A 54,889-nucleotide genomic window follows, 5' to 3' on the forward strand; every position below is an offset into this window, starting at 1 on the left:
CCCCGCAGGAGAGCCCGGGGCGGCCCGGAGGCCAAGGACGGTGAGGTGTTCCGGCAGAGGATCCGCGTGGACCGTGGACCACGCCCGCGCCCTGCGCGTCGCGCCGCCGGGCTCCTGCCCGACGCGTCTGACGGGCGATCCGGCGGAGGCGGTGCCCGGCGGCCGCGTCCCCGGCGATCCAGTGGACGCCCCGTCGGCGATCTAGTGGGTGGACCCGGTGTGCTCCCGCGCAGTCGCCGCCTCGCTCGCCGTCGTCCCGGCCCCCGGCTCGGCGCTCTGCTTCGCGAAGCCGCGCCGGCCCGGCAGGACCGCGAGGACGATCAGTGTTCCGGCGGCCATGATGATCCCGCCGATGAGGCTGGTCTGGGCGACTCCGTGGGCGAAGGCCTGGTGGACGGCGTCCACGGCGGCCTGGGCCTGCTGGGGCCCGGCGGAGGGATCCTGCGCGACCCGCTCCGCGACGGCCAGGCCGGCGCCGACCGAGTCCTTGGCGGTCTCCATCGCCTCCGCCGGGAGCCGGTTGCCCACCAGGTCGGTCAGCTCGTTCCGGTAGGCCGTGCCCAGCAGCGAGCCCAGCACCGCGATGCCCAGCGCCCCGCCCAGCTCGAGCGCGGTGTCGTTGACACCGCCGCCGACGCCCAGCTCGGACTCGGGGAAGGAGCCCATGATCGTGTCGGTCGCCGGGGAGATGGCCAGGCCCAACGCGAGGCCCAGCATCATCAGCGGCGCCAGGAAGTCCCCGTACGTCGACCCCTTATCGATCTGGGTGAGCAGGAACATGCCCGCCGTGCCGATGGCCATGCCGGTCACGACCATCACCTTCACCCCCAGCTTCGGGGTGAACAACCCGGTCAGCGCGGACCCGAGGAACACCGCACCGCCCAGCGGCAGCAGCCGTAGGCCCGTGTCCAGGGCGCCGTAGCCGAGGACGAACTGCAGGAACTGCGTCGAGTAGTAGAGCACGGCGAACATACCGAAGAAGAAGAACATCACCGCGAGCATCGAGCCGCTGAAGGGCCGCAGCGCGAACTTTCGGACGTCCAGCATCGGGTGCGGGTGCCGCAGCTCCCAGGCGACGAAGGCGACCAGACCGGCACCGGCGACCACGGCGGCGGTGACGGGGCCGGCGCCCCAGCCGAAGTGCGGGCCCTCGATGGCGGCGTAGATCAGGGAGCCGACGGTGACGATCGACAGCAGGCCACCGACGTAGTCGATCCGGCCCATGCCCTCCGCCTTGGACGGCGGTACCAGGGCGAGCGCGCCGAACACAGCGAGGATGGCGATCGGCACGTTGATCAGGAAGGTCGAGCCCCAGGCGTGGTCCTCGAGCAGCCAGCCGGAGACCAGCGGGCCGACGGCTACCGCCAGCCCGGAGGTCGCGGCCCAGGCGGTGATGGCCTTGGTCCGCTCGCTCCGGGGGAAGGTCGCGACCACCAGGGACAGCGTGGCCGGCATCACGACCGCGGCACCGACACCCATGATCGCGCGGGCCGCGATGACCAGCGAGGTCTCGTCGACCATGCTCCCCATCACCGAACCGCCGGCGAATATCAGCAGACCCAGCACCAGCGCGCCGCGCCGGCTGTACTTGTCGCCGATCGAGCCCAGCACCAGCATCAGCGCCGCGTACGGAACGGTGTAGCCGTCGACGACCCACTGCAGATCACTGCTGCTCAGGCCCAGCTCGGTGGTCATGTCGGGGGCGGCGACGATCAGCGACGTGTTCGCCATCACCGTGATCAGCAGGCTTAGGCACAGCACGAGCAGCGCCCACCAGCGCCGCGCGTAAGGCCCGGTCATTTTCTCCACGGGGGTGTTCGCCAGGAAGGGCATCAGTAGCTCCTGAGGGGGACGGGGCGGACGAGCGGAAGCACTTGATTGCCCGTGAGGCGAGCGGGCGACGGGCTGAGATCTCCGGACTTCAAGATCATCCTGTGGCCCCTTGTGGGCTTGCCTCGGCGATCCCCTGGAGGGCCGCGTCGGTGTCCGCGGTGGCCAGCATCCTGTTGATGTCGGCGCCGGCCAGTGCGCCGGCCGCTGCGGAGGCCCCGACCTGGGCGACCAGATCGGTGGCGTTGCCGGCCACCCACACACCCGGCACCTCGGTGGCGCCGGCCATACCGGAGGCGAAACCACGGCCCCTGTTCGGCAGGTCCCGCACCGGCAGGCCCAGACCTTCCAGGCCCTGGGTGCGGGCCTGCATCGGCGCGGCGACCGCGAGGACGCGGCGGGCCACGACCTGGCCGTCGGCCAGGCGCACCCCGGCGAGGTCACCGTCCTCGTCGTTGACGACCTCGGTGACCGGGGTGTCGATGACGCGGATGCCGCGGGCGGCGAAGCGGGCGCGGCTGTCCTCGTCCAGGTCGGTGCCGTGGGTGAAGTAGGTCAGGTCCTCGGTGAGCTGGCGGAACAAAAACGCGTGGCCGATGGAGGCCGGGCCGGTGGCGAGGATGCCGATGGGCTCATCGCGCACCTCCCAGCCGTGGCAGTACGGGCAGTGCACCACACTGTGCCCCCAGTGCTCGGCGAGCCCGGGCACCTGTGGCAGCACATCCGTGAGGCCGGTGGCCACCAGGATGCGGCGGGCGGTGATGCTGCGGCCGTCGGCCAGGGTGACGGTGAACCGCAGGTCCCCGTCCGCCGACGGGGCGGCGGACTCGGCCGAGACCACCTCGCCGAACACGACGCGTCCGCCGTACTGGCGCACCTGCTCCCGGCCCCGTCGAAGGATCTCGGACGGCGGGGTGCCGTCCAAGAAGATGAAGCCGTGCACGGCCTCCGCGGGCGCGTTGCGCGGGGAGCCGCCGTCGATCACGACGACCGAGCGGCGGGAGCGGGCGAGGATCAGTGCACCGTTCAGCCCCGCGGCGCCCCCGCCGATCACCACCGCGTCGACGGTCCCCTCGGCCAGTGCGTCGCTCGCGTACGGAGGAGTCGTCGCAGCCATGGCCTCCTGCCTTTCCTTGTCAGTCATGGTTCGGTCAACCCTTCGAGTTCTGGGTGGTTGGAGGGGGGTCAGCTGTTCATAAAGCCGAGGATGTGGTCGGCGACCGTCTTGAGCTGTTCGAGGTGCAGGAAGCGCCCCGCGCCGAGGACAGCCCGACGTCCGTGATGTACAGATCCAGTCCGGCGATGAAACTCGCCGTCGCCAGGATCGCGAGGATCAGACCGGGCCTTGCCGGCCTGGAAGGCGTCGCAACGTTGGGCGGCGCGGAGGAGCGCAAAGGCATGGGTTGCTTTCCATCGCGCCAGGCGTACACACACCCTGTCCGGTGAGCTCAGGATGGTTGTGTACTGAACAGTCAGAAACCTAGGTGGTTCTGTACTGGGTTGTCAATAACGGCGGGTCGGCTTTACCTTCGGGGTATGGCGAGACCACGAAGCTTCGACCGCGACCACGTCCTGCATGCCGCCGAGCGGCAGTTCCGCGCCTCGGGCTACAACGGCACGAGCGTCGACGACATCAGCGCCGCCACCGGCCTGGGCCGCGGCAGCCTCTATGCCGCGTTCGACGGCAAGCACGGCGTGCTGATGCAGGCGATGGCCAGCTACTTCGCCCGGCTGGGCCAAGGTCCGCGGAACATGCTCGCCGGACCGGACGAGGGCGCCCTGGAACGACTGCACGCGTACTTGCTCCGCGCCGTCCACGGGGTGCCACTCGCCGCCGACGTACCCCCCGCCTCTGACCGGGCGGCGGCGGCCTGCTTCGCCGCCAAGATGGCCCTGGAGGTCGGCGCCTCCGACTCCGAGGTGAAACGCCTGGCCAACGACTGCTTCTCCGTGGTCGCGACGGCGGTGGCCGAGTGTGTGCGAGCGGCGCAGCGCAACGGCGACATCGACCCCGACGCGGATCCCGACGACCTTGCGTACCTTCTGCTGACCATCATCCGCGGGACCGATGTCGTAGGCGCGTACGGCCACAGTCCCGCCCGCCTGACCTCGATTGCGGAGAGCGCGTTCGCCTTGCTGCCTCGCCCGCGCCACCGCTGAGAAGGGCACGGCCGGCCTCATTGCACGGCATCTGATGCGGTCGGCCCACTTCGACGCCGCGGAGGCACGGCCCGTAGGTTTACGCGCCGCCGTGACCTCGTGTGTTGGCGCGTGCTGTGGTCTTCCCCGGCGGCGTGGGCAACACCCGTAAAGACCCCGAGGCGTTCGCCAGTCTGATCCGTGACGTCGAGACGAAGATCTTCGACGTGCTGCCGGACGAGACCTGGGTCTATCCGGGGCACGGCAACGACACCACGCTGGGCGCGGAGCGGCCGCACCTTCCGGAGTGGCACGCGCGCGGGTGGTGAGTTCGCACGACAGGGGGCGCGCGTTACCGAATGCGCGCCCCGTGTGAACCGCGCGCACGCGCCGGTCCCCCGCACGCGCTCCCCGCACTCGTGGTTGCACGGTCAACTGGTGTCGGTTCCGCGCGGGATGACGGCTCCGGCGCGGATCGGGCCGCCGGTCTCCGATCCCCGCCCTCGGCCGGCGGCCCAGGCGGGTCGGGCGGGTCTGTTCACGAGAACGCAACACCCGTTCCCAGCATGCGGACATGTGTGGGTGTGACCTCGACAAACAGGGGTTTTCGCTGCCACTCTCCCGCCATGCACCTCGCCCCTCGTGTACTGCGCCGCGCCGTCGCCGGCGCCACCGTGGCCCTCCTCGCGACCGCTGTCGGCTGTGCCCCGCAGCCGGAGGACAAGGCGGCGTCGACGCCCTCCGGTTCGAGCGCGGGCACCTGCGCCAAGGGCGAACTGGCCACCGAGACCTCCGGCAAGCTGACGATCGCGACCGACGAGCCCGCGTACGAGCCGTGGTTCAAGGACGACAAGCCGGCCAACGGCAAGGGCTTCGAGTCGGCGGTGGCGTACGCCGTCGCGGAGCAGCTCGGCTACGACAAGAGCGCCGTGGTCTGGCAGAGCGTGCCGTTCAACAAGGCCTACGCGCCGGGCGAGAAGACCTTCGACTTCGACATCAACCAGGTGTCGATCAGCGACGAGCGCAAGAAGGCCGTGGACTTCTCGTCCGGCTACTACGACGTGCGCCAGGCCGTCATCGCTCTGAAGGGCACGAAGGCCACCAGGGCGACGAGCGTCGCGGATCTCAAGGGCCTCAAGCTGGGCGCCCAGGTCGGCACGACCAGCCTCGACTACATCGACGACGTGGTGAAGCCGACCCGGGACGCGGCCGTCTACGCCAAGAACGACCAGGCCAAGTCCGCGCTGAAGAACGGTCAGGTCGACGCCATCGTCACCGACCTGCCGACCGCCTTCTACATCACGGCCGCCGAGGTCACGGACGCCGAGATCGTCGGCCAGTTCGAGAACCAGGGCGGCACACCGGAGCAGTTCGGGCTGGTGCTCGACAAGGGCAGCGCGCTCACCTCCTGCGTGACCGGCGCCGTCGACGCGCTCCGCGGGAACGGCACCCTGGCGAAGATCGAGCAGCAGTGGCTCTCCGACGCCGTCGACGCGCCGGTGCTCAAGTGACGGTCACCGAGGACGAGTCCGGCCGGGAAGGCGCGGACGACCCGGACGGCGAGGACCCCAGGTCCGGGGGCGACAGGTCCGGGGGCGACAAGGGCGCCCCCGACGACGGCTACGTCCCTTCACAGCGGCGGCTGGAGCGCGAGCGCTACCGGCGCACGCGTGCCCGCCGCGCCACCGCGATCGCCGCGCTGTCGACCCTGGTCACGGGTGCCGTCCTCTACCTGGTCGTCGTCGGCGCGCCCGGCTGGCCGCGCGCCAGGGAGACCTTCTTCGACGGGCAGTACGCGCGCGAGGCGTTCCCCAGGGTCCTCGAAGGACTCTGGCTGAACGTCAGACTGCTTCTGGTCTGCGGCGCCGCCGTGCTCGTCCTGGGCATGCTCATCGCCGTGGCCCGCACCCTGCGCGGACCGGTGTTCTTCCCATTGCGGGCGCTGGCGGCGGCGTACACGGACTTCTTCCGCGGTCTGCCGCTGATCATCAACCTGATGATCGTGGTGCTGGGCGTCCCGGCACTGCGGCTCCAGGGCGTGACCGTCGACCCCGTGCTGCTGGGCGGCACGGCACTGACACTGACGTACTCGGCGTACGTCGCCGAGGTCTTCCGCGCGGGCATCGAGTCCGTGCACCCCTCCCAACGCGCCGCGGCCCGCTCGCTGGGCCTGAACAACCGGCAGGCGCTGCGTCACGTCGTGCTCCCCCAGGCCGTGCGACGCCAGGTGCCGCCGCTGCTGAACGACCTGGTGTCGCTCCAGAAGGACACCGGTCTCGTCTCGATCGGCGGCGCGATCGACGCCGTCCGCGCGGCGGACATCATCGTGGGCCGCAGCCTGAACTACACGCCGTACATCGTCGCGGGACTGGTCTTCGTGGCCCTGACCATCCCGATGACCCGCTTCACGGACTGGGTGACGGCCCGGATGGACCGTCAGCGGGCCCAGGGAGGAACGACATGAGCGACGCTCCGGCACCGCGGACTCCGGCGTCACAGACTCCGGCACCACAGACTCCGGCGCCGCGGACTCCCGCACCGCAGGCTCCAGTGCTGCGGATGGAGTCCGTCCGCAAGACCTTCGGCGGGTCCGTCGTCCTGCGGGACGTCGACCTGGAGGTCGCCCCGCACACGGTGACCGCGCTGATCGGCGCCTCCGGCTCCGGCAAGTCCACCCTGCTGCGCTGCGCCAACCTGCTGGAGGACATCGACGACGGCGCGATCTGGCTGGACGACGAGGAGATCACCGACCCGCGCGTCGACCAGGACGCGGTGCGGCGCCGGATCGGCGTGGTCTTCCAGGCGTACAACCTGTTCCCGCACATGACGGTGCTGGAGAACATCACGCTCGCCCCGCGCCGCGTGCACGGCGTCGCCCGCGCACAGGCCGAGAAGCACGCCAGGGAGCTTCTGGAGCGGCTCGGGCTGGCCGGCAAGGCCGGCGAGTATCCCGACCGGCTCAGCGGTGGTCAGCAGCAGCGGGTCGCGATCGTGCGCGCGCTGGCCGTGCGTCCCCGGCTGTTGCTGCTCGACGAGATCACGGCCGCCCTCGACCCCGAGCTGGTGGGCGAGGTCCTGAACGTCGTCCGCGACCTGAAGGCCGACGGCATGACCATGGTGCTCGCCACCCACGAGATGGGCTTCGCGCGCGAGGTCGCCGACCAGGTCTGTTTCCTGGACGGAGGCGTCGTGCTGGAACGGGGCACCGCCGAGCAGCTCTTCGGCGACCCGCAGCAGGAACGCACCCAGCGCTTCCTGCGGCGGATCGTGGAGGCGGGCCGCCTCTGAGGAACGCGGTAAGGGGCTACTGCCTGGAGGGCGATGCTTACGCGTCCGCCTTGCCCGCCCCCGCCAGCGCGGCCACCCGCTCCACGCCGAACACGTATCCCTGCACCCCGCAGCCCGCGATGACACCGTCGGCGCGCAGCGAGACGTAGCTGTGGTGCCGGAACGACTCGCGCTGGTGGATGTTGGAGATGTGGACCTCCAGCACCGGCAGACCGTCACAGGTGTTGAGGGCGTCCAGGATCGCGACCGAGGTGTGCGAGTAGGCGCCCGGGTTGATCACGATGCCGCAGTGGTCCAGCCTCGCCTCGTGGATCCAGTCGACCAGCTGCCCCTCGTGGTTGGACTGCCGGAAGTCCACGGTGCCGCCGTGCGCGGCCGCCGCCTTGACGCACAGCGCCTCGACGTCGGCGAGCGTGTCGGAACCGTAGATCTCCGGCTGCCGCTGGCCCAGGAGGTTCAGGTTGGGGCCGTTCAGGATCATGATCGGGGCGTTGGCCAGGCTGCGGGGCACGGTTCCTCCGGTCCGTTCGTGGGCGGCCCGTCCAAGGCCGCCGCTCACACCGGTTTATCACGGTGAAACCGCAGGGCAGCAGGCCGTACCCTCCCGGCATGACCGCGCCCTCGTATCCCCCGAAGCCGTCGCCCGGCGACCGCATAGCCGTCATCTCGCCCTCCGCGGGGCTGCCCGGGCTCTTCCCGCGCCCCTACGAGCTGGGCGTGGAGCGGCTGCGCGAGGAGTTCGGTCTGGAGCCCGTCGAGTACCCGACGACGCGCAGGATGGGGGCGACACCGCAGGAGCGCGCCGACGACATCCACGCCGCGTTCGCCGACCCGGGCGTGCGGGCGGTCATCGCGTCGATCGGCGGCGAGGACCAGATCACCGTACTGCCGCTGCTGGACCGGGAGTTGCTGCGCGCCGACCCGAAGCCGTTCTTCGGGTGGAGCGACAACACCAACCTGCTGGCGTTCCTGTACAACTCCGGTGTCGTCGCCTACCACGGCGCGAGCGTGATGTGCGAGCTGGGCCGCCCGGGGGCCATGCACCCGCTGACCGCCGACTCGCTGCGCGCCGCGCTGTTCACCTCGGGCCCCTACGAGCTGCGGCCCGCCGAGCGGTGGAACGACTTCGGCGGCGACTGGGGCGACCCGGCGACCTTCGCGTCGGAGCCCGACAGCCGGCCCGGCGCCGGCTGGAGCTGGGTCAACGCCGACCGTGTGGTGGAGGGCCGCAGTTGGGGCGGCAACCTGGAGATCCTCTCCTGGCTGCTGATGGCCGACCGCGAGATCGCCCGCGACCTGGCGGTGTACGACGGCGGGGTGCTGATCCTGGAGACGTCGGAGGAAATGCCGAGCGCCACGGAGGTCTTCCGGATCCTGCGCAACATGGGCGAGCGCGGTCTGCTGCGGCGCTTCCCCGCGCTGCTGATGGCCCGGGCCAAGAGCCGGTCCTTCGAGCGCCCCAACAGCCCGGAGGAAGGCGCCCGTTACGCGGCCGAGCAGCGTGCGGCGGTGGAACGCGCGCTGCGCGCGTACGCCCCCGACACGCTGGCCGTCTTCGACGTGGACTTCGGCCATACCGACCCGCAACTCGTCATCCCCTACGGCGGCACGATCCGCGTCGACGGCCCCGCGCGGCGCATCACCGTGACCTACTGAGCCCCCTCGCGGCGGTCCGCGCCCCCGCACGCCCCCGTAACCCGCGATCACTGTGGGTAGTTGACGCGGCATGCACGACGTACACACCGTGAAGGCGCCCTCCATGCCGCGGCTCGCGGCTGCCTCGCTCGCCGGGACGGCCATCGAGTTCTACGACTTCTTCGTCTACGGGACCGCGGCGGCGCTGGTCCTGGGGCCGCTGTTCTTCCCGACGTTCTCGCCGCTGGCGGGGACACTGGCCGCGTTCGCGACGTTCGGCGTGGGGTTCGTGGCGCGGCCGCTGGGCTCGGTGTTGTTCGGGCACATCGGGGACCGGCGCGGGCGCCGGCCGGTCCTGGTCGTCTCCCTGCTGCTGACCGGTGCCTCGACGGTCGCGGTGGGCTGCGTGCCGACGTACGACACGATCGGGGTGGCCGCTCCCCTGTTGCTGCTCGTCCTGCGCTTCCTCCAGGGGCTCGGGCTCGGCGGGGAGTGGGGCGGCGCGGTGCTGCTCACCGCGGAACACGCGCCCGCCGAGCGACGCGGGCTGTGGTCGAGCTTCCCGCAGGTGGGGCCCGCGGTGGGCTTCGTGCTCGCCAACGGGGTGGTGCTGGTCCTGTCGGTGACGCTGACGGAGGCGCAGTTCGCGCAGTGGGGGTGGCGGGTGCCCTTCTGGGCGGCCGGGGTGCTGGCCGTGCTCGGGCTGTGGCTGCGGTCGTCGTTGCCCGAGAGCCCCCGGTTCCTGGAGATCGACGACCACGCGCGTGTGCCGTTCGTGGAGGTGGTGCGCGACCACTGGCGGCTCGTCCTGCTGACGGCCGGCGCGCTCGCCGCCGGGTACGCGATCTTCTACGCCGTGACGACCTGGTCCCTGGCGTACGCGACGGAACGGCTCGGGGTCAGCCGCACGGTCATGCTGGTCTGCATCATGGCCGCCGTGGTGGTGAAGGGTTCGCTGACTCCCGTGGTGGCGATGCTCGGCGACCGCTTCGGCCGCCGGCCGCTGTGCCTCGTGGGCTGTGCGGCGGCCGCGCTGTGGATGTTCCCGCTGGTCGCGCTGCTCTCGACCGGCGAGCCGCTGCCGATGTTCCTCGGCTTCCTGGGGGCGCTGCTCGCCTTCGTCACGATGTTCGCGGTGATCTCGGCGTATCTGCCGGAGCTCTACGCGCCGCGTGTGCGCTGCACGGGTGCGGCGGTCGGCTACAACCTGGGCGGGGTCCTCGGGGGCGCGCTCACGCCGATCGTGGCGACCGCCCTCGCCGAGCGCTCGGGGCGGGTCCCGTGGGGTGTGGGCGCCTATCTGACGGGGATCGCGCTGCTCAGTCTGGGCTGCTTCGCGCTGCTGCCGGAGACCCGGCCGGTGCGGGTGGCCGCCGTGCGGCCGGCTACGGATTGATCGCCAGCTCCAGGTAGGCCGCGAACAGCACGAGGTGGACGCCGCCCTGCAACGGCGTGGCCCGTCCCGGGACCACCGTCAGCGAGCTGACCACGACGGTCAGCGCGAGCAGCACCATATGGGTGGGGCCGAGCCCGAGGACGAGCGGCCCGGAGAGCCAGAGGGAGGCCAGAGCCACCGCGGGGACGGTGAGACCGATGCTGGCCATCGCGGAGCCGAGCGCGAGGTTGAGGCTGGTCTGCACCCGGTCGCGGCGGGCGGAGCGCAGCGCGGCGATCGTCTCGGGCAGCAGGACGAGCAGCGCGATGATCACACCGACCACCGCTTGGGGCAGTCCGGCGGCCTCCACTCCGGACTCGATCGTGGGCGAGACGCCCTTGGCGAGGCCCACCACACCGATCAGGGCCAGGCCGAGCAGCCCGAGGCTGATCCGGGAGGACCGGGCCGTGGGGGCTCCGGCGTGGTCGTCGGCGGTGATCACGTCTCCCTGCCGGGTGACCGGCAGGAAGTAGTCGCGGTGCCGGATGGTCTGCGTCGCCACGAACAGGCCGTACAGGACCAGTGAGGACAGGGCGGCGAAGGTGAGCTGGACGGCGGAGAACTCCGGGCCCGGTTTGCTGGTGGTGAAGGTCGGCAGTACCAGGCTGAGCGTGGCCAGGGTGGCGACGGTCGCGAGCGCCGCGCCGGTGCCCTCCGGGTTGAAGATCGCCGTGCCGTGGCGCAGCGAGGCGACCAGGAGGCAGAGGCCGACGATGCCGTTGCAGGTGATCATCACGGCCGCGAAGACCGTGTCCCTGGCCAGGGTCGAGCTCTTGTCCCCGCCGTCCGCCATCAGGGTGACGATCAGGGCGACCTCGATGATCGTGACGGCGACCGCGAGAACGAGGGATCCGAAGGGCTCGCCGACCCGGTGGGCGACGACCTCCGCGTGGTGCACTGCGGCCAGGACCGCTCCCGCGAGGACCAGCGTCACCACGACGACGACCGCGCCGGGCAGGTCGCGTCCCCAGGTCAGGGCCAGCAGGACGACCGCCAGCACCGGCACGAGCGCTGTCCACCGGGTCGTGACCGACCTGAGCCGAGCGATCATGCAGCGATCGTCGCAGAGCCGTACAGGCTCCGCATTCCGGCTCGTCCGGCCCGTCCCGCCCGTGCGGCCCGTCCCGCCGTCAGGGCAGGACGGGCCGCACGGGCGGGTGCTCGGCTGCCGTCACCTGAACTCGGTCGTGTCCTGGACGTCGCAGTCGGTGAAGTTCGGGGGGCGGGTACAGAGGGCGGCCATCCGCTCCGCGAACTTGCCCGTCTCCGGGTCGTCGCTGTTGCGCATGGCCTCCTCGTGGGAGTCGAACTCGATCACCACGAGGTAGCGGTTCGGCTGGTCGCGGTCCTTGAGGACGAGGCGGCGCGTCGGGCCGTCGGCTCGGCCCGTCATGCGCTGCTCCCCCTCTTCGGCCAGCGCCCGCATCTCGTCGATGCGGTCGGTCTCGAACTCGAGGATCTGGACGAACCTCTGCGATGTGCCCACGGTGCCTCCACCCGGAACCGGCGTCCCCGGGTGGAAACGCCCAGCTCCAACGAAGCACCGGGAGCGGTGCTCGGCAATTCGCCGCGCACCGCTCCCGGGGATGGTTGTTCCTACGTCCTGCGTGGTCAGGCCTCGATGCTGTCCTTCGGAGCGCCTTCGCTCTCCGCACGCGCCGCCTCGGCCGCCGCCTGCTTCTTCGAAGCCAGCAGACTGGTGATCGTGGTGACGATCAGAACGGAGCAGATGACACCGAGCGAGACCGGGATGCTGATCTCGGGGACGTGGACCCCGGACTCGTGCAGCGCGTGCAGCACCAGCTTCACGCCGATGAATCCGAGGATGACCGACAGGCCGTAGCTGAGGTGGACCAGCTTCCTCAGCAGGCCACCGATGAGGAAGTACAGCTGCCTGAGGCCCATCAGCGCGAACGCGTTGGCGGTGAAGACGATGTACGGGTCCTGCGTCAGACCGAAGATCGCGGGGATCGAGTCGAGGGCGAAGAGCACGTCGGTGGTGCCGATCGCGAGCATCACGACCAGCATCGGGGTCATGACCCGCTTGCCGTTCTGCTCGATCCACAGCTTCGTGCCGTGATAGCGGTCGGCGACGCCGAACCGCTTCTCCACGGCCTTGAGCAGCTTGTTCTCCTCGAACTCCTCGTCGTCCTCGTCCGCCCGGGCCTCCTGGATGAGCTTCCAGGCGGTCCAGATCAGGAAGGCGCCGAAGAGGTAGAACACCCACGCGAAGCTGGCGAGGATCGCGGCGCCCGCGGCGATGAAGATCGCCCGCAGGACCAGGGCTATGAGGACACCGACGAGCAGGACGCGCTGCTGGTACTGCGACGGGACCGCGAACTTCGCCATGATCAGGACGAAGACGAAGAGGTTGTCGACACTGAGCGACTTCTCGGTGATGAAGCCCGCGAAGAACTCGCCGGCCGGCTCACCGCCGCTGAAGACGAGCAGCCCGACTCCGAAGAGCCCGGCCAGGGCGATCCAGACGATGGTCCAGATCCCCGCTTCCTTGATCGACACGTCGTGCGGCTTACGACCGATGAAGAAGTCGACCGCGATGAGGGCGGCAAGGCCCACGATGGTGAGGACCCATAGGGCCAGGGAAACATTCACTGCGCCTCCGACAGTACGTAACGGCAGGTGATCAGCGTCGTCGCGCTGCCGGAGGTCTCTTCCACCCGAGATGGGCCGACGCCCCGGGATCAGGCCTGATCCGTATTGACGGGTACGCCGCAGTCAGGGAGTACTCCCCTCCGTGAGGAAAACAGTACCCCAACCACCAAGAAAAGGTAAAGCGATTAGTAAAAGAAAGGCCAAGTCCACTGGTCGGGGGACTTTACTAGTACTTGGCGCGAGCCGCCGCGACCTGCGCGAGGACCTGCTGGAGCACCTGGCTGCCGGGCGGCACGAGGCTCGGCTCGTACGTCCAGGCGTGCCCCACCCAGGGGTCCGCGAGGTGATCCTCGGCCACCGGTGTCAGCCGCAGCAGCGCACGCCACAGCGGATCCAGCAACGGACCGTAACTGTCGGCGTCCTCCCGGTCGGCGACCATCATCAGATGGACACCGACGCCCGGCCCCTCGTCCGCGAGGTAGCGCAGCTGGGTCACGGCACGGTCGTCGAAGCCGTGCGGGAAGTCGTTGACGACGAGCAGCTGCTGGGCCGTGTCGAAGCCGGGCGGCAGCGAGTCGGCCATGCCGCCACGCACCGCCATCTGCACCAGGTCGACCCGCTCGGTGAGCCGGCCCAGGACCGCCGCGACACCGGCCGCGCCGACCGCGGGCGGGGCCGCGAGCACGCCGCTCTGCACCAGCGGCGCGAGTTCCCGGGCGCCCGAACCGGCCGGATCGACGACATGCACGGTGAACTCGTCCGCCGGATGCACCGCCAGCAGCCGGGCCGTGTGCGCCACGGCCGACTCCATGGCGAGGCGGCGCAGTTCGTGGGAGTCGGCGAACGACGCGTCGGCCAGCCCCGACCGCCCGCTGTCGATCCACAGGCCGCGCTCGAGCGGGAGCCTGACCAGCATCGGGATGCGCAGCGGGTCGCTCTCGGGAAGGTGCAGGTCGCCCAGGCGCACGGCCATGGGCATCTCCATGGGGACGCGGTAGGCGTGCCAGACGGGGTTGTCCCAGCGTGCGTACGCCGCGGGCAGCGCCGGTTCGACCACGTCGGCCTCGGCGCCGAGCTGGACGAGATCCCGGTCCAGTGCCTCCCGGGCCTGGTCGACGAGCTGGATGTGCTTGGCCTGGGCCGCCTCGCGGGCGGCGTCGCCCTGGCCGCCCATCCTGCTGCGCGGATCGGACAGGACCTGGTCCAGCTCCTTCTCCATCCGCGTATCGGCGAAGTCGACGGCGCTGCGGTACGCGGCGGTGCTGCGGGCCAGGTCCTCGAACATGCCCCAGACCTGGTTGTAGAGCCGCTCCTCCATGGACCAGCCGGTCGCGTCACCCGCGACGGGCCGGGCGGGCTCCCCGGGCCGGGCCGGGGGCGCGGTGGGCGGAGGCGGGGGCGGAGCGGCGTTCTGCCGACGCGGATGGCTGTAGTCGATGGGACCACCGGCGGTGGGTGAATTCGGCGTCGGCTGGGTCGCGTCGGGATCCGCCGGCGTGGTGCCCGCCGGGTAGCCCGCGGCCGAGGGGCCCTGCGGGTTCTGGGTCGCCCCGTACGGGCCGGCACCGCCCTGGGTGCCCTGCGTGCCGTACGGCGAGCCGTTCTGGTCCGGGCCGAGGGCGGACGCGGCCGCCTGCCGGGAGCGGTCGCCGTCTGCGGTACGCGGCGGCGCCTGCACCGAGCGGGCCAGGCCCTGGACCACGGCGTCGTTGATGCCGGCCGCGAGGCGGTGCGCCTGCGTCAGACCCTGGTCGGTGAGGAGTTCGGCGAGGCCGCCCGCGTAGCCCTGGCCGACGGCGCGCACCTTCCAGGCGCCCTGCCGCCGGTACAGCTCCAGCGCGACGACCGCCGACTCCGCGTCCAGACCGGTGATGGTGTAAGTGGCGACCTCCGCGCCGTCGAGGCCGGTGACCGCGACGAAGGGGGCCGCGACCGAACCGAAGCTGACCGGCCCGCCGACGCCCGCGGGCAGCGCGAGCAGCACACTGACCCGGTGGACGGCCGCCGACACGGCGTCCAGGTCCACCGCCAGACGGTGGTCGGCGGCCGCCTGCCGGGAGACCTCCAGGCCGGGCAGTGTGGGTACGCCTGGATGGGCCACCCACTCGACGCCGGGGACCTTGCCGCTCTCGTCACCGAGTGTGGCAACCGCCATGACCGGCCTGCCGGCCGAGACCCGGATCTCGAGGCGGACCTGGGAGAGCGGGTGGTTCTGCCCCCGCACCAGCTCGGCCGTCATCGCCTGTCGTCCCCCTGCGTCGCGTGTGGTGTTGTCTCGGTGCCGCTCTCCGCCCTAGAGCGCGGGCAGGATCGCGGGCATCAGGTCCTGGAAGGTGCGGCCGTTGGCCGGAGCGCCGAGGGCCGTCATGTTCCAGCCCCCGCCCACCCGGTGCACCTTCGCCATGATCTGGGCGGTGTAGGCCCCGCCGCCCGCCAGCGTGTAGCGCGCGAGCTCCTGGCCGTTGGTCTCGTCGACCAGACGGCAGAAGGCGTTCTGCACTTCCTGGAACGTCTGGCCGGTGAAGGAGTTCACCGTGAAGATGATCTGGTCGATGTGGACCGGCACACGCGCGAGGTCGACGAGGATCGCCTCGTCGTCGCCGCCCTGACCGACACCGCCGACGAGGTTGTCACCGGTGTGACGGACCGAGCCGTCGTCACTCACCAGGTGGCGGAAGAAGACCACGTCGACCGGCTGCTTGTCGGCGAACAGGACGGCGGAGGCGTCGAGGTCGATCTCCCGCGTCCGGGAGCCGAACAGGCCGCGCCGCGGGGCCGCCTGCCAGCCGAGACCCATGCGCACCGCGGTCAGGCTGCCCCCGTCGTTCTTCTGAAGACTGATGGCCTGACCCTTGGTCATGTTGACGGTCACGCGCTGATTCCCCTCTCGAGCTGTCCCCTGTTGCCGCGAGCCCGCGGTTGACGGAAACCCTACGCAAAGGCACTGACAGTGCCGTACCCAGGCCCGCACTTTGTGTCGGTCTTGCAACACAGGGCGTGCGGGGCGGGGGCACAGCAACCGCAGGGGTCCGTCAGGCCAGACCCGCCTCCCTCATCTGGCGCAGTTCCTTCTTCATTTCGGAGACCTCGTCGCGGATCCGGGCGGCGACCTCGAACTGGAGGTCGGCGGCGGCGGCCCGCATGCGCTCCGTCATCTCCTCGATCTGCTCGGCGAGTTGGGCCGCGGGTCGGTCCGTCGGCACCGTCTCCTCGGACCTGCCCTTGGCCGACTTGGACTTGCCGCCCTTGGCCGCCTTGCCGCCGAGGGAGGGCACCGGGGCCTTGGTTCCCCGCCCGTCCTTCTTCGCGCGGTAGCCCGAGCCGAGCAGCTGCTCCGTGTCGACCTCCTCGCGGGAGATCTGGGCGACGATGTCGTTGATCTTCTTGCGGAGCGGCTGCGGGTCGATGCCGTTCGCCGTGTTGTAGGCGACCTGCTTCTCCCGGCGGCGGTTGGTCTCCTCGATGGCCCGTTCCATGCCCGGGGTGATCTTGTCGGCGTACATGTGGACCTGACCGGAGACGTTGCGCGCCGCGCGGCCGATGGTCTGGATCAGCGAGGTGCCGGAGCGCAGGAAGCCCTCCTTGTCGGCGTCGAGGATGGCCACCAGGGACACCTCGGGCAGGTCGAGGCCCTCCCGCAGGAGGTTGATGCCGACCAGGACGTCGAACTCGCCTGCGCGCAGCTCACGCAGCAGCTCGATCCGGCGCAGCGTGTCGACGTCACTGTGCAGGTAGCGCACCTGGATGCCGAGTTCCAGGAAGTAGTCGGTGAGGTCCTCGGCCATCTTCTTGGTGAGCGTGGTGACCAGGACGCGCTCGTCCTTCTCCACGCGCGTCCGGATCTCGTGCACCAGGTCGTCGATCTGGCCCTCGGTCGGCTTGACGACGACCTCCGGGTCGATCAGGCCGGTGGGGCGGATGATCTGCTCGACGGCGCCGTCCCCGCGGGAGAGCTCGTACTTGCCGGGGGTCGCCGACAGGTAGACGGTCTGCCCGATGCGCTCCTGGAACTCCTCCCACTTCAGCGGGCGGTTGTCCAGGGCGGACGGCAGCCGGAAGCCGTGGTCGACGAGGGTGCGCTTACGGGAGGCGTCCCCCTCGTACATGGCGCCGATCTGCGGGACGGTGACATGGGACTCGTCGATGACGAGCAGGAAGTCGTCCGGGAAGTAGTCGAGCAGGGTGTTCGGCGGGGAGCCGGGCTCGCGGCCGTCGAAGTGCATCGAGTAGTTCTCGACGCCGGAGCAGGAGCCGATCTGGCGGAGCATCTCCAGGTCGTACGTGGTGCGCATGCGCAGCCGCTGGGCCTCCAGGAGCTTGCCCTGCTTCTCCAGATCGGCCAGGCGCTCGCCCAGCTCCTTCTCGATGTCGTTGGCCGCCCGCTCCAGGCGTTCGGGGCCCGCCACGTAGTGCGTGGCCGGGAAGATGTACAGCTGCTGGTCGTCGCTGATGATCTCGCCGGTGAGCGGGTGCAGCGTGGACAGGGCCTCGATCTCGTCGCCGAACATCTCGATGCGGACGGCGAGCTCCTCGTAGACCGGGAAGATCTCGATGGTGTCGCCGCGCACCCGGAAGGTGCCACGGCTGAACGCCAGGTCGTTGCGCGTGTACTGGATGTCGACGAAGCGGCGCAGCAGCTGGTCCCGGTCGACCTCGTCGCCGACGCGGAGCGGGACCATGCGGTCCACGTACTCCTGCGGGGTACCGAGGCCGTAGATGCAGGAGACCGAGGCGACCACGACGACGTCACGGCGGGTGAGCAGCGAGTTGGTCGCGGAGTGGCGCAGCCGCTCGACCTCCTCGTTGATCGAGGAGTCCTTCTCGATGTAGGTGTCCGACTGCGGGACGTACGCCTCGGGCTGGTAGTAGTCGTAGTACGAGACGAAGTACTCGACCGCGTTGTTCGGCAGCAGTTCGCGGAACTCGTTCGCAAGCTGGGCGGCCAGGGTCTTGTTCGGCGCCATCACCAGGGTGGGGCGCTGGAGCTTCTCGATCATCCACGCGGTGGTCGCGGACTTTCCGGTGCCGGTCGCGCCGAGCAGGACGACGTCCTTCTCACCTGCTTCGACGCGCTTGGCCAGCTCGGCGATGGCCGCCGGCTGGTCGCCGCTGGGCTGGTAGGGGCTGACGACCTCGAAAGGCGCCACCGTGCGTTCGATGTGGGAAACGGGCCGCATGTCATCCACCGTACGACCCCCCACTGACAACGGGGTCCGATCAGCGGTTTCGCGAGGGCGGGACCCGGGGTCCGCGCGGGTACGGGAGTCAGCGGTTCTGCGGGGTCCGGGACTCGCGGTGCGGCACCTTGCGGCGGCCGCCGGGCTGGGAGCGGCGCGACGGGTGCGGGGCCGGCGGGTGCGCCGGGACGCCGGGTTTGTGCTCGGCGGGGGTCCAGTCGGGCTTGCCCATGACCATCAGCGGGTCGAACATCACGACGACACCCGCGAGGCAGAGGAAGGCGAGGGGGCCGATCAGCATCGGCGCGAGGAGGGCGGCGGGAGAGTCACCCGCGGTCGGGGCTCCCGTGTGCAGATGGACGCTCAGGGCGGCCATCCCGGTGTAGTGCATGCCGGTCACGGCCAGCCCCATGACCAGGCTGGCGCCCACGCTCCACAGGAAGCCCCTGACCTGTCCCGCGGCCCACAGGGCGGCGGTGGCGGCCGCCATGGCGATGGCGACGGAGGTGGCGACCGTGAGCGTGTTGTACTCGAAGGTCCCGTTGAAGCGCATTCCGGCCATGCCCAGGTAGTGCATCGACGCGATGCCCAGGCCCGTGATCGTGCCCCCGGTGAACAGCGCCGTTCCGGTTGCGCCCCGGTAGCCGACTATGAAGATCCCCACGCCCACCATGACGATGGCGACGCCCAGGCTCGCGTAGGTCATCGGTTTGTCGTAGTGGATCGGGGCGCCGTCGACCGTGAAGCCGATCATCGCGATGAAGTGCATGGTCCAGATGCCGGAACCGATCGCCGCCGAGCCGAGGGCGAGCCATCCCGGGCGCCAGGACTGGGCGACGAGCAGGGCTCTGGTGGTGCAGCGCAGACCGAGAGCACCGCCGAGGCAGGCCATGAGGTAGGCCACCAGCGGTGTGACGAGTCCGTAACTGAAACCGTCGACCGTGCCTTGCATGCGCGGTAGCCCTTCGCCCTGTTGCTCGATGTTCTGAAACTCGCCTCTCCCCAGGACCGCCGCTGAGCGCGGTCAAGGCTGAGAGAGAGTATGACCCCCACCGGAATGGTCGAACGATTTTCCGGCAAAGAAACACGCCCTTGTCGCACATGTGCGGCACCAGTGAGCGGCCTCCGGGGTCTCCTTTCATTCTGTGGTCATCCTGTACTCCCCCGGCTGCGCCCCCCGGCGTCGACCCTCTGCTGTCACTGTTGAGCTGTATGTGATGGCCCGACGCGAGGAGTACGCATGCACGCGCGCGTAGTTGCCGCCACGACCACCGCGGTCCTGGGCACCGTCGCCCTCCTGCTCCCCGTTCACGACGCCCGGGCGGGCGGTGCCTTCCGGCCGTCGGTGATCGCCCACCGGGGAGCCTCCGCCCACGCCCCCGAGAACACCCTGGACGCCGTCGACGAGGCCGCCTCGCTGGGCATCCTGTGGGTGGAGAACGACGTCCAGCGCACCAGGGACGGCGAGCTCGTGGTGATCCACGACGACAGTCTCCGCCGCACGACCGACGCCGAGGAGGTCTTTCCCGGCCGGGCCCCGTGGAAGGTGCGGGACTTCACGGCGGCGGAGATAGCCCGGCTCGACGCGGGGAGCTGGTTCGGCGCCGCGTACACGGGCGCGCGGGTGCCGACGCTCAAGGAGTACGTCGAGCGGGTCGAGCATCACCATCAGAAGCTGCTCCTGGAGATCAAGAACCCCGTGCTGTATCCGGGGATCGAGCAGCAGACCCTGAAGCTGCTGAGCAACGAGGGCTGGCTGGACCGGCGGCACCTCGCGAACCGGCTGATCGTGCAGAGCTTCAGCGCCGACAGCCTGCGGACCCTGCACGACCTGAAGCCGGGGGTACGCACCGGTCTGCTCGGGATGCCGGCCGTCTCGGACCTGCCCCGGTACGCGGGCTTCGCCGACCTGATCAACCCGTCGTACACCACCCTCTCCCCCGCGTACGTCTCCGCCGTGCACGCGCTCACCGGGCCGCACGGCAAGCCGATGAAGGTCTTCGCCTGGACCGTCGACGACCCCGAGACCGCCGAGACCGTCGCCGCGTACGACGTCGACGGCGTGATCACCAACAAGCCCGACGTGGTGCGGCGGGCCCTGTACGGGTACTGACGCCGGCGGCCCCGGAAGCGGTGAGCCCCCGGGCCGTGCCGACGGCCCGGGGCATTGTCAGTGGCAGGCCGTACGGTGGCCGCATGGACAGCCATGCGCAGGACGAGCAGCGGGTCGTGTGGACCGTCGTCGATACCGACATCGGTCCGCTGTTGCTGGCCGCGACCGGTCAGGGCCTGCTCAACGTCGTGTTCCACGCCACCGACGCGATACGCGACCAGGCGCTCGGCCGGCTCGCGGCCCGACTGGGCACGGAACCCGTCGAGGCGCCCGACTCCCCGCTGCTGGCCGAGCCGATACGCCAGGTGAAGGCCTACTTCGCCGGTGAGCGACGGGCCTTCGAGCTGCCGTTGGACTGGTCGCTGATCTCGGGCTTCAACCGGCAGGTGCTCCGCGAACTCGCCTCCGGCGTCCCGTACGGGGCGGTCGTGGGCTACGGCGATCTCGCCCGGCGGGTGGGACAGCCGCTGGCGGCGCAGGCGGTGGGAGTGGCGATGGGCGCCAATCCGCTGCCGGTCGTCGTGCCCTGCCACCGGGTGGTGGAGCGCGACGGGGGCATCGGCGGGTTCGGGGGCGGTCTGGAGACCAAGCGGAAGCTGCTCGCGCTGGAAGGGGTACTACCCGAGCCGCTGTTCTGAGGGGACACTGGGCCGGTGACCACATCCCCCCGCTCGTCGCCATGGCCGTGCGACGGTCCGGCGCGGGCCGTGACCGCCGTCGAGCGCGCAGCGGCCGCACCCGTCGACGCCGCTCTCCTGCCCGTGCTGCGGCGCCGCACGACCGGGGTGCTGGTCGCGAGCCAGATCCTCGGCGGGCTCGGCGTCGCCACCGGCATCGCACTGTCCGCCGTACTGGCCCGGCAGGTCAGCGGCAGCGAGGCGCTGTCCGGGCTCGCGCCCACCGCCACCGTCGCCGGTACGGCCGTGCTGTCCATGCCGATGGCCGCGCTGATGACCGCGCGCGGGCGCCGGCCGGGGCTGGTACTTGCCTATCTGGTGGGCGCCCTGGGCGCCTGTGTCGTCGTGGTGGCGGCGCGGGCCGGGAACTACCCGCTGCTGCTGTGCGGCATGGCCGCCTTCGGCGCCGCGTCCTCCGCGAACCTCCAGGCACGGTTCGCCGCCGCCGACCTGGCCGAGCCGCAACGGCGTGCCCGGGCCATCTCGAACGTGGTGTGGGCGACCACCATCGGCGCGGTCCTGGGCCCGAACATCGCCGCGCCCGCCGGCCGGAGCGTCGCCGGACTCGGCATACCCGCGGCGGCGGGCCCCTTCCTGTGGGCCGCCGGGATCTTCGTCATGGCCGGGGTCCTGGTGGCCGTCCGGCTGCGCCCCGACCCGCTGCTGACGGCCCGCGCGCTCGCACCGCAGGAGGAGCGGTCCGCGGAGGCCCGTTCCCTGCGCGCCGGTCTGGCGGCCGTCGCCGCCTCGCCGCGCGCGCGGCTCGCGCTCGTGACGGTGGCCGTGTCGCACACGGCGATGGTCTCGGTCATGTCGATGACCCCGTTGGACCTCACCCACCACGGCGCGAGCATCGATCTGATCGGGTTGGTCATCAGCGGGCACATCGCGGGCATGTACGCGTTCGCGCCGCTGATGGGACGCCTGGCGGACCGGGTGGGACGGCTTTCCGTGGCGGGCCTCGCGGCCGGGCTGCTGGCCGTCGCGATGTTCCTGGCGGGGACGGCGGGCGGCAGCCACGGGCAGACCGCCGCCGGGCTCTTCGTGCTCGGGCTGGGCTGGTCGGCCGGCCTCGTGTCGGGTTCCGCGCTGCTGACGGACTCGGTGCCGCAGTCCGCGCGCGCCGCCGCCCAGGGGATATCCGATCTCACCATGAACACCTCGGCGGGGTTCGGCGGAGCGATCGCGGGGCTGATCGTCGCGCAGGCGAGCTACGCGTGGCTCAACGCCGCCGCGGCGAGTCTGCTCGTCCCGCTGGCCGCCCTGGCGCTGTTCACCCGGACCGGCAACAGAAACGGGAACGGGAACAAGAACGGGAACGGGAAAGAAGACGAAGACAGGTCCGGGACGGCAGCGGAGGACAGCCCGCCGGGCGTACGACAGGCGTAGGTACGGCGGTCGGAGGTACGCCGGTCGTAGCCACGCCAGTGCGGGCCATATCAGTGGCGGCCAGGTCAGTCGTAGTGGCGTGCCTCGATGACGTTGCCGTCCGGGTCGCGGAAGTAGAAGCTGCGCCTGGCGTCGCCACGGGCGCCGAAGGAACCCTGCGAGACGTCCGACACGGGGACGGCGCGCTCCTCCAGGCGGGCCAGCAACGTGTCGAAGTCGCCCCGCGGCAGGGCGAGGCAGACGTGGTTCACGGGGTGCCCCGCGCTCTCGGCGGCGCCGGGGAGCATCTTCATCCGCTCGGCCATCGACAACGGCATGAGGTCGAGGAGGGCCTCCTCGTTGACCCGTACGGAAGGAAACGGTTCCTCTCCGGCGGCGAACTCGGCGAGCCGTACGGGCTCCAGGCCGACGGCCTTCTCGTAGAAGTGGGCGGCGGCGATCGGGTCGCGTACCCACAGGACGACGTGGTCGAGACGTGTGGTGTTGTCCGTCATACGTCCCAGGCTGGTGTCCTGCTCCACAGGCCGCAAGGGTTTGACCAAGCGCGGCGCCCGCCAGAGATGAGAGGAGACCGACGGACAGGAGGCGGGCGCGTGATGCTGGTGGTGTCGGAAGAGGTGCGGGACGCGGTCGACGCGCGTCGACCCGTGGTGGCCCTGGAGTCCACGATCATCTCGCACGGGCTGCCCCGCCCGCGCAACCTCCAGGTGGCGCTGGAGCTGGAGGCGGTCGTACGCGCGCAGGGCGCGGTACCGGCGACAATCGCCGTGCTGGACGGGCGGCCCCATGTGGGCCTGGACAAGGAGCAGTTGGAGCGGGTCGCCAACGAGGACGGCTTCCGCAAGCTGGGCCATCGCGACCTGCCGCTCGCCGTGGCCTCGGGGGCGAGCGGGGCGACCACCGTGTCGGCCACGGCGCTGCTGGCGGCACTCGCGGGGGTGCGGGTGTTCGCGACGGGCGGGCTCGGCGGGGTGCACCGGGAGTGGACGGTCACCCAGGACGAGTCGGCCGACCTGGGGCTGCTGGCGAGCACCCGGATCACGGTGGTGTGCGCGGGGGTGAAGTCGATCCTGGACGTGCCGGCGACCCTCCAGCGGCTGGAGACGCTGGGCGTCGCCGTCGCCGGGTACGACACCGAGCGCTTCCCGGGGTTCTACCTGTCCGACTCGGGGCACCCCGTGGACTGGACGGTGCGGACCCCGGAGCAGGTGGCCGACGTGATGCGGGCCCAGGACGCGCTCGGCGTTCCGGAGTCCGCGCTGATCGTCGCCAACCCGGTTCCCGAGGAGGAGCAGCTCGATCCCGAGCTGCACGCGCGGGTGCTCGCCGACGCGCTGCACGCGTGCGAGGAGGCCGGCGTCACCGGTCAGGGCGTCACACCGTTCCTGCTCGACTACCTGGTCCGGCACACCGACGGCGCGTCCCTGAGCGCCAATCTGGCTGCGGTGCGCGGCAATGTGCGGCTGGCGGCGCGGATCGCGACGGCATGGGCCGAGGCATGACCGCCCGCCCGGACGGGACGGACGGCGGTCACCGCGACCCCGGCGAGCCGATCCGGAATGCGGGACCGGGACCGGGACCGGGGCCAGGGCCAGGGCCGAACTCCGAGCCGGGATACCGGCCGGGATCGCGGCCGGGATCGAGCTCGGAGCCGGGTGGGAGGGCGGCCGGGGCTCTCTCGGCCGGCGGCTCGGGAGGCGGGGCGCTGCTGGTCGTCGGGGACGTGGTGACGGACGTCGTCGCCCGTCATCGCGGCCCGCTGGCCTCCGGTACGGACACGGCCTCAGTGATCCGGACCCTGCCGGGCGGGGCGGGCGCCAACGTGGCGTGCTGGGCGGCGCATTGGGGGTGCGCGGACGTACGGCTCCTCGGCCGGGTGGGCGCGGAGTCGGCGGCCTGGCACGAACGGGAGCTGACGGCCTGCGGGGTACGACCGCGGCTCGTCGTCGATCCGCAGGCGACCACCGGGACGGTGATCTGCCTGGTCGACACCGGTGCCGCGGCCGAGCGGACGTTCCTCACCGACAGCGGCGCGTCCCTGCGGCTCGACCCGGGCGACTGGTCGGACGCTCTCCTGGACGGGGTCGGCCGACTGCACCTGTCGGGCTACCTGCTGTTCTCGGAGTCCGGGCGCGCGCTGGTGGGCACGGCGTCGGCGGCGGCACGCGCGCGTGGGGTGCCGGTGAGTCTCGATCCGGCGTCGGCGGGCTTTCTGGCTGACCTGGGCGTCGACCGCTTCCTGTCCCTCGTCGAGGGGGTGGACGTGCTGCTGCCGAGCCGTGCGGAGGCCTGTCTGCTGACCGGACTGCCCGACGGGGCGGGCGCCGCCGCCGCGCTGAGCCGTCTGGTCCCGCTGGTGGTGTCCAAGGAGGGGGCCGACGGCGCCCTGGTGGCCCGTGACGGCACGGTGCTCGTCCGCGTCCCCGCCGCTCCGGCGACGCCTCTGGACACCACGGGCGCCGGCGACGCCTTCACCGGAGCCTTCCTCGCCGCGCTGCTCGCGGGCGCCGACGCGGGGGCCGCGGCGGCCGAGGGGTGCCGGGCGGGGGCCCGGGCGGTGGAACGGGTGGGCGGCAGACCCCCCGCGCGGGGCGACGGCGCGGCGGCATACCGCGCCCACGCAGGCTGAGGGCACCACGCCGAGCGGGCTCCCACCGCCGACGTGCTCCGCCCCTCCTGCCACCGACCCGCCTACCGCCGACCCTCCTACCGCCGACGCCGTCTCCCGCTCGCGCCCCACCTACCCGCTCACGTCGCTAGTCCTTGCGTCCCCACGCCGAGATCAACGGCGCCGTGGCCAGGTCCATGCCGCCCGAGGCGACGTTCGCCAGGTGCCGGTCGATGTCCTCGTCGGTCGCGAGGCCCGCTTCGACGAGTCGGCCGCGGATCTGCCGGACCGTCGCGGACTCCAGGGCCGCACAGCCGGGTGAGGTGACGGGGAAGTAGGCGTCGGCCTCGACCCGGTGCATCCCTGCCTCGCGGAGCAGCCGCGGGAGCTTACGGCCGTAGGAGAGGTCGGCGCCCCGGCCGGCCAGGAGCTTGCGGAAGCCGTGCCGCAGGCGGTTCGCCAGCTGCTGGTCGGGGCCGTGTTCGTCGGGGCAGATCAGGGGCTGGAGGGCGGGGTCCCCGTCCTCGATCAGGAGCCGCCCGCCCGGTCGCAGTGACTTGACCATCGAGCGCAACGCCCGCTCCCGGTCCGGCACATGGACCAGCACGAGCCGGGCGTGCACCAGGTCGAAGCCCTCCATCGGCGGTTCCTCGGTACCGAGGTCGTGGACGCGGACCTCGACCGGTGGGCGGGCGACCGGCGTCAGCAGGGAGGTGTCGATGTCGGTCGCGAGGACCTTGCCCGTCGGACCGACCTTCTTCGCCAGCCAGGAGACCACGGAGGTGCCGCCGGCGCCGGCCTCCCAGCAGCGCCAGCCGGGTCCGACCCCGAACGCCTCGAAGTGGCGGAACGTCGTGGCGTCGAAGAGGGCGGCGAAGGCGTCGAAGCGTTCCCCCGCCTCGGGCTGCCGGTTGTCGAGGAGGTACCCGTCGGATCGCGTCATGCGCCGATCATCCCAGTTGTCCCGCTCGCCGGAGGTCGTCGACGCGGCCGGGACGGGAGTACGGAACAGCCCGCCCGGATGCGGTCGGCGACGCCGGGAACCCGCGGCGGGAAGCGGCGGGCACCGGTCTCGCGAGGGGGCCGGGGCATCCGTCGTCCACAGGCGGGAACAAAGCGGAACCGGCCCTGTCCACAGGCTTACCCTCGGCATACGCGGGCCTGGCAGACTGGCGCGCCAGGGCTCGGGAACGCGGCCCGCGGAGAGACACGCAAGGAGACCCAGATGACCATGGCGGGGAATCTGCGGAAGGTCACCGGCCTCGGAGGGGTCGGCGGCCTGCGCAGGGTGGCGCGGCTGGCCCGGCGACGGCCGCGGGTCGACCTGAGTCACCCCGCGCGGTCCCCGCTGGGCTCCTCGGTGGTGAACTGCGTGACGTACCGGGACGGCGTCCGCGCCCCGCGCGGCGGCGATCTGGTCGAGACGGTGGAACGGGTGCGCAAGCACGGTCACGGTTTCGTGTGGCTCGGCCTGCACGAGCCGACGAACGACGAGTTCGCGGGCATCGCCGAGCTCTTCGACCTGCATCCGCTGGCCGTCGAGGACGCCGTCGAGGCTCATCAGCGGCCGAAGGTCGAGCGGTACGGGGAGACCTTGTTCGCGGTGTTCAAGACGGTCTGCTACGTCGAGCACGAGGAGCTCACGGCCACCAGCGAGGTGGTCAACACCGGCGAGCTCATGGTGTTCGTCGGCCGGGACTTCGTGATCACGGTGCGCCACGGCCGGCACGGGTCGCTGGGCCCGCTGCGCGAGGAGCTGGAGTCCGACACGGCTCAGCTGGCCAAGGGGCCGTCCGCAGTGCTGCACGCGGTCGCGGACCATGTGGTGGACGACTACCTCAATGTCATCGACTCCGTGCAGGAGGACATCGACAGGGTCGAGACGGATGTCTTCGCGGCGAACGGCGCGCGGGCGGATCCGGGTCGCATCTACCAGCTCAAGCGTGAACTCCTCGAGCTGAAGCGGGCGGTGGTACCGCTCGGTCGTCCGCTCCTGGACCTCGCGGACCGGCCGGTGCGGGTGATCGATCCGGAGATACAGGCCTACTTCCGGGACGTCTCCGACCACCTGCTGCGCGCGACGGAGCAGATCGCCGCCTTCGACGAGCTGCTCAACTCGATCCTTCAGGCGCATCTGGCGCAGGTCACGGTCGCGCAGAACGAGGACATGCGGAAGATCACGGCCTGGGCCGCGGTGATCGCCGTGCCGACGATGGTCTGCGGGATGTACGGCATGAACTTCGACCACATGCCGGAGCTGCACTGGAGGTTCGGCTACCCCCTGGTCATCGGCGTGATATCCGTCGCCTGTTGGGTCCTGTACCGCGGCTTCCGGCGCAACGGCTGGCTCTGACCGGAGCGGCCACAGCTTTCGGTGCCGGACGGGTCAGGACCTGGCGTAGACGGTCTCGGCCCAGGCGGCGATCTGCTCCTCGGGCAGGTTCCGGGCGAGGTCGGCCTCGCTGATCATGCCCACCAGGCGCTTGTTCTCGATGACGGGCAGCCGGCGGATCCGGTGTTCCTGCATCTCGTGGAGCACCTCGCCGACGTCGGCGCCCGCGTCGATCCAGCGCGGTGTGCCCTGGGCCATCTCACCGGCGGTGACCTTGGCGGGGTCGTGCCCCATGGCCACGCAGCCGACGACGATGTCCCGGTCGGTGAGGATCCCGCAGAGCCGCTCGTTCTCGTCGCTGATGGGCAGCGCGCCGACGTTCAGTTCGCGCATCAGCTGGGCGGCGCGGTCGAGGGTCTCGTGGGCGGGGATCCACTGGGCGCCCCGGTGCATGATGTCTCCGGCGGTGGTCATCAGGTACCTCCCGGTGCCGGACGGCCGGCGCGGCGCGGGGAGGGGCACCGCTAGTCCCGGCGTCCTACATTCTTGCCGCGTGCCCTGACGCCCGCACCCGGAGCGCGGCTCGCCAAGCCCGACCCGCCCCACGGCACTCCGCCCCACGACACTCGGCCCGGCAACACCCACGACACCCCTGGCACCCCTGGCACCCCCGGCACCTCAGAGCGTCCGGCGCGGGATCAGCCGCCCCAGGCCGGATGCCGGGGGTCGTCCGCGCGGACGAGGACGTCCGCCGCGGCGGCCGGATCGGTCTCCTGGACGTATCGCTCGAAGGCGGGCAGCGTCCAGTGGTCGGCCTCGGGGGTGCGCCGGCGCAGGGCCGGCGGGGAGAGGAGGACGTGGACGGTCAGGTCGAAGGGGAACCAGTGCCGCAGCAGAAGGGGGCCGTGCAGCAGCAGGAAGCCGCCGGGCGGGAGCGGGACGTAGGGGCTGCGCGTCGCGCGGTCGCTGACGGGGTCCCGGAGATCGGGCAGGATCCGTCCGTCGCCGCCGGGTTCGAGGGGATCGAACACCTCGCGCCACAGGGCGCCGGTGTCGAACCAGCCGTCGTAGTAGGCGTCCACGTCCTGATGGCCGTACTCCAGGCGGAGGGAGGCGGGGCGCAGGAAGCCGTGCGTGTCCACGACCCGGGAGGGGCGGCCGCGGGTGCGCAGGGCCTCGGCGACCCGCTCGGCGAGGTCTCCGGGACGGGCCGCCGGCGCGCCGTCGAAGGCGATGCGTGGCCAACGGACGCCGTCGCCGGGCTTCAGGTCGAGCAGCCGCTCGGCGAGGAGGTCGCCGAGCCGTTCCCAGGTGATCGCTTCGAGTCGCACACGGCCCATGATGCGTCAGGCGCCGGTCCGGCCGCCTCGCCCCGGTGCGGCCCGAGCCCGTCGGCCGACGTCCCGCCCGCCCACGGGCCGGCGACCAGGTGCTGAGGCCTCCACCAGGGGGCATGAAGGCCCTATGGCAGCCGCAGCCCCCACCGCTTCCGCACCCCGCACCGGGTTTCTCGTCGTCCAGCCGGTCCGGCGCAAGCACTGCGCCGGGTGCCGTCGCGGGCCGCTGCCGATGCTGGTCCTGGAGGACGCCGCGCCGCGCTGCCTCGACTGCGCCGATCTCGGACACCTGGTGTTCCTGCCGCGCGGAGACGCGGCACTGACCCGCAGGTCGCGGGAGGAGAGCGGGCTGTCGGCGGTGGTGGTCCGCTTCAACCGGCGCAAGGGGCGTTACGAACGCCAGGGCGTCCTGGTCGAGGAGGCGGCGCTCACCCGGGCCGAGGAACGCTGCCTGGCGGACGCCGAGGCACGACAGCGGCGCCGGACCCGGGACGCACGGCGCCGGGCGGCACAGGACGAGCGCTTCGCGGAGACGTTCGCGGCGGAGATCCTGCGGCTGCTTCCCGGCTGCCCGGGAGACCGGGCGCGCGGGATCGCCGCCCACGCCTCCCTGCGGGGCAGTGGCCGGGTGGGACGCAGCGCCGCCGGTCGGGCGTTGTCCGAGGGGGCCGTGGTCTCCGCGGTCGTGGCGTCCGTACGGCATCTGGACACGCCGTACGACCGGTTGCTGATGGGCGGCGTGCCCCGGCACGAGGCGCGCCGGAGGATCGCCGCGGACGTGGAGGCCCGGATACGGATGTGGCGGGATGGAGGCGGTGGGACGGACGAGACGGTTCGGTAGCGCGAACGGCAGCCCGGTGGACGTCCGCGCATGTCCCCGCGCGTTTCGGCCATGGTCACCGATCATGAAACGGGATTTCACTTGAGGTGAGGGACGGACCCGGGCAGGATCTCCGCACTACGGGTGGGAGTTGACGTTGTCATGATCGATGGACCCTATGAGGTGCTCGCGATGGTGGGCACGGTGACCACGGGGCTGATGGCCGGGGTCTTCTGTGCCTTCTCGGTCCTGGTGATGCGGGGTCTCGCCGCGCTGCCGCCCGCGCAGGGCGTCGCGGCGATGAACGCGATCAACTCCTCGGCGATGACACCGGCGTTCATGGTCCTGTTCCTCGGTGCGGCGGCGGTGTGCGCGGTGATCGCCGTGGTGACCTTCGTGCTGTGGCCGGACGACGGGACGGTCCACCTGCTGCTGGGCAGCGCGCTGTACCTGTGCGGCGCGTTCGGGGTGACCGTGGCGGCAAACGTGCCGCGCAACGAGGCCCTGGCGAGACTGGAACCGGGCACGCCGGAGGCCGTCACGTACTGGCCGGTCTACCTGCGTCAGTGGACGCGGTGGAACCACGTGCGCGCGGTCGCGTCCGCGGCCTCGGCGGTCGTGTACGTCCTGGCTCTGGCCTGACCTGACCGGAGACGGACACGGGCAGGGGCAGAGACAAGGCCAGGGACGGGGACAGGGACGACAGGGACATTCGGCGGGGCACCGGGCGCCCACCCCGGAAACCGCTGTCCGCCACTCTGCGTGGGTGCCCTACGCGACGTATCGTGGCCGAAAGAGTGCCGCCCGATGACGCTCGGCCTGTCGTACGCGTACGCGAGGAAGACGCCCATGGCCGATCCCAAGGGATTCATGACCACGCCCCGCGAGGACTGGCCCCGGCGGCCGGTCGAGGAGCGGGTGCGGGACTGGGACGAGGTGTACGTCCCCGGGGCGCTGCTGCCCATCGTCAGCAAGCAGGCCGACCGCTGTATGGACTGCGGCATCCCGTTCTGCCACGAGGCCTGTCCGCTCGGCAACCTGATCCCCGAGTGGAACGACCTGGTGTCCCGGGAGAACTGGCGGGCGGCGAGCGACCGACTGCACGCGACGAACAACTTCCCCGAGTTCACCGGCCGGTTGTGCCCGGCGCCGTGCGAGGCCGGGTGCGTCCTCGCCATCAACCAGCCGGCCGTCACCATCAAGAACGTCGAGGCCGCCATCGCCGACCGGGCCTGGGCGGACGGTCTCACGCCGCCGCGCCCCCCGGACCGGCTGTCCGGCAAGACGGTCGCGGTGATCGGCTCCGGACCCACCGGGCTGGCCGCGGCACAGCAGTTGACCCGGGCCGGGCACACGGTCGCCGTCTACGAGAAGGACGACCGGATCGGCGGACTGATGCGGTACGGGATCCCCTCCTTCAAGATGGAGAAGCACCACCTGGAGCGGCGGATCGAGCAGATGCGGGCCGAGGGCACGAAGTTCCGCACCTCGACGACCATCGGGCGGGACGTCATGGCCGCGGATCTACGGGTCCGCTACGACGCCGTGGTGATCGCCACCGGGGCGACCGAATGGCGTGAACTGCACGTACCGGGGCGGGAGTTGACCGGCATACAGCAGGCGATGGAGTATCTTCCGCTGGCCAACCGGGTGGGCGAGGGGGACCTGGAGTCCTCCCCGATGTCCGCCGCCGGAAAGCATGTCGTCATCGTCGGCGGCGGCGACACGGGCGCCGACTGTCTGGGCACGGCGGTGCGCGACGGCGCCGCGTCCGTGACCCAGCTGGACATCTACGCGCAGCCCGGTCCTGAGCGCGACGAGGACACCGACCCCTGGCCGACGTATCCGAAGATCTACCGGCTCTCGGCGGCGCACGAGGAGGCGCGCGATCTGGAGTCCGCGCCGGCGGCGGACGCGGACGCGCGGCTGTTCGCGGCGTCCACGCTCCGCTTCACCGGCGACGAAACCGGGCACGTCCGGGCGCTGCACCTCGTCGAGGTCGACGCGCGACGCAGGCCGGTGGAGGGCACCGCGCGGGCACTCCCCGCCGACCTCGTGCTGCTGGCCCTGGGCTTCTCCGGACCCGACCGGGAGGACGGGCTCGTCGAGCAGCTGGGGCTGACGCTGGAGCCGCGCGGCACGATCGCGCGGGACGTCGACTTCGCGACGAACGTGCCCGGCGTGTTCGCCGCGGGGGACGCGGCGCGCGGGCAGTCGCTGATCGTGTGGGCCATCGCGGAGGGGCGGGCGGTGGCGTCGGCCGTCGACCGCCATCTGACGGGGAGTTCACTGCTGCCGGCGCCGATCGGCCCGTACGACCGCCCCATGAGCAGCTAGACCCCGGGACGTCCAGGACAGGACACCCGCGTACGGGGCAGCCGGGACCGCGAGCCCGGGGCGGCAGCCGGCCGGATCGTCTCAGCGGCGCTCGTCCGTCCCGGCCACCTTGCCCGTCGCCAGGGCCACCCGGTTCCAGGTGTTGATCGTGCAGATCAGGGCCAGCACCTGGGCCAGTTCCCGCTCGTCGAAGCGGGCGGCGGCCTCGGCGTAGACATCGTCCGGAACGCCGCGGTCGGCCACCAGCGTGACGGCCTCCGTGAGTGCCAGGGCCGCCTGCTCCTTCTCGGTGAAGAAGTGGCGGGCCTCGCGCCAGACGGGGACCATGTGCAGCCGCTCCTCGCTCTCGCCGGCCTTGCGGGCGTCGCTCGTGTGCATGTGGAGGCAGTACGCGCAGTGGTTGAGGTGCGAGGCGCGGATCTGGATCAGTTCGACGAGCGCCGGGTCGATGCCCTCGCGGGCGGCGGCGTCGAAGCCGATGAGGGCGCGGAACGCCTTGCCCGCGGTCTTCCCGAAGTCGAGGCGGGACCGTCCGGCCACCGTCGCCGCCGTGCCGGTACCCGCGTCGTTCGTCGTCATGCCATGTGTCATGTCCCTCAACCTACGGGCCGCAAAGACCCCCTGTAGGGTGCATTTCCATGGTGGATTCGTGGGTCAATTCCGCGGAGCGGATCGGCGCCGACCTGCATGTGGAGCTGTCCGGGCCGGGTGGTCGGCGGGCCGCCCTGATCCGGGCGCTGCGCGAGGCCGTGCGCGGCGGGCGCCTGCCTCCGGGCACCCGGATGCCGCCGTACCGTTCGCTCGCCGCCGACCTCGGCGTCGCCCGCAACACGGTGGCCGACGCGTACGCGGAGCTCGTCGCGGAGGGCTGGCTGACCGCCCGGCAGGGATCGGGGACGCGGGTCGCCGACCGGACCGAACCCCTGCGGCCGGCGGAGCGCACGCCCGTCAAGGCACCGCCACGCGCGCGTGGCCCCCGGCACGATCTGCGGCAGGGCACCCCGGACGCGTCGTCGTTCCCGCGCGCGGCCTGGCTGGCCTCCTACCGGCGGGCCCTCCAGCAGGCGCCCAACGAGGTGTTCGGTCCCGGTGACCCGGCCGGCCGCCGGGAGCTGCGGGAAGCCCTCACCGAGTACCTGGCACGCGCGCGTGGTGTGCGCACCCAGCCCGATCGCATCGTGATCTGCTCGGGCTTCGCCCATGCGCTGCGGCTCCTGTTCGGCCCGGGCAGCGGGCTCCCGCGCGGTCCGCTGGCCGTGGAGGCGTACGGCCTGGGCTTCCACCGGGGGCTGCTGGCGGCGGCGGGCGTGCGGACGACTCCGCTGCCCCTGGACGCGGACGGGGCGCGCGTGGAGCGGCTGGACCGCGAGCGGGCGGTGCTGCTCACCCCCGCGCACCAGTTCCCGACCGGTGGCCCCCTGCACGCGAGCCGCCGGACGGCCGTGATCGACTGGGCACGCGCGCGTGGCGGGGTCCTGCTGGAGGACGACTACGACGGGGAGTTCCGCTACGACCGCAAGCCCGTCGGCGCCGTCCAGGGGCTCGATCCCGAGCGGGTGATCTACCTCGGCTCGGTCAGCAAGAGCCTGTCGCCCGCGCTGCGTCTGGGCTGGATGGTGCTGCCCGAGCGGTATGTCGACGGCGTCCTCGCGGCCAAGGGCGAGCGGGAGGCCTGGGCGAGCGCCCTGGATCAGCTGGGCCTGGCCGACCTCATCGCGTCCGGGGCGTACGACCGCCATGTACGGCGCATGCGGCAGCGTTACCGTGCCCGCCGGGACCGGCTGGTCGAGGCACTCTCCGCGCAGGCGCCGCACGTCGAGGTCACCGGGGTCGCGGCCGGTCTGCACGCGGTGCTGCGGCTGCCGCCCGGCACCGAGCGGTCCGCGCTCAAGGCGGCCGCCTGGCAGGGCGTCGCCCTGGGCGGCCTGGCCGACTTCCGGCATCCGGCGACCGACATGGCACCGCAGGACGGGCTCGTCGTGGGCTACGCGACGCCGCCGGAGCACGCCTACCCGGCGGCCGTGGACGCGCTGTGCCGGATCCTGCCGCCGCCGGACGGGCGGCGCGGCCCCGCCCCCGAATGAGGCGCGCCGTGGGACGTCCCACGGCGCGTATGTCCTCGGATGCGACGCCGGCCTCAGTGCTTGCGGCCCACCGCCCCGTACCCCGGGATCACGCCGTCGTCCTGTCCCGGCACCGGTTCGCCGAGCTCGGAGTGCCACTCGGGCACCACCGCGACGCCGGGTTCGACCAGGTCGAGTCCGTCGAAGAAGGGGGTGAACTCCTCGCGGGACCGCAGGGCGAGGGTGACGCCCGCCGCCTTCAGTTCCGCCGCGGCCGCCGCCGACTCCTCCGGGGAGAAGTCCGCGGTGGCCTGGGTCATCATCAGGTGGCTGCCGGAGGGCAGTGCGGCGAGCAGCCGGTCCACCAGCTCGTGCGCGCCGTCCTCGTCGGAGACGAAGTGCAGCAGCGCGACGAGTGACAACGCCACCGGCCGGCCGAGGTCAAGGATCTTCCGAACTAACGTACGCCGTTCGCGGCCAGCCAGCGGGTGGAGCGGTGCATGAAGGCACGGTTGACTCGTGCCATCACCGGCACGCGCGGGTCGGGGGCGAGCATCCGCCGGCCCTCCCCCACTGCCTTAAGGGCGTGGGCGGTACCCCCACTCGTCGACGGGGTGGTTGTCCTTCCCGCGGAGGTACCAGTCGTACATCCGTGCGGGGTGGGGCTTGCCGGTGTCGATCTCGACGGCTCCGGTGGGGTCCTGCCCGGTCATGAGGCACTCCGTAAGCATGTGACGCGGATGATGTTCAAGTCAGTACCAAATTAAAGAAGTTGAGCGAAGGCAAGGGCGGGTGAGCGGGGATGGGGAAAGACGGGTGGGGAAAGGACGGGTGGGGGGGGTGAGCTGAGCAAGAAGTGCCAGACAGGTCCGTTCAGGACAGCAGGAAGTCGGCCTCCCCCGCCTTGGCTCCCTCGATGAAGGCCGTCATCTCGTCGGAGGTGTAGATCAGCGCCGGTCCGTCGGGGTCGGTGGACTGCCGGACGGCGATCCGGCCGTCGGCGAGCTTCATCGCTTCCAGGCAGTTGCCTCCGTTGCCGCCGCTCCACGGCTTGTGCCAGCCCTCGCTGCCCAGTTCCCGGGCGGGCATGCCGTTGTAGATCCGCTGCGCGCGGACCCTCGGCCTGGACTGGGTCCTGATGTGATTCATTCACAACTCCTTGCGGAGATCCCGGAGGATCTCCTTCGTGCGATGTGCTGTAGCGGCCTGCGCCGCCATGCGGTCCATGACCTCGAGGTGGGTCGCCACCTCGGTGCGGGCGTCGAGGTAGACGGCGCCGGTCAGGTACTCGCTGTAGACCATGTCCGGAAGCTCCGGCATGGCGAATCGGAACAGCACGAAGGGCCCGTACGTGCCCGGATGCGGCCCGTTCTCGAACGGGGCGATCTGCAACGTCACATGGGGCAGCTTCGCGGCCTCGAGCAGGGTGTCGATCTGCGCGCGCATCACCTCCGGGCCGCCGACCGGGCGACGCAGCACCGTCTCGTCCATCACGACCCACAGCCGGGGGGCGTCCTGACGGGTGAGCAGATCCTGGCGTTGCATGCGCAGGTCGACGAGGCGCTCGATGTCCTCCGGGCGGGTCTGGCCGATGGCTCCGGACTTCAGGACACCGCGTGCGTAGTCCTTGGTCTGGAGCAGGCCGGGCACGAAGTGCGGCTCGTACTGGCGGATCAGGGCGGCGGCGCCCTCGAGGCTGACGTGCATGGAGAACCAGCCGGGCAGGACGTCGTGGAACCGCTGCCACCAGCCCGGCTTGTTCGCGTCCTCGGCGAGCTGGACGAAGCCCTCGGCCTCCTCCTCGGTGACCCCGTAGGCCTTCAGCAGCAGCTGGAGGTACGGGATCTTGAGGCTGACCTCGGCCATCTCCATACGACGGACCGTGGCGGGTGCGACGCGCAGGATGCGGGCGGCTTCCTCGCGTTTGAGCCCGGCGCGTTCCCGCAGGTCCAGCAGGCGCCGACCGAGGACGACCTGTCCGACCGTCGGCGCGGACCGCGGTTCGCTCACGCTCCACCTCCACGAAGAGCCGGCCGGTCACGCGGGGGCCGCACGAGCCCCGACCCGGCCGGTCACGAAAAGTATCCCGACAGCCTTACGGCGCCGCTCGAAGATCGATTCGAAGATCTGTACGAATCCGTACGGGTCTTCACCGATCCCAACCGGCGCCGTTCAACGTGCTGTTGCGAGCAGTGTGCCACGGCCCCCCACCGCGTCACACAGCACTCTGCATTTTTCAGAGTGACACTTGCCAAGTGTTCATGGCGGGGAGATAGTGGCAAGCGTGATTCCGTCCGCGCCCTTAGGAACAGACGCCGCCGCAGGCCGCCCCCAGGGTCTCGGTGCCAGCGCGGGAGCAGGCCCAGACCAGGCCGCTGCCGAGCGCCGGTTCCGATTCGAACTGGCCGCCCATCCGGGTTCCCCCGCCCAGGCCAGACGCCTGACGAGGGCCCGGCTGACCGGCTGGTCGGTGTGCGAGGACACCTGCGACACCGCCGCCCTGGTCATATCCGAGCTGGTCACCAACGCGATCGTGCACACCGCGAGCGACATCGTCGTCTGCGAGCTGCACGACGGCGACGACCTGGTCCGCATAGCCGTGCGTGACGAGGGTTGCGCGCCGGGTGAGCCCCACCCCTCTCCGCAGCGCCCCGAGGAGGAGCACGGAAGGGGACTGCTCCTCGTCGAGGCCCTCTGTCACGCCTGGGGCGCCCAGGAACACGGGCCCGGCCTGCTGGTCTGGGCCGACCTCACCCGCAAGGCCGACGCTCCCCGCGATGCCGCCGAGCCCTGCAACAGCCTGGACACGACCGCGCCGCACCACGCCGACCTGGGCGAGCTCCTCGACACCCTGGACGAGTTCCACGACAGTCCGTCGGAGCCGCACACCGGTCCGGCCGTACCCCGCAACGACCTCGGCTGGGGCTCCCGCCCGAAGCCGGGACCGGCCGACGGTCCGGCCGACGAGGACGAGCAGGCCGAGCAGTGGTACCGCGCCATGACCGGCCGGGCCGCGCGACGACCCCACCCCGTGCCGCCGGCCGCACCCGCCGCGACCTCCGCCAAGCCCGTACCCGCACCGGCGCCCGCGACCGCACCCGACGGTCCGGCCCCCCGCATCGCCCCGCAGTGGCACCGCGCCCCCGGCGGCCATGGCGGATACGAGGGCGGCCGCGCCGGAGCCCTCCCGTTCGAGCACGGCCGCGAGCGGGGAAGGGCATGAGCGCGCTCTCCGGTCGGGCTCCGCTGCTGACCCTCGACACGCTCGTCCGCCTCCAGCGCGGGCCGGGCGGCGCGCACACCCCCGAGCCGCCGCGCCGACTGGCCGTACCCGACGGCATGACCGCCCCGCTGGGCTGCGACGCCGTCTCCGTCCCCGCCCGCCTCGGCCCGCTGCTCATGCCCCGCCTGCCGCGCGTGGGCTGCGTCTACGCCGACGAGGCGCGCTGGTGGTGGCTGGTGCCCTCCGACTCCGACTACGCCCTGGAGTGGCCCGCCCCCGCGCACTACGCCACGGGCGCTCTCCTGCCGGACTCCCCGCACATCCCCGGGCTCATCCACATGCCGGACGGCACGCTTCCGTACACCCCGCCGATCCCCCTCTACCTGGCCCTGTGCCGCCTCACGGGCACGACGCCCACCTGGTCACGGGCGATCAGCGCGTAGCCCGCCGCCCCTGAGCGAGCCGGTCCCGGGACCGTCCCGGCGCACGCCCGCGCGTCCCGGCTCCCCCGCCCCGCGCCCTGCCCTCACCCGTCTCGTCCCGAGATAGTGGCCGTTCGTCGACTATCGCGACCGGGGAGGCCGACGGTGGGAGAGGCACGAGGGGCGGGCACGGCTCGGGAGGCGGGAGAGGCTCGGGAGACCGGAAAGCCACGGAAACCGCAGAGTCCCGACGAGCGTGACGTGTCCGAGTCGGAGCGGCTCCTCTTCGGCGGCCCGCTCCGCTACGACATGGGCTGGAACCAGCACCGGGACGCCTTTCTGGAGCTGAACTTCCGCGCCATGGTCACCCGGCTGCCGTCCCTCCTGCGCACCAGCCTCCGGCTGGCCCGGCAGGCCGACCCGAAAGCCGCCCGGATCGTGCTGTCCGCCGAGATCGCCCGGGGCGTGGCGCAGGCGATCGGTCTGCTCGCGATGAACACCGTGCTGGGCCGGCTCATCAGCGGTGGCCCGATCGAGGACCGGCTGCGCGGCGCCGCCCCCGCGCTGGCCGCCATGGCCGTCGTCCTCCTGATCGGGGCGCTGCTGCGGGCCGCGTCGACGTATGCCACCGGGCGGCTCGAGCCCAAGGTGGAGCGGGTGGCGACCGAGTTGTACCTGGAGCGGGCGGCCGCCGTCGAGCTCGCCGCGATCGAGGACCACGCCTTCCACAAACTGCTGGACACCGCGCAGTACGGGGCCAGGTCCAGCCGCTACATGATCAGTCACGGCACGCGCGTGGTGAACGCGATGATCTCGCTGGCCGCGTCGGCGGGCGTCCTCACCGTGCTGCACCCGCTCCTGCTGCCGCTGCTGGTCACGATGACGCTGCCGAGCGCCTGGAGCGCCCTGACCAACGCCCGGCGCCGCTACGAGTCCTTCCACACCTGGGTGCAGCACGCGCGCGCGGGCCATCTGATCGCCGGCCTCCTCACCGAGCCGGCGGCCGCGCCCGAGATACGCGTCCACGGCGTCGGCCCCTTCCTGCTGCGGCACTTCCGCGCGATGTCGGAGACGGCGGAGGCGGAGCAGGCCAGGCTGGCCCGGCTCGCGGCCCGCACCGGACTGTTCGCGGCGACCTGGACGGGCCTGGCGACGCTGGCGACATACGCCACGCTGGGCGGGCTGCTGCTCACCGGGACGATGGCGCTGGCGGTGGCGGGCACGGCCGTGATCGCGATCCGCAGCGGCTCCGCGAGCCTGAACACCCTCGTCCTGGAGGTCAACCAGCTGCACGAGGAGGCCCTGTTCGTGGGCGACCTCCAGCGCCTCTACGTGGAGGCTGCCGAACGGGCGATCCCGGTGGGCGGCACGGCCCTGCCGGACGAGCCGCGCGAGGTCCGCTTCGAGAACGTCACGTTCGGCTATCCGGGCGAGTCGACCCGTCCGGCCCTCGACGACATCAGCCTCTCGCTCCCCCTCGGCCGGATCATCGCGCTCGTCGGTGAGAACGGCTCCGGCAAGACGACCTTGGTGAAGCTGCTGGCGGGGCTGTACAAGCCGGACCGGGGGCGGATCCTGTGGGACGACGTGGACGCGGCGGACGCGGACCGGCACCAGCTGGCCGAGCGCATCGCGATGGTGGCGCAGGACTTCAAGCGGTGGCCGTTCACGGCCCGGGTCAACGTCGCGATCGGCCGTTCCGCCGCCCCGCTCACCGAGGAACGGCTGGCCACGTCGGTCGCGGAGGCGGGCGCCCAGGAGGTGGTCGAGGACCTGCCGCGGGGACTGGACACCCTGCTGGCCCGGCACTTCAGCGGCGGTCACGAGCTGTCCGGCGGCCAGTGGCAGCGCCTCGGCATCGCCCGGGCGGCGTACCGGCGCGGGCGCATCCTGATCGTGGACGAGCCGACGGCGGCCCTGGACGCCCGGGCCGAGCTGGAGGTCTTCGAGAAGATCCGCGCGCTGGCCGACAGCGGCCAGACGGTCGTGCTGATCACGCATCGGCTGGCGTCGGTGCGGCACGCGGACCTGGTGCACGTCCTGGACCAGGGCCGGCTGGTGGAGTCCGGGACCCCGGACGAGCTGCTGGCGGGCGGTGGCGTCTACGCCGAGCTGTACACGCTGCAGGCCGAGCAGTTCACGGCGCAGGTGCCCGCCCCCTCACAGGCGGGCTGACGCCTCACCGCGCGGTGTCACCGCCCCGCACGACCACCAGGAAGGTGTCGGTGGCGAGGTCCATGACGACCTCGGCGGCCAGTCCCTCACTGCGTCGTGCCTGCGCGAACTCCTCCGCCGGCCACGAGCCCCGCGGCCCACCCGCGGGAAAGCGCTCGAGCACGGTCCGCCCGTTCACCATCTCGCACCTCCGTTCAGCGTCGTACTTGTAGGAGTTAACGCTCTTGGAAGGTCGAAGGCCTCGGCCGGTTGCCGGACTGAGACGTAGTTGACACGCGTTCAACGCACAGTGTGAGAATCCGGTCACCTTACGAACATCTCGGACACGCTCCGTGTCAGAACTCGTACTCGTCGTGGTAACGGACCCACGCACCGCTCGGCGGCCCCAGCGCCGTCAGGTCCAGGAAGCTCATCGCCGGGCCGAGCCGGTCGAGCTCGCGGTCGAACACCGAGTAGGTGTGGAAGACCCGGTCGCCCTCCCGGAGGAAACAGCTGACCCCGGGCCGCTCGGCGAAGCCGCCGGACTGCCCCACCGTCGCTTCGAAGTCGCCGTTGAAGTCGTCGTCGTACGAGGAGTACCAGGGCACCGTCCAGCCCATGCGCGCCTTGAACGGCAGGATCCTCGTGAACGGCGCCCTGGACACCACGGCGAACGAGGTGCCGCAGGCGTTCAGGTGCGCGAGCTGACCGACCTGGTCGAGGAAGGCCGCGCAGCAGCGGCAGCCGGCCTGCCACTCGGGGGCGAACATGAAGTGGTGGACGACGAGTTGCCGGCGGCCGTCGAACAGGTCGAGGAGCCCGGCCTTGCCGTCACCGCCCTCGAAGACGTACTCCTTGCCGACCTCGACCATGGGCAGCCCGCGCCGCTCGACGCCCAGCGCGTCCCGCGCGCGGGTCACCGCCTCCTCCTTGGCCAGCAGTTCCTCGCGCGCGGCGCGCCACTCCGCGCGCGAGACGATCTCCGGAAGCTCCGGATGCGACATGGCTGTCCCTCCTGTGCGACGGTCCGTCGCAGGGATGACCGGCGGACGGCACGGAACTCATCGCCGGCGCGGAGCGTAGGTCAGGTGTCGTACTCCTGAACGCGTCCGTAGACGATCGTGGTGCGCACGTCGGAGGAGCGGGCGCTGTGCACGAGGGTGGCGGCGAGGTCGGCGTCGGTCACGGTGTAGGGGGCGTGCGGGGCGAGGGCGGTGGTGATCCGGCCGCCGGCGCCGCCGCGGTGCCGCAGCGCGAACTCCAGTGACTCCTCGCGGCCCCGGCTGCCCTGGGAGGCGAAGTAGGCCTGCCCCAGGTGCGCCCGGATCCCGCACGCGGTGACGACGGCGGCGACCGCGTCCATCGCGAAGTAGTGATCGGCGAAGCAGGTGACGCCGCCGCGGATCATCTCCGCGCACGCCGGCCGGGCGCCCGCCGCGACGTCCTGCTCGGTGAGGTTGGACTCGACGGGCCAGACGACGCCGTTGAACCACTCCTCGGTGGGCAGGTCCTCGGCGAGGCCGCGCGGGGCGACCATCGGCGCGTGCGTATGGCAGTTGACGAGGCCGGGCAGCGCGACCTGACCGCGCGCGTCGATCCGCTCGCGGGCGGCGAGCCCGGCCGCCTCGGCGCTGCTCGTCACCTCGTCTACGGCCCCGTCCCGGACGACGATCGCGGCGTCCTCCCGGAACGTGACGTGCTCCTCCGCGTCGTCCGTGAGGACGGTGCAGCCGGTGATGACGAGATCGGCGGTACGGGCAGGCTCCGGGGGCGCCGGGGGCCGGGACTCCGGGGAGGACGGCGGAGAAGGCGTCATCGCGTCAACGTACGACGGGGTCGTGCCCCCGAGTGAGCCGTGGCGCGCATCTTGTCCCGAACCTGTCGCCGGCCCCGGCGGGCGGGCACCCTGGCGCCACGACACCTCCTGGAGAGGCCCCCGCATGCTCCTCGGCACCTGGAACCTCGAGAACCTGTACCGGCCCGGAGGTCCGTCCGGCCCCAAGGACAAGGCCGCCTACGAGGCGAAGCTCGCCGCGCTCGCCGCCGTCGTCACCGCGCTCGGCCCGGACGTGCTCGGCGTCCAGGAGGTCGGGGAGCCCGAGGCGCTGGCGGACCTGCTGGAGACGGTGGGCGGCACCTGGCACGCGGCGCTGTCCGCGCACCCCGACGGCCGGGGCATCCGGGTCGGCGTGATCAGCCGTACGCCCCTGGAGGTACTGGCCGACACGCGCGCGTACCCGGTGGGACTGCGGCCCGTGCAGGCGGACGACTCGGGGGCCACCTCGGACGGGTCCGGCCGTGGCTTCCTCGCCGTGGAGACGGTCACGCCGGCCGGACCGCTGCGGGTGGCGGTGGCCCATCTGAAGTCGAAGCTGCTGTCGTACCCGGGTGATCGTTTCTTCCCGCGCGACGAGGGCGAACGGGCCCGCTACGGCGCCTACGCCCTCTACCGGCGGGCCGCCGAGGCGACGGCGCTGCGCGCCCTGGCCGACGAGCTCCTGGCCGGCGACGGCCGCGAGCGGGACGTGGCGGTGCTGGGCGACCTGAACGACGAGGTCCAGGCGGCGACCACGCAGATCCTGCTCGGCCCGCCCGGCTCGGAGCTCGGCACCCGCGGCTTCGACACGCCCGACCAGGGCGACGGGGCCCGCCTGTGGGACGTGGCCCCGCTGATCCCCGCCGAGCGCCGCTACTCGCGGATCAACTCCGGTCGCCGCGAGCTGATCGACCACGTACTGACGAGCCACCGCCTGGTCCACCGGCTGACGTCGGCGGGCACGAGCACGGACGTGGGGCCGGGGCCGGGGTCGCAGGAGGAGCTGCGGCTCCCGTCGGTGGGGCCCGATCCGGCGGCACGCAGGAACGAACCGGGCTCGGACCACGCCCCGGTGTGGGTGGGGATCGACTGACGCGCGGGGCGGCGCTACCCGGCCACCGGCAGATCCGGCACGGGCGCCCGCAGCCCCACCCGGTCCCGCCCCGCCGCGAGTTCGTCGAGGAGTTCGGCGAGCCGCTCCCGGTGCCGCGCGGTGAGCCGTCCGGTGTCGTCGAGATGGACGGCGCAGGCGGTGGTCGTGTCGACGAGCCGTTCGAGGACGGCGGCCACCTCGTCCGTGCCCTCCGTGTGCCGGGCGAGAGCGGGCAGTTCGTGGGCGGCGAGGGCAATGGCGGTGCGGGCCTCGGCGAGCGCCCGGTAGGCCTCACGGCGCAGGGCCCAGCGGGCCGCGCGGTCGTCGGACCCGTCGAGCACATGGGTGAGATAGGCGTTCGCGGCGCGCACGGCGGCGGCAAGCCGGGCGCGCACCTGGCCGCCGCGCCTCCCCGGCATCGGCAGATGCCCGACGATCAGGACGATCCCGCAGGCCAGCAGGGTTTCGATGATCCGGCCGGCGGAGGCCTGAGGCTCTCCGCCGACCATCACCAACGACAGCACGAGGACGGTGGCGACGGCCGTCTGGGCGGCGAAGTGCCGGGTGGACACGGGGATGAGCGCCCCGCACAGGGCGACCAGCGCCACCAGCCCCTCCGGCCGGGGCAGCACGGCGGCGACAGCGGCGAAGAGCAGCGCCCCGAGCACGGTCCCCGCGGCCCGGCACAGCACCCGGGACACCAGGGGCCCGAGGTCGGGCTTGACCAGGAAGACGGCTGTGGCGGGCAGCCAGTACCAGTGGGTGTGCCGGCCGTACCACTGGGAGTGGTGGAGGGCCTGCGCGACGGCGGCACTGGCTCCGAAGGAGAGCGCGACCCGCAGCCCGTACTCGCGGCCGCCCGCGCCGAACCCGGCCCGCAGCAGGTACCGCACGCCGTGCCGGCGGGCGGGCAGGTCACCGCCGCCGCCCTGGTCGAAGGCGTCGGCGGCGTGCAGCAGGGCGTCGTCGAGGGCGCGCAGCGCGGGGGCGGACCGGGCGGGCGCGGGCAGCGGCCCGGTGTGTGTGTTCTCGCGGACGGCGGCGGCGAGCCGTCGGGGCCCGGCCGAGGCACGTTCGGAGAGGGGCTCCGCGGCCCAGGCCAGGGCGGTCGCGGCCTCGGCGAGGGGCAGGGCGGCGGCGAACTGGGCGTGCAGCCGCCGTTCGGAGGAAGAGCTGGCGTAACGCCGCAGCCGCGGTCCGGCGAGGGCGTCCTGGGCGTGGTCGAGGGCCGCGGTGAGCGCGGCGCGGCGGGCGGTGGCGTGCTCGGTCCCCGTCGCGTCGAGCAACTCCGCGACGGCGTCGTACACGCGGGCCACCGCGTCCCGTTCGCCGTCGAACCGGAAGTCGCCGGTCATCGCGCCGGGCGTGGGCAGGACGAGCCGCAGCACGAGCAGCCATCCGGCCCCGGCGAGGAAGGCGAGGGCGCGCGCCCACCCGGGCTCCGCGACCGGCATCCCGGCCCCGATCGCCGAGGCGACGAGCAGCTGTGTGCCGCCGCCGGACGCGACCGGCCCGATGGCGCTCATCCCGCCGGCGAGAAGCCCGAGCCCGGTGAGGACGGCCGTCAGCGCGACGGCCCCGACGTGATCCCCGACATAGGTCCCGACGAGCAGCCCGCCCGCACCCACGAGGGCGGGCGCCCCGAGCCGCTTCACGGCGGTCCGCCTGCTGCCGGGCCGGTCGTTGATCCCGGCGAGCATCGCGGCGATGGCGGCGACCACCCCGAGAGAGGTCCGGCCGACGAGGACGGACACCAGGAGCAGCGGCCCGGCGGCCAGCGCCCCGCGCGTGACCGCGCTCCACGGGACGGGCCCGCGCTGGGCGCGCAGGGCGTGGGCGAGCCAGGGCGGAAGAGCGGCGAGCGGGCGGAATGCGCGAGCGGGAAGGTGCGGGCGCGGGGACACGGAGCTCCTGTCGGGGCGAGGGCGGGGGTGTGCCTTCGGGCGACGGTGGCCGGGGCTGGTCAGCTGTGAGCTGTGGTGTCCACGGTACGGGGCGGTCCCGCAGAGGTGGGAGTGGTTACGTTTCGGCGAGGTGACGGCCGGCCCGAATCCCGCGTTCATTATGAACGCAAGGCCGGAAACGGGAGCGGGGCCGGGGGCGTAGCCTGCCCCCGGCCCCTGTGGAGCCGCCCATGTCGCACACCGGCGCACTTGAGGACCCAGGTCAGTCGTGATGTCGTCGCGTCCTGCCTTTGGACCACCGCGCATCGAGCTGCGCGGGCCGGACTTGAACCGGCAATTCGACGTCCGGGGGCCTGGGCCCGGTCGCTCCGGCGATCGGCGGCGAATGCTGAGTCTGGAGCAAGAGTCTGAGATTCATCGCGATCCGTCCCTGAATTGCCCGGCGGGTACGGTTCGCTCGTCACGACAAGCTTCAGCTTCAGCTTGCGCTCCTCGCGCACCCCGGTCACGAAGGACCGGGGAGTCTCGAAGGCTACCCGAACAGATAGCCGAACACGGCGTCACCGACCCGCTGGTCGACGACGTCGGAGCCGTTCGCCTCCTCCCGGGCGAACTTCACCGCCTGCTGCACCTTCTCCAGGCGCGCCAGGAGTTCGTTGACCCGGCGGGCGGGCAGGGCTCCCGAGAACTTCACGGTCGTCCAGTAACCGACCGGCACGTCCTCGTAGTACACCTCGACCTGCGCCGGGTGCTTGTCGGTCGCCTCCGCCTTCACATGGTTGCGCGGCACCTTCTTGGTGCGCAGCGTCCGCACCGGCTCGGTCTTCCACGCGTCGGTGGACGGGTCCTGCGCCCAGGACTCGGAGGCGTCGAGCACGGGCAGCCTGCGCACGAAGGCGGTCAGGTCGACGAGCTGCTTCTCGAGGAAGAGCAGGTAGGACACCGGCACCTCGGCGACGAGCACCCGGCCGTCGACCTTCACGTCGGCGCGGGCGGTGCAGTTGGCCCAGTCCTTCGTGGCGGTCACGTCGAACAGCCGGGTCAGCGTGGCCGCGGTCTCCCGCAGCACGTCCTCGGCCTTCACCTGCACCCGCGTCGACTCGGGCGGCAGCTGCTCGCCCTCCTCGTCCTTGGGCTGGTAGGTCCGCGAGATACCGGCCAGCAGCGCGGGCTTCTGGAGCCCGTGCTGGGCCGTGCTCAGGTCCTGGTGGGCCTTGGACTTGATGCCCTTCTCGACTGCGATGATCTGATTGAGTTTCGCCACGACGAGGACGGTAGCGGCTCTCGCACCACCACCCCAAAGGGTTATTGACCGAGACGGCGAGGCGGAGGCGTGAGCGGCTTCCGATCAGCCGTCCCACACGTTCTGGTGACGGTGGCGGGTCGGCGGGTGATCCAGCTCCTCGGCCACGGAGAGCAGCGCGCCCGTCGGAGCGGCGCGGAGCCGGTTGCGGGCGGACGAGCGGAACACGGACAGCGCGGCCCGCGCACGGGACTCGTACGGGCCCTCGATCCCCGCGTTCAGGGACCGGGGAAAGGTGTAGGAGCGGAACGCGCGCACCAACGGAACGGGTACCGGTCGACGCCGCTCGCGCCGCGCCCGGGCCAGCTCCCTTGCGCTGTACCGCAGTTCACCGAGACGGTGGCCGGTGCTCCAGCCCCGGCGCTGCGACGGCCGGTCATCGGGCCGGACGCGGTGCCGCAGGCGGACGTGATGGACGGTACGGGACATGGCAGACCTCCGGGGGCCCGCCGGAACTTCCGGCGAGGCCCCTAAGAAGTCCGCCGCCGTGAATCGACCCAGGTGTGTGCTCCGCATGGCCCTCAGCGTGGCGAGCAGGGCTCGGGGTTGTCCAACGGATATCCGCCGCACGGCGATTGTCAGTGGGGCGCGCTTCAATGGGAGGTGTCGTGACAGAGCGTCACGACCGGAGTGCGGCGGGGGAGTGGGCCTTGGTGAGGTACGGGGAGGACGGGCGTCAGTACGTGTCACTGGCCGGACTGCGGATGCGGGGGTGGACGGGCCCGCTGGTACTCCGGCTGCTCGGGCCGCCGGACCGGCTCGGCATCGATCCCCGCGCGCGGGCCGCGCCGCAGCTGCGCCTCTACCGCGTCGAGCGGGTCGAAGCGGCCGAGCGCAGCGAGGAGTTCCGGACAGACCACGCCCCACGGATACGCGACGCCGAGAAGCCCCCGTGAGCGGCGGCCTCGCCGTCCCGGCAGCCCGGGCCTCGGCGCCCCGGCAGCCCGGGCCTCGGCGCCCCGGCAGCCCGGGCCTCGATGCCCCGGGAGTCCCTGCGAGCCGCAGCCTCGCCGTCCGGGAGTCCCCGCGAGCCGCAGCCTCGCCGTCCCGGCAGTCCCTGTGATCCGCGGCCTCGGCGCCCCGGCACCCGGTCTCGACGCCCCGACAGCCCCCCGTGAGCCGCGGCTTCGCCGTCCCGGGAGTCCCCGCGAGCCCGCGGGCCTCGCCCCGACAGCCCCCGGAGCCGGGGCCTCGACGCCCCGGGAATCCCGACGCCCGGCTACCCGGCGGCCCCCCACATCCGCCGCTTCGGCACCGGCTTCGCGAAACTTCCCGCCCGGCTGGTCGTCAGCCCCAGCCCGACCAGCCCCTCGGCCAGCTTCACCGCCGCGCCCACCCCGTCGACGACCGGAAGGCCCAGTTTGTCCCCCACCAGACGCTCCAGTCCCGTCATCCCGGCACACCCCAGGACCAGCACCTCGGCCCCCGCCGCCCGGACCCGCTCGGCGGCCGCCACGAAGGCCGCCTCGGTGCGTTCGCGGTCGCCCAGCTCGAGGACGCCGAGCCCGGTGCCCACGACGGCGGCACAGTTGCGGCCCACCCCGGCCAGCTCCAGGCTGTCCTCGATCTGGCCGCAGGACCGCTCCAGCGTGGTCACGACCCCGTACCGTCGCCCCAGCAGACACGCCAGATGCGCCGCGGCCTCGGTGATGTCGACCACGGGCACGTCGACCAGCTCCCGTACGCCCTCCCGCCCGTGCTCACCGAAGCCGGCCATGACGACGGCGTCGTAGGGCGCCCCGTCGTAGGTCCGCAGCGCGTCCATGACCGCCGCGGCGGAGAGGAGACTGTCGAGCCACCCCTCCGCCGACTCGGGCCCCCAGGCGGGGGTCAGTCCGGTCACGGTGGTGCCCGGGCCTGCCGCGGCCCGGGCACCTCGCACGATCTCCTCGGTCATCTCCTGCGTGGTGTTGCAGTTGGTGACGACGATCCGTACGTTCCGCACGCTCCTCAGACCTCCACGGGCTTCTCGGCGGCGACCGCGGCCCCGGCGGCCCGCTCGACTCGGCACAGCAGCACGTACAGTCCGGCCCCCAGGGCCGTCCCGATGAACCAGGAGTACGGCGCCACATCACTGAAGGTCTTCACCAGCGCGAGCACCGCCGCGACCGCCGCGGAGGGGAGGAACGCCCACAGCGCCTTCGGGTTGACGCCCTTGCGGTAGTAGTAGCGGGAGCCGGGGGTGGCGTCGAACAGCTCGTTCACGTCGACGCGACCGCGCTTGACCCAGTAGTAGTCGACCATGATCACGCCGAACAGCGGACCGAGGAAGGCACCGAGGCCGCCGAGGAAGTAGTTGACCACCGTGGGGTTGGAGAACAGGTTCCACGGGGTGACCGCGAGCGCCGCGACCGTGCTGATCATGCCGCCCACCTTGAAGGTGATCTTCTGCGGCCAGACATTGGCGAGGTCGTACGCCGGCGACACGAAGTTCGCGACGATGTTGACGCCCATCGTGGCGATGGCGAAGGTGAGCGCACCCAGGACGAGCACCCAGGTGTTGCCGACCTTCGCGACCAGCTCCGCCGGGTCGGTGATGGCCTCGCCGAACACCTCCAGCGAGCCGGCGGTGACGATCACGGAGACGACCACGAAGGCCGTCGAATTGAGGGGCAGCCCCCAGAAGTTGCCGCGGCGGACCGTCCGGTAGTCGGGCGCGAAGCGGGAGAAGTCGCAGAAGTTCAGCATCAGCGTGCCGTAGGTGGCGAGGATCAGACCGATCGCCCCGAACCACTGCCGCCACTGCTCCCCCACGGAGACCGGGTGCGGGGTGGAGGTGAGCGAGATGGTCCAGCCCGCCTTGGACAGCACCCACACCGCCAGCGCGATCATCACCAGCCAGATCGCCGGGCCGCAGAAGTCCTGGAACTTGCGCACGGACTCCATGCCCTGGCTGATGATCATCGCCTGGACCAGCCAGAGGGACACGAAGGACAGCCAGCCCAGCCCGTCGAGTCCCAGGAAGGAGTTGTGCGTCCAGGACTCCAGACCGGGCCAGGCCGCCAGCAGCATCACATTGACGGCGACGGAGGCGAGGTAGGTCTGGATGCCGTACCACATGATGGCGATCACGGCCCGGATGAGGGCCGGGATGTTCGCGCCCCAGACGCCGAAGCTGATGCGGCTGACCACCGGGAACGGCACACCGTGGCGCTGGCCGATCCGGCCCATCCAGTTCATGCCGACGTAGATGAGCACGAAGCCGACGAGGAGGGACGTGAAGATCTGCCACACGTTCATCCCGAGGACCAGCAGTCCGGCGGCGAAGGTGTAGTTGCCGAGGTTGTGGACGTCCGACATCCACAGGGCGAAGAGGTCGAAGACCTTCCAGTTCCGCTTCTCGGCGGGCGCGAGGTCTTCGTTGGTGAGCCGGGGGTCGGGGACGAACGCTGGTGCGCCGGTGGCTTCGGCACTGTCGGCGAGGGACACGGGGCCTCCATGGGCGAGGGGACGGAGGAGGACTGCTGACCGGACCGTTTGGTATACCAAACTGCGGACATGGTCCCGTCGTCAAGCGTTCCGACCGATGTCCGTCCCGTTACGGCTCCGTAAAAGCCCCCTCGCATCGGCGAGGATGGGCCCATGACGAAGATCGAACCCCTCGGAGCGGTGCGCGAGCGCGTCCTGGGGTCCCTGCGACAGGAGATCATCGCCGGCAGGCTCCGTCCCGGAGACCGGCTCGTCGAGCGCGAACTGGCCGACCGGTTCGGCGTCTCCAGGGTCCCGGTCCGGGAGGCCATCCGGGCACTCGTCGCCGAGGGCTTCGTCCTGTTCGAGACCCCGCGCCGGACGGTCGTACGGCCACTGAGCCCCACCGACGTGAAGGAACTCTTCGAGCTGCGCGAGGCGTTGGAGGTCTACGCGGCCGGACTGGCCGCCGCCCGGGCCACCCCGGAGGACCTCGCGGAACTGCGCGAACTCCTCGCGAACGCGGCGAGCGCCACCGACGCCGGGGACGCCGAGGCGATCACCGACATCAACACCCGCTTCCACGACCGGCTCCTCGCCATGGCCGGCAACACCCTGCTCATCTCGGTCATGGAACCGGTCGCCGGCCGCCTGCAATGGCTCACCCGACGCAACGAGGAATGGCCCCAACTCCTCACCGAACACCAGGACCTGTACGACGCCATCGCCTCCGGCGACCCGGCCCGCGCCCGCGCCCACGCCCTGAACCACGTCCAGGCCAACCACCGCTCCACGGTCCGGCACCTGTTCGGCGAGACGAACCCTCCGCAGAAACCCCCCTCCCCCGATCATGCTCCGCCTAGAATCTCCTGACCCTTCGGACAGGTGCCCGAAGGCGCACACACAGCGAACGGGACGGGGAGAACGACCATGGTGAGCAGACGGGGACTGCTGAGCGGAGCCGCACTCGTGGGGGCGGGAGCGGTGACCGGCGTACTCGGCGCCGCCGGGAGCGCGGCCGCCGACGCCCCACTGGACACCCCGTTCACACCGGTCGCCGCACCCCATCTCGCCCAGGCCGAGCAGATGGTCCAGTACCAGCGCCTCCTGGCGGCCGGCTACCTGCCCACCGGCCTCACCGGACACTGGCCCCTGGACGGCACCGGCGCCGACCGCTCCGGCCACGAACACCCCGTGACCCTCGGCACCGGCGCGAGCTGGACCACCCTGCGGGCCGGCGGCGAACTGACCCTGGACGCGGCCTACGCCGCCACGGCCTCCGTGCTCGACACCACGGCCCCGTTCACCGTCTCCGCCTGGGTACGCCTCGCGGACGACGCCACCCTGACCAACATGTACACGGCAGCCAGCCAGGACGGCACCGGCTGCAGCCGCTTCCTGCTCCAGTACGACGACACCGCCGGCGCCTGGGCGTTCAAGGTGCGCGCCGAGGACCAGAGCACCAAGATCTCCGCCCTCGCCACCACCGCCCCCGTGCCGGGCAAATGGACCCACCTGACCGGAGTGTGGGACGGCTCCCGAGTCCACCTGTACGTGAACGGCGTACCCGAAGGCACCGCCGACGCCACCCTGTCCTGGGCCGCCACCCAGGGCTTCAACATAGGCCGGGCCCGCTGGAACGGCGCCTACGTGAACCACTTCAAGGGCTCCGTCGACGAGGTGCGCACCTACGACCGCGCCCTGAGCCCCGACGAGATCTCCCTGATCAGCGGCCGCACAGCCCGCCTCAACAACGTCTACCTGATCGGCTCCCCGTCCACCGTCACCTGGGGCACACCCGACGACCTGCCCAGCTGGATCGCCCGGGCCCGCTGCTCGTCCTTCGTCACCTGGGTGCTGAAACACACCTACGGATGGGCCACCGACGCCTACTTCACCCAGTACTTCCAGGACCGCGTCCCCGAGGCCGCCGACTACCGCCAGGCCTTCGCCGACGGCACCGCGGGCCCGCGCTTCCAGCAGATCCGCAAGGTCGCCGACCTCCGGCCCGGCGACCTGATCGCGGTGGACTACAGCGGTCAGGTCGAGGGCAACACCGGCCACATCGTCATGGTCCGCGAGGTCAAGGGCGTCTTCGGCGGGGTCGCCGACTTCACCGGCGAGACCCAGTACGCCGTCGAGGTCGTCGACTGCACGGCCGAACCGCACGGCGTGTACGCCCTGACCAACTACCCCAGATATCCCGACACCCGCATGGTCGGCCTCCTCGCGGAGGAGCAGTTCGAGGGCGTGGGCATCGGCCACATGATGTTCTACGCCTCCAGCACCACCGGAGAGTTCTCCCGCTACCGCTGGAGCGTCAACACCGCCCGCGACAAGGCCTACCCCGTCGCGTCACGCCCGGTCACCGCGGCACGCATCGTCTGACCGGAGCTCACGGCAGCCCCGCCGCCCCCGCGGCCGTGCGCAGCACATCGCGCAGCATCCCGGGGGTGAGCCGGCCGGTGAACGTGTTGCGCTGACTGACGTGGAAGCAGCCGAAGACATCGAGGCCATCAGCACCGCCCGGGCCGTCCGGGCCGTCGAGCGTCACCCGGGTCCCGTGCCCGAAGGCGGGTCGCGGCCGGGGCACGGTCCAGCCCGCCTCGGCGAACGCGGGCAACGCGGCCTGCCAACCGAAGGCGCCGAGCACGACGACCGCGCGCAACGTCGGCCGCAGCAGCCTCAGTTCCTGCACGAGCCAGGGACGGCAGGTGTCCCGCTCCCCCGGAGTGGGCTTGTTGGCGGGCGGCGCACAGTGCACGGGCGACGTGATCCGCACGCCGTACAGCTCCAGCCCGTCGTCGACGGACTCAGCGGTGGGCTGCGACGACAGCCCCACGTCATACAACGCCTGGTACAGCACCTCGCCGGAACGGTCCCCGGTGAACATCCGCCCCGTACGGTTCCCCCCGTGCGCGGCCGGGGCCAGCCCGACGATCAGCAGCCGGGCGTCCGACGGACCGAAGCCGGGTACGGGCCGACCCCAGTACGTCCAGTCCGCGAAGGCCGCCCGCTTGGTACGGGCCACCTCCTCACGCCAGTCCACCAACCGAGGACACGCCCGACAGCCCCCGACCCGCCGGTCGAGCACGACCAGGGCGGAGGCGGAGGCTGCGGAGCCGGGGGCGGAGACTGCGGAGGCGGGGGCGGGGGCGGAGGCGGAGGCGGAGGGGGCCTTGGAGGCGTCCATGTCTCCACGGTAAATCCGCACCGGGGCGATCCGAGCCGGCGGGGTCCGGAGGACCGGGGACTGGAGGCCCGGCAGCTGGAGCTGGGGCCCCCTCCCCCTCCCCCCTCCCCCCGCCCCCGCCCCATTTCCAGCCGCCCGACTCGTCACGCCTCTCGTCACGCCTCTCGCCGCGCCAACCGCAGCAGCTCCGCGTTCGACGCCCGTCGCTTCCAGGCGATGAGCGCCAGCGGTACGAGCAGGATGAGCGGCGTCGCCGCGTTCTGGCCGTCGAAGAAGACGACCTGGACGACGAACGCGCCCACCATCAGCGCGCCCAGCGCCACCGCCGCCACGGACTGGAGCACCGGCACGAGCAGGGCGACCGCACCGGCGAGTTCCAGGGCACCGATGGTGTACATGCCCGCGCTGCCCCAGCCCATCTCGTCGAAGGCGTCGGCGGCGGACGGGTGCGCGATCAGCTTCGGCAGCGCGCTGGCGATGCCGTAGAAGAGCGCGAGGAGCACCTGCAAGCCTCGCAGGGCGATCCGGGCGCGGCGGCCTCGGGCGCTCGCGGAGGCGGACCGGGGAGCGGCTGCGGAAGTGGTGGCGGCGAGGGAAGCCGTGGTCTCGGACATGAGGGTCTCCTGCGGTGAGCGGTCCGTTGTGCTGTCAGGGAGGTAGACCGGCCTCCGTCAGCGAACTCATCGCACCCCGCCCGGCTTTCTCGAACCACCGGCCTTGCCGCCCCTGCCGCCTCACCGCCTCTGCCCTCCCCCTCCCGCCCCCTCCTGTCTTCCCTCCGGCCCTACCGCCCGCCGTCCCTCCCCTCTCCCTCTATTCCGTCACCGGCACCGCCTTCACCCATATCCGGTCCTCCGTCAGATAGCGCTCCACCCTCAGACCCGCCTCCGCCAGGGCCTCCTCGAACTGGTCCTTGGTCAGTGGTCGGGACCGGAACGTCTGGGTCCACGCGGCGTCCGGGAAGTCGTACTCCGCGCGTACGGAGTGGACGCTGTCCCCGACGGGCTCGGTCGAGACGATCCGGATCGTGAAGCCGCTCGGGTCGACGCGCTCGCGCGGCACGTTCGAGTGGTAGTCCTCACCTTCCCGTTGGATCAGCACACAGCCGCCCTTCGCCGCGTGCCGTGCGCAGGCCCGCAGCATCTTTTGCCGTAACTCGATGTCCCCGGTGTGCACGAGGAACGACGCGAGCATCACCACGTCGAACGTCTCGCCCAGGGCGAGATCCTCGATGGGGCTGCATATCGTGCGGGCCCCGCGGACGCGCTCCAGCATCTCGGCGGACTCGTCCACCGCCGTGACCGTGAACCCGCGCTCCAGCAGGGCGTGGGTCACTCGCCCGACCCCGCTGCCCAGCTCGAGGATGTGCGCGCCCGGGGGCACCGCCTCGGCGATGACCTCCGGCTCGTTCCCCACCGGCAGGCGCGAGTAGAGCTCGACCGCGCAGCCGTCCGGGGTGATCGCACCGGGACCGGTTCCCTTGTGTCCGTCTCGCATTTCCAGCTTCATGCTCTTTCAACGGCCCGTCCCCGTAAGGCCGTTCCTGATCCTCTTCGGTTCACCCGTTCGAGGGATGATCCTTCTGTTCGAGCTGCGCCGGAGGAGAGGACACCGGCCCCCTGGAGAACATCCTGACCGGGGAGTACGTTGCAAGGAGGAGTGGTGATCGGGATGCGTACGGGCAGTGAGCCGGTGACAGCGCGCAGTGCGCTGCGGATGCGTCTGTGGCTGACCCTGTGGGGCCTGGCCTGGGCGATCTTCGGGACGGCCGCGTTCGCTGTCGTGGGGCGTCCGGGGTGGGCTATCGCGTGCGGGGTGCTGTGGGTGGTGATCACGGTCGATCTGACGATGATCCTCAGGCATCGGCGACAGGGTCCTCACTATCAGCCGGGCCGCGACATCCCGCCGTACCGGCCGCCCGAGCACCGGCACCCTTGAGGACGGAAGCCCGGGCACCCCAAGGCCCCGGCGGCCCGCCGTTTCTCAGCTATCGAAGCGTGCCGCTTTGAGGTACTGCGGGTTCGGGTCCAGTGCCGCGGCCAGCCGGAAGTGGCGCTTGGCCTGGTCGCCCCGGCCCTGCCGCTCATAGGTGCGGCCGAGGGCGAAGTGCGCGAAGGCGTTGTCCGGCTCGCGCTCCAGGACGATGGTGAACTCCAGCTCGGCAGGCCGCAGTTGGGCGGCGGCGAAGAAGGCACGCGCGCGCAGCAGCCGGGCGGCGGTGTTCTCGGGGTGTGCGGCGATGACTCCGTCGAGCAACTTCACCGCGCCCCGCGGGTCCCGTGCGGCGAGCAGATGCTCCGCGGCACGGAAGTCGATGACGTGTGTCTCCGGAGTACGTCCGGTCGAACCGCTGGTATCGGGCACGGAAAAATCCTTCCCTTGCTCAATGGGTTCAACGCGTGGAGCGAGGGCCGCTATTCCGGAGCGGTCCCGTGCGGCGCGTGGGCTCTGTGGGTGAGGTCGGCCCATACGTCTTTCACGCGCCGCTGGAGTTCCGCGAGCGGTACGTCGTTGTCGATCAGGATGTCGGCGATCTCCCGGCGTTGGTCGCGAGTCGCCTGTGCGGCCATCCGCGCGCGG

The 54,889-nt window shown here is 71.9% G+C and carries 53 protein-coding genes and 4 pseudogenes (1 of these 57 cut by a window edge); 26 read left to right on the forward strand and 31 right to left on the reverse strand.

Annotation, left to right across the window (positions count from 1 at the left end):
* Window positions 1–73 precede the first annotated feature (73 nt).
* Window positions 74–205, forward strand: a complete 132-nt coding sequence (locus ACFVYS_RS34375) for a hypothetical protein (RefSeq protein WP_389508507.1) — start codon at window positions 74–76, stop codon at window positions 203–205.
* Here the strand turns inward: ACFVYS_RS34375 and ACFVYS_RS34380 are convergent.
* Window positions 202–1,833 (reverse strand): MFS transporter, encoded by a 1,632-nt coding sequence (locus ACFVYS_RS34380; protein ID WP_389508509.1) that lies wholly within the window; start codon window positions 1,831–1,833, stop codon window positions 202–204. The genes ACFVYS_RS34375 and ACFVYS_RS34380 overlap by 4 nt on opposite strands.
* A 94-nt stretch (window positions 1,834–1,927) precedes the next feature.
* Complete coding sequence (locus ACFVYS_RS34385) at window positions 1,928–2,947, reverse strand: NAD(P)/FAD-dependent oxidoreductase (RefSeq protein ID WP_389508599.1); 1,020 nt, start codon at window positions 2,945–2,947, stop codon at window positions 1,928–1,930.
* Window positions 2,948–3,366: 419 nt separating this feature from the next.
* Here ACFVYS_RS34385 and ACFVYS_RS34390 point away from each other — a divergent pair, with 419 nt between their 5' ends.
* The 5 genes and pseudogenes from ACFVYS_RS34390 to ACFVYS_RS34410 all read left to right on the forward strand — a co-directional run bounded on the left by ACFVYS_RS34390 (window position 3,367) and on the right by ACFVYS_RS34410 (window position 7,257).
* Window positions 3,367–3,990: a TetR/AcrR family transcriptional regulator gene (locus tag ACFVYS_RS34390; RefSeq protein WP_389508511.1), complete on the forward strand. Its 624-nt coding sequence runs from the start codon at window positions 3,367–3,369 to the stop codon at window positions 3,988–3,990.
* A gap of 119 nt (window positions 3,991–4,109) precedes the next feature.
* Window positions 4,110–4,298: pseudogene (locus ACFVYS_RS34395) on the forward strand (MBL fold metallo-hydrolase); the annotation flags it as partial.
* A gap of 297 nt (window positions 4,299–4,595) precedes the next feature.
* The gene (locus ACFVYS_RS34400) at window positions 4,596–5,480 is read left to right on the forward strand and encodes an ABC transporter substrate-binding protein (protein ID WP_389508513.1); all 885 of its coding nucleotides are present in this window, start codon (window positions 4,596–4,598) and stop codon (window positions 5,478–5,480) included.
* Entirely contained in the window at window positions 5,477–6,433 is a 957-nt protein-coding gene (locus ACFVYS_RS34405) for an amino acid ABC transporter permease (RefSeq protein WP_389508515.1), read from the forward strand. Before ACFVYS_RS34400 ends, ACFVYS_RS34405 begins: the two co-directional genes overlap by 4 nt.
* Before the next feature lie 95 nt (window positions 6,434–6,528).
* Entirely contained in the window at window positions 6,529–7,257 is a 729-nt protein-coding gene (locus ACFVYS_RS34410; protein ID WP_301272171.1) for an amino acid ABC transporter ATP-binding protein, read from the forward strand.
* 37 nt (window positions 7,258–7,294) lie between these two features.
* Here ACFVYS_RS34410 and aroQ read toward each other — a convergent pair whose 3' ends face one another.
* Window positions 7,295–7,768 (reverse strand): type II 3-dehydroquinate dehydratase, encoded by a 474-nt coding sequence (gene aroQ, locus ACFVYS_RS34415; protein WP_314222371.1) that lies wholly within the window; start codon window positions 7,766–7,768, stop codon window positions 7,295–7,297.
* Window positions 7,769–7,866: 98 nt separating this feature from the next.
* On the opposite strand from aroQ, the gene ACFVYS_RS34420 reads away from it, so the two are divergent.
* Window positions 7,867–8,913 (forward strand): S66 peptidase family protein, encoded by a 1,047-nt coding sequence (locus ACFVYS_RS34420; RefSeq protein WP_389508518.1) that lies wholly within the window; start codon window positions 7,867–7,869, stop codon window positions 8,911–8,913.
* Between the two features lie 70 nt (window positions 8,914–8,983).
* Window positions 8,984–10,288 (forward strand): MFS transporter, encoded by a 1,305-nt coding sequence (locus ACFVYS_RS34425; RefSeq protein WP_389508520.1) that lies wholly within the window; start codon window positions 8,984–8,986, stop codon window positions 10,286–10,288.
* Here the strand turns inward: ACFVYS_RS34425 and ACFVYS_RS34430 are convergent.
* From ACFVYS_RS34430 to ACFVYS_RS34460, 7 genes are all read right to left on the reverse strand, one after another.
* Window positions 10,278–11,378: a calcium:proton antiporter gene (locus tag ACFVYS_RS34430; protein WP_389508522.1), complete on the reverse strand. Its 1,101-nt coding sequence runs from the start codon at window positions 11,376–11,378 to the stop codon at window positions 10,278–10,280. The genes ACFVYS_RS34425 and ACFVYS_RS34430 overlap by 11 nt on opposite strands.
* 120 nt (window positions 11,379–11,498) lie before the next feature.
* Window positions 11,499–11,813, reverse strand: coding sequence for a hypothetical protein (locus tag ACFVYS_RS34435; protein WP_389508524.1), 315 nt, complete (start codon window positions 11,811–11,813; stop codon window positions 11,499–11,501).
* 125 nt (window positions 11,814–11,938) lie between these two features.
* On the reverse strand, window positions 11,939–12,940 hold the full coding sequence (locus ACFVYS_RS34440) for a TerC family protein (protein ID WP_389508526.1): 1,002 nt from the start codon (window positions 12,938–12,940) through the stop codon (window positions 11,939–11,941).
* A 226-nt stretch (window positions 12,941–13,166) separates the two neighbouring features.
* Window positions 13,167–15,179: a TerD family protein gene (locus ACFVYS_RS34445; RefSeq protein ID WP_389508528.1), complete on the reverse strand. Its 2,013-nt coding sequence runs from the start codon at window positions 15,177–15,179 to the stop codon at window positions 13,167–13,169.
* A gap of 54 nt (window positions 15,180–15,233) precedes the next feature.
* Window positions 15,234–15,812: a TerD family protein gene (locus ACFVYS_RS34450; protein ID WP_057599421.1), complete on the reverse strand. Its 579-nt coding sequence runs from the start codon at window positions 15,810–15,812 to the stop codon at window positions 15,234–15,236.
* A 160-nt stretch (window positions 15,813–15,972) separates the two neighbouring features.
* Entirely contained in the window at window positions 15,973–18,117 is a 2,145-nt protein-coding gene (gene uvrB, locus ACFVYS_RS34455) for an excinuclease ABC subunit UvrB (RefSeq protein WP_389508530.1), read from the reverse strand.
* A gap of 88 nt (window positions 18,118–18,205) precedes the next feature.
* Complete coding sequence (locus ACFVYS_RS34460; RefSeq protein ID WP_389508531.1) at window positions 18,206–19,069, reverse strand: MHYT domain-containing protein; 864 nt, start codon at window positions 19,067–19,069, stop codon at window positions 18,206–18,208.
* Between the two features lie 288 nt (window positions 19,070–19,357).
* On the opposite strand from ACFVYS_RS34460, the gene ACFVYS_RS34465 reads away from it, so the two are divergent.
* The 3 genes from ACFVYS_RS34465 (at window position 19,358) to ACFVYS_RS34475 (ending at window position 22,296) form a co-directional block, all read left to right on the forward strand.
* Window positions 19,358–20,230, forward strand: a complete 873-nt coding sequence (locus ACFVYS_RS34465; protein ID WP_389508533.1) for a glycerophosphodiester phosphodiesterase — start codon at window positions 19,358–19,360, stop codon at window positions 20,228–20,230.
* 83 nt (window positions 20,231–20,313) lie between these two features.
* Window positions 20,314–20,868 carry a methylated-DNA--[protein]-cysteine S-methyltransferase gene (locus ACFVYS_RS34470; protein WP_389508535.1) on the forward strand — a complete coding sequence of 185 codons (555 nt, stop codon included), beginning with the start codon at window positions 20,314–20,316 and terminating at the stop codon, window positions 20,866–20,868.
* Window positions 20,869–20,937: 69 nt separating this feature from the next.
* Window positions 20,938–22,296 carry an MFS transporter gene (locus tag ACFVYS_RS34475; RefSeq protein ID WP_389508601.1) on the forward strand — a complete coding sequence of 453 codons (1,359 nt, stop codon included), beginning with the start codon at window positions 20,938–20,940 and terminating at the stop codon, window positions 22,294–22,296.
* 65 nt (window positions 22,297–22,361) lie between these two features.
* Here ACFVYS_RS34475 and ACFVYS_RS34480 read toward each other — a convergent pair whose 3' ends face one another.
* Window positions 22,362–22,790, reverse strand: a complete 429-nt coding sequence (locus tag ACFVYS_RS34480; RefSeq protein ID WP_389508537.1) for a VOC family protein — start codon at window positions 22,788–22,790, stop codon at window positions 22,362–22,364.
* Window positions 22,791–22,892: 102 nt separating this feature from the next.
* Here ACFVYS_RS34480 and ACFVYS_RS34485 point away from each other — a divergent pair, with 102 nt between their 5' ends.
* Together ACFVYS_RS34485 and ACFVYS_RS34490 are read left to right on the forward strand one after the other, a co-directional pair.
* Window positions 22,893–23,798 (forward strand): pseudouridine-5'-phosphate glycosidase, encoded by a 906-nt coding sequence (locus ACFVYS_RS34485; protein ID WP_389508539.1) that lies wholly within the window; start codon window positions 22,893–22,895, stop codon window positions 23,796–23,798.
* Window positions 23,795–24,925 (forward strand): carbohydrate kinase family protein, encoded by a 1,131-nt coding sequence (locus tag ACFVYS_RS34490; RefSeq protein WP_389508541.1) that lies wholly within the window; start codon window positions 23,795–23,797, stop codon window positions 24,923–24,925. Before ACFVYS_RS34485 ends, ACFVYS_RS34490 begins: the two co-directional genes overlap by 4 nt.
* 127 nt (window positions 24,926–25,052) lie before the next feature.
* Here the strand turns inward: ACFVYS_RS34490 and ACFVYS_RS34495 are convergent, their stop codons facing one another.
* On the reverse strand, window positions 25,053–25,847 hold the full coding sequence (locus tag ACFVYS_RS34495) for a methyltransferase (protein WP_389508543.1): 795 nt from the start codon (window positions 25,845–25,847) through the stop codon (window positions 25,053–25,055).
* A 282-nt stretch (window positions 25,848–26,129) separates the two neighbouring features.
* On the opposite strand from ACFVYS_RS34495, the gene ACFVYS_RS34500 reads away from it, so the two are divergent.
* Complete coding sequence (locus tag ACFVYS_RS34500; RefSeq protein ID WP_389508545.1) at window positions 26,130–27,257, forward strand: magnesium and cobalt transport protein CorA; 1,128 nt, start codon at window positions 26,130–26,132, stop codon at window positions 27,255–27,257.
* A 33-nt stretch (window positions 27,258–27,290) separates the two neighbouring features.
* Here ACFVYS_RS34500 and ACFVYS_RS34505 read toward each other — a convergent pair whose 3' ends face one another.
* The gene (locus ACFVYS_RS34505) at window positions 27,291–27,710 is read right to left on the reverse strand and encodes a CBS domain-containing protein (protein WP_389508547.1); all 420 of its coding nucleotides are present in this window, start codon (window positions 27,708–27,710) and stop codon (window positions 27,291–27,293) included.
* Between the two features lie 224 nt (window positions 27,711–27,934).
* A complete protein-coding gene (locus ACFVYS_RS34510; RefSeq protein WP_389508549.1) occupies window positions 27,935–28,576 on the reverse strand; it encodes a uridine kinase in 642 nt (213 codons plus the stop codon).
* Between the two features lie 124 nt (window positions 28,577–28,700).
* On the opposite strand from ACFVYS_RS34510, the gene ACFVYS_RS34515 reads away from it, so the two are divergent.
* The 3 genes from ACFVYS_RS34515 (at window position 28,701) to ACFVYS_RS34525 (ending at window position 31,730) form a co-directional block, all read left to right on the forward strand.
* Window positions 28,701–29,414, forward strand: a complete 714-nt coding sequence (locus tag ACFVYS_RS34515) for a DUF2293 domain-containing protein (RefSeq protein WP_389508551.1) — start codon at window positions 28,701–28,703, stop codon at window positions 29,412–29,414.
* Between the two features lie 141 nt (window positions 29,415–29,555).
* The gene (locus ACFVYS_RS34520) at window positions 29,556–30,035 is read left to right on the forward strand and encodes a DUF1772 domain-containing protein (protein ID WP_389508553.1); all 480 of its coding nucleotides are present in this window, start codon (window positions 29,556–29,558) and stop codon (window positions 30,033–30,035) included.
* A gap of 207 nt (window positions 30,036–30,242) precedes the next feature.
* Window positions 30,243–31,730 (forward strand): glutamate synthase subunit beta, encoded by a 1,488-nt coding sequence (locus ACFVYS_RS34525; RefSeq protein WP_389508603.1) that lies wholly within the window; start codon window positions 30,243–30,245, stop codon window positions 31,728–31,730.
* Window positions 31,731–31,811: 81 nt separating this feature from the next.
* Here ACFVYS_RS34525 and ACFVYS_RS34530 read toward each other — a convergent pair whose 3' ends face one another.
* The gene (locus ACFVYS_RS34530) at window positions 31,812–32,309 is read right to left on the reverse strand and encodes a carboxymuconolactone decarboxylase family protein (RefSeq protein ID WP_389508605.1); all 498 of its coding nucleotides are present in this window, start codon (window positions 32,307–32,309) and stop codon (window positions 31,812–31,814) included.
* A 59-nt stretch (window positions 32,310–32,368) separates the two neighbouring features.
* Between ACFVYS_RS34530 and ACFVYS_RS34535 the strand changes: the two genes are divergently transcribed.
* A complete protein-coding gene (locus tag ACFVYS_RS34535) occupies window positions 32,369–33,814 on the forward strand; it encodes a PLP-dependent aminotransferase family protein (protein ID WP_389508555.1) in 1,446 nt (481 codons plus the stop codon).
* 53 nt (window positions 33,815–33,867) lie between these two features.
* Here the strand turns inward: ACFVYS_RS34535 and ACFVYS_RS34540 are convergent.
* From ACFVYS_RS34540 to ACFVYS_RS34550, 3 genes and pseudogenes are all read right to left on the reverse strand, one after another.
* A pseudogene (locus ACFVYS_RS34540) lies at window positions 33,868–34,506 on the reverse strand (SAM-dependent methyltransferase).
* 160 nt (window positions 34,507–34,666) lie between these two features.
* Entirely contained in the window at window positions 34,667–34,942 is a 276-nt protein-coding gene (locus ACFVYS_RS34545) for a DUF397 domain-containing protein (RefSeq protein WP_020131864.1), read from the reverse strand.
* Complete coding sequence (locus ACFVYS_RS34550) at window positions 34,943–35,803, reverse strand: helix-turn-helix domain-containing protein (RefSeq protein WP_389508557.1); 861 nt, start codon at window positions 35,801–35,803, stop codon at window positions 34,943–34,945.
* 238 nt (window positions 35,804–36,041) lie between these two features.
* Here ACFVYS_RS34550 and ACFVYS_RS34555 point away from each other — a divergent pair.
* The 3 genes and pseudogenes from ACFVYS_RS34555 to ACFVYS_RS34565 all read left to right on the forward strand — a co-directional run.
* Window positions 36,042–36,767, forward strand: a pseudogene (locus tag ACFVYS_RS34555) (ATP-binding protein); the annotation flags it as partial.
* Window positions 36,768–37,012: 245 nt separating this feature from the next.
* On the forward strand, window positions 37,013–37,459 hold the full coding sequence (locus ACFVYS_RS34560; protein WP_389508559.1) for a hypothetical protein: 447 nt from the start codon (window positions 37,013–37,015) through the stop codon (window positions 37,457–37,459).
* Between the two features lie 288 nt (window positions 37,460–37,747).
* Entirely contained in the window at window positions 37,748–39,613 is a 1,866-nt protein-coding gene (locus tag ACFVYS_RS34565; RefSeq protein WP_389508606.1) for an ABC transporter ATP-binding protein, read from the forward strand.
* A 4-nt stretch (window positions 39,614–39,617) separates the two neighbouring features.
* On the opposite strand, the gene ACFVYS_RS34570 is transcribed toward ACFVYS_RS34565, so the two are convergent.
* From ACFVYS_RS34570 to ACFVYS_RS34580, 3 genes and pseudogenes are all read right to left on the reverse strand, one after another.
* Window positions 39,618–39,794, reverse strand: coding sequence for a hypothetical protein (locus ACFVYS_RS34570; RefSeq protein ID WP_389508561.1), 177 nt, complete (start codon window positions 39,792–39,794; stop codon window positions 39,618–39,620).
* Between the two features lie 154 nt (window positions 39,795–39,948).
* Complete coding sequence (locus ACFVYS_RS34575) at window positions 39,949–40,596, reverse strand: DUF899 domain-containing protein (protein WP_389508563.1); 648 nt, start codon at window positions 40,594–40,596, stop codon at window positions 39,949–39,951.
* Window positions 40,597–40,751: 155 nt separating this feature from the next.
* Window positions 40,752–41,408 (reverse strand): annotated as a pseudogene (locus ACFVYS_RS34580) (amidohydrolase family protein); the annotation flags it as partial.
* 124 nt (window positions 41,409–41,532) lie between these two features.
* Here ACFVYS_RS34580 and ACFVYS_RS34585 point away from each other — a divergent pair.
* Window positions 41,533–42,501, forward strand: a complete 969-nt coding sequence (locus ACFVYS_RS34585; protein WP_389508565.1) for an endonuclease/exonuclease/phosphatase family protein — start codon at window positions 41,533–41,535, stop codon at window positions 42,499–42,501.
* Window positions 42,502–42,515: 14 nt separating this feature from the next.
* On the opposite strand, the gene ACFVYS_RS34590 is transcribed toward ACFVYS_RS34585, so the two are convergent.
* The 3 genes from ACFVYS_RS34590 to ACFVYS_RS34600 form a co-directional block, all read right to left on the reverse strand.
* Window positions 42,516–44,405, reverse strand: coding sequence for an FUSC family protein (locus tag ACFVYS_RS34590; protein WP_389508567.1), 1,890 nt, complete (start codon window positions 44,403–44,405; stop codon window positions 42,516–42,518).
* Between the two features lie 532 nt (window positions 44,406–44,937).
* Window positions 44,938–45,669 carry a hypothetical protein gene (locus ACFVYS_RS34595; RefSeq protein ID WP_054242961.1) on the reverse strand — a complete coding sequence of 244 codons (732 nt, stop codon included), beginning with the start codon at window positions 45,667–45,669 and terminating at the stop codon, window positions 44,938–44,940.
* A gap of 84 nt (window positions 45,670–45,753) precedes the next feature.
* Window positions 45,754–46,137 (reverse strand): hypothetical protein, encoded by a 384-nt coding sequence (locus ACFVYS_RS34600; RefSeq protein WP_389508570.1) that lies wholly within the window; start codon window positions 46,135–46,137, stop codon window positions 45,754–45,756.
* 179 nt (window positions 46,138–46,316) lie between these two features.
* On the opposite strand from ACFVYS_RS34600, the gene ACFVYS_RS34605 reads away from it, so the two are divergent.
* On the forward strand, window positions 46,317–46,604 hold the full coding sequence (locus tag ACFVYS_RS34605) for a hypothetical protein (protein WP_389508572.1): 288 nt from the start codon (window positions 46,317–46,319) through the stop codon (window positions 46,602–46,604).
* 323 nt (window positions 46,605–46,927) lie between these two features.
* Here ACFVYS_RS34605 and ACFVYS_RS34610 read toward each other — a convergent pair whose 3' ends face one another.
* On the reverse strand, window positions 46,928–47,653 hold the full coding sequence (locus ACFVYS_RS34610) for an aspartate/glutamate racemase family protein (RefSeq protein WP_389508574.1): 726 nt from the start codon (window positions 47,651–47,653) through the stop codon (window positions 46,928–46,930).
* Between the two features lie 5 nt (window positions 47,654–47,658).
* Window positions 47,659–49,137, reverse strand: coding sequence for an NCS1 family nucleobase:cation symporter-1 (locus tag ACFVYS_RS34615; protein ID WP_389508575.1), 1,479 nt, complete (start codon window positions 49,135–49,137; stop codon window positions 47,659–47,661).
* 153 nt (window positions 49,138–49,290) lie between these two features.
* Between ACFVYS_RS34615 and ACFVYS_RS34620 the strand changes: the two genes are divergently transcribed.
* The gene (locus tag ACFVYS_RS34620) at window positions 49,291–49,989 is read left to right on the forward strand and encodes a GntR family transcriptional regulator (protein ID WP_389508577.1); all 699 of its coding nucleotides are present in this window, start codon (window positions 49,291–49,293) and stop codon (window positions 49,987–49,989) included.
* Window positions 49,990–50,046: 57 nt separating this feature from the next.
* The gene (locus tag ACFVYS_RS34625; protein ID WP_389508578.1) at window positions 50,047–51,504 is read left to right on the forward strand and encodes a LamG domain-containing protein; all 1,458 of its coding nucleotides are present in this window, start codon (window positions 50,047–50,049) and stop codon (window positions 51,502–51,504) included.
* A 7-nt stretch (window positions 51,505–51,511) separates the two neighbouring features.
* On the opposite strand, the gene ACFVYS_RS34630 is transcribed toward ACFVYS_RS34625, so the two are convergent.
* The 3 genes from ACFVYS_RS34630 to ACFVYS_RS34640 all read right to left on the reverse strand — a co-directional run bounded on the left by ACFVYS_RS34630 (window position 51,512) and on the right by ACFVYS_RS34640 (window position 53,806).
* A complete protein-coding gene (locus tag ACFVYS_RS34630) occupies window positions 51,512–52,309 on the reverse strand; it encodes a uracil-DNA glycosylase (RefSeq protein ID WP_389508580.1) in 798 nt (265 codons plus the stop codon).
* A gap of 155 nt (window positions 52,310–52,464) precedes the next feature.
* On the reverse strand, window positions 52,465–52,923 hold the full coding sequence (locus tag ACFVYS_RS34635; RefSeq protein ID WP_389508581.1) for a DoxX family protein: 459 nt from the start codon (window positions 52,921–52,923) through the stop codon (window positions 52,465–52,467).
* Window positions 52,924–53,122: 199 nt separating this feature from the next.
* Window positions 53,123–53,806 (reverse strand): class I SAM-dependent methyltransferase, encoded by a 684-nt coding sequence (locus ACFVYS_RS34640; protein WP_389508583.1) that lies wholly within the window; start codon window positions 53,804–53,806, stop codon window positions 53,123–53,125.
* Window positions 53,807–53,980: 174 nt separating this feature from the next.
* Between ACFVYS_RS34640 and ACFVYS_RS34645 the strand changes: the two genes are divergently transcribed.
* Window positions 53,981–54,247: a DUF6343 family protein gene (locus ACFVYS_RS34645; RefSeq protein ID WP_389508585.1), complete on the forward strand. Its 267-nt coding sequence runs from the start codon at window positions 53,981–53,983 to the stop codon at window positions 54,245–54,247.
* A gap of 45 nt (window positions 54,248–54,292) precedes the next feature.
* On the opposite strand, the gene ACFVYS_RS34650 is transcribed toward ACFVYS_RS34645, so the two are convergent.
* A complete protein-coding gene (locus tag ACFVYS_RS34650) occupies window positions 54,293–54,673 on the reverse strand; it encodes a tetratricopeptide repeat protein (RefSeq protein WP_389508587.1) in 381 nt (126 codons plus the stop codon).
* A gap of 50 nt (window positions 54,674–54,723) precedes the next feature.
* Window positions 54,724–54,889 carry the end of a dephospho-CoA kinase gene (gene coaE, locus ACFVYS_RS34655; protein WP_389508589.1) on the reverse strand. Its footprint extends 455 nt past the window's final position, so 166 of the gene's 621 nt are visible here — the last part of the coding sequence; the start codon falls outside the window, past its right edge; it ends in the stop codon at window positions 54,724–54,726.

Source organism: Streptomyces sp. NPDC058295 (assembly GCF_042880655.1).
GTDB classification, from domain to species: Bacteria; Actinomycetota; Actinomycetes; order Streptomycetales; family Streptomycetaceae; genus Streptomyces; species Streptomyces coriariae.

What these genes read in the sequence shown, in the direction of transcription:
- ACFVYS_RS34380 (WP_389508509.1), bottom strand. Translation starts at nt 1,833, where the DNA reads ATGCCCTTCCTGGCGAACACCCCCGTGGAGAAAATGACCGGGCCTTAC.
- ACFVYS_RS34385 (WP_389508599.1), bottom strand. Translation starts at nt 2,947, where the DNA reads ATGGCTGCGACGACTCCTCCGTACGCGAGCGACGCACTGGCCGAGGGG.
- ACFVYS_RS34390 (WP_389508511.1), top strand. Translation starts at nt 3,367, where the DNA reads ATGGCGAGACCACGAAGCTTCGACCGCGACCACGTCCTGCATGCCGCC.
- ACFVYS_RS34400 (WP_389508513.1), top strand. Translation starts at nt 4,596, where the DNA reads ATGCACCTCGCCCCTCGTGTACTGCGCCGCGCCGTCGCCGGCGCCACC.
- ACFVYS_RS34410 (WP_301272171.1), top strand. Translation starts at nt 6,529, where the DNA reads ATGGAGTCCGTCCGCAAGACCTTCGGCGGGTCCGTCGTCCTGCGGGAC.
- ACFVYS_RS34420 (WP_389508518.1), top strand. Translation starts at nt 7,867, where the DNA reads ATGACCGCGCCCTCGTATCCCCCGAAGCCGTCGCCCGGCGACCGCATA.
- ACFVYS_RS34425 (WP_389508520.1), top strand. Translation starts at nt 8,984, where the DNA reads ATGCACGACGTACACACCGTGAAGGCGCCCTCCATGCCGCGGCTCGCG.
- ACFVYS_RS34430 (WP_389508522.1), bottom strand. Translation starts at nt 11,378, where the DNA reads ATGATCGCTCGGCTCAGGTCGGTCACGACCCGGTGGACAGCGCTCGTG.
- ACFVYS_RS34445 (WP_389508528.1), bottom strand. Translation starts at nt 15,179, where the DNA reads ATGACGGCCGAGCTGGTGCGGGGGCAGAACCACCCGCTCTCCCAGGTC.
- uvrB (WP_389508530.1), bottom strand. Translation starts at nt 18,117, where the DNA reads ATGCGGCCCGTTTCCCACATCGAACGCACGGTGGCGCCTTTCGAGGTC.
- ACFVYS_RS34460 (WP_389508531.1), bottom strand. Translation starts at nt 19,069, where the DNA reads ATGCAAGGCACGGTCGACGGTTTCAGTTACGGACTCGTCACACCGCTG.
- ACFVYS_RS34465 (WP_389508533.1), top strand. Translation starts at nt 19,358, where the DNA reads ATGCACGCGCGCGTAGTTGCCGCCACGACCACCGCGGTCCTGGGCACC.
- ACFVYS_RS34470 (WP_389508535.1), top strand. Translation starts at nt 20,314, where the DNA reads ATGGACAGCCATGCGCAGGACGAGCAGCGGGTCGTGTGGACCGTCGTC.
- ACFVYS_RS34480 (WP_389508537.1), bottom strand. Translation starts at nt 22,790, where the DNA reads ATGACGGACAACACCACACGTCTCGACCACGTCGTCCTGTGGGTACGC.
- ACFVYS_RS34485 (WP_389508539.1), top strand. Translation starts at nt 22,893, where the DNA reads ATGCTGGTGGTGTCGGAAGAGGTGCGGGACGCGGTCGACGCGCGTCGA.
- ACFVYS_RS34490 (WP_389508541.1), top strand. Translation starts at nt 23,795, where the DNA reads ATGACCGCCCGCCCGGACGGGACGGACGGCGGTCACCGCGACCCCGGC.
- ACFVYS_RS34495 (WP_389508543.1), bottom strand. Translation starts at nt 25,847, where the DNA reads ATGACGCGATCCGACGGGTACCTCCTCGACAACCGGCAGCCCGAGGCG.
- ACFVYS_RS34500 (WP_389508545.1), top strand. Translation starts at nt 26,130, where the DNA reads ATGACCATGGCGGGGAATCTGCGGAAGGTCACCGGCCTCGGAGGGGTC.
- ACFVYS_RS34505 (WP_389508547.1), bottom strand. Translation starts at nt 27,710, where the DNA reads ATGACCACCGCCGGAGACATCATGCACCGGGGCGCCCAGTGGATCCCC.
- ACFVYS_RS34510 (WP_389508549.1), bottom strand. Translation starts at nt 28,576, where the DNA reads ATGGGCCGTGTGCGACTCGAAGCGATCACCTGGGAACGGCTCGGCGAC.
- ACFVYS_RS34515 (WP_389508551.1), top strand. Translation starts at nt 28,701, where the DNA reads ATGGCAGCCGCAGCCCCCACCGCTTCCGCACCCCGCACCGGGTTTCTC.
- ACFVYS_RS34520 (WP_389508553.1), top strand. Translation starts at nt 29,556, where the DNA reads ATGATCGATGGACCCTATGAGGTGCTCGCGATGGTGGGCACGGTGACC.
- ACFVYS_RS34525 (WP_389508603.1), top strand. Translation starts at nt 30,243, where the DNA reads ATGGCCGATCCCAAGGGATTCATGACCACGCCCCGCGAGGACTGGCCC.
- ACFVYS_RS34530 (WP_389508605.1), bottom strand. Translation starts at nt 32,309, where the DNA reads ATGACGACGAACGACGCGGGTACCGGCACGGCGGCGACGGTGGCCGGA.
- ACFVYS_RS34535 (WP_389508555.1), top strand. Translation starts at nt 32,369, where the DNA reads ATGGTGGATTCGTGGGTCAATTCCGCGGAGCGGATCGGCGCCGACCTG.
- ACFVYS_RS34545 (WP_020131864.1), bottom strand. Translation starts at nt 34,942, where the DNA reads ATGAATCACATCAGGACCCAGTCCAGGCCGAGGGTCCGCGCGCAGCGG.
- ACFVYS_RS34560 (WP_389508559.1), top strand. Translation starts at nt 37,013, where the DNA reads ATGAGCGCGCTCTCCGGTCGGGCTCCGCTGCTGACCCTCGACACGCTC.
- ACFVYS_RS34565 (WP_389508606.1), top strand. Translation starts at nt 37,748, where the DNA reads ATGGGCTGGAACCAGCACCGGGACGCCTTTCTGGAGCTGAACTTCCGC.
- ACFVYS_RS34570 (WP_389508561.1), bottom strand. Translation starts at nt 39,794, where the DNA reads ATGGTGAACGGGCGGACCGTGCTCGAGCGCTTTCCCGCGGGTGGGCCG.
- ACFVYS_RS34575 (WP_389508563.1), bottom strand. Translation starts at nt 40,596, where the DNA reads ATGTCGCATCCGGAGCTTCCGGAGATCGTCTCGCGCGCGGAGTGGCGC.
- ACFVYS_RS34585 (WP_389508565.1), top strand. Translation starts at nt 41,533, where the DNA reads ATGCTCCTCGGCACCTGGAACCTCGAGAACCTGTACCGGCCCGGAGGT.
- ACFVYS_RS34600 (WP_389508570.1), bottom strand. Translation starts at nt 46,137, where the DNA reads ATGTCCCGTACCGTCCATCACGTCCGCCTGCGGCACCGCGTCCGGCCC.
- ACFVYS_RS34620 (WP_389508577.1), top strand. Translation starts at nt 49,291, where the DNA reads ATGACGAAGATCGAACCCCTCGGAGCGGTGCGCGAGCGCGTCCTGGGG.
- ACFVYS_RS34625 (WP_389508578.1), top strand. Translation starts at nt 50,047, where the DNA reads ATGGTGAGCAGACGGGGACTGCTGAGCGGAGCCGCACTCGTGGGGGCG.
- ACFVYS_RS34630 (WP_389508580.1), bottom strand. Translation starts at nt 52,309, where the DNA reads ATGGACGCCTCCAAGGCCCCCTCCGCCTCCGCCTCCGCCCCCGCCCCC.
- ACFVYS_RS34635 (WP_389508581.1), bottom strand. Translation starts at nt 52,923, where the DNA reads ATGTCCGAGACCACGGCTTCCCTCGCCGCCACCACTTCCGCAGCCGCT.
- ACFVYS_RS34640 (WP_389508583.1), bottom strand. Translation starts at nt 53,806, where the DNA reads ATGCGAGACGGACACAAGGGAACCGGTCCCGGTGCGATCACCCCGGAC.
- ACFVYS_RS34645 (WP_389508585.1), top strand. Translation starts at nt 53,981, where the DNA reads ATGCGTACGGGCAGTGAGCCGGTGACAGCGCGCAGTGCGCTGCGGATG.